The 56,295-nt window shown below is 50.7% G+C and carries 50 protein-coding genes, 4 tRNA genes and 2 rRNA genes; 38 read left to right on the top strand and 18 right to left on the bottom strand.

Translation table 11 applies throughout. The annotated features are described in order from the left end of the window. The 4 genes from BZG79_RS00285 to BZG79_RS00270 all read left to right on the top strand — a co-directional run. A 23S ribosomal RNA gene (locus tag BZG79_RS00285) occupies positions 1 to 396 on the top strand; the annotation flags it as partial. Between the two features lie 313 nt (positions 397 to 709). After that, positions 710 to 825 (top strand): 5S ribosomal RNA (rrf, locus tag BZG79_RS00280). A 301-nt stretch (positions 826 to 1,126) separates the two neighbouring features. Continuing rightward, complete coding sequence (locus tag BZG79_RS00275) at positions 1,127 to 1,507, top strand: DUF393 domain-containing protein (protein WP_077645955.1); 381 nt, start codon at positions 1,127 to 1,129, stop codon at positions 1,505 to 1,507. An 8-nt stretch (positions 1,508 to 1,515) separates the two neighbouring features. Continuing rightward, a complete protein-coding gene (locus tag BZG79_RS00270) occupies positions 1,516 to 2,157 on the top strand; it encodes a flavin reductase (RefSeq protein ID WP_077773498.1) in 642 nt (213 codons plus the stop codon). A 75-nt stretch (positions 2,158 to 2,232) separates the two neighbouring features. Here BZG79_RS00270 and epmB read toward each other — a convergent pair whose 3' ends face one another. Next, positions 2,233 to 3,255 (bottom strand): EF-P beta-lysylation protein EpmB, encoded by a 1,023-nt coding sequence (gene epmB / locus BZG79_RS00265; RefSeq protein ID WP_077773497.1) that lies wholly within the window; start codon positions 3,253 to 3,255, stop codon positions 2,233 to 2,235. A gap of 33 nt (positions 3,256 to 3,288) precedes the next feature. On the opposite strand from epmB, the gene efp reads away from it, so the two are divergent. Next, positions 3,289 to 3,855, top strand: a complete 567-nt coding sequence (gene efp, locus BZG79_RS00260) for an elongation factor P (protein ID WP_021023462.1) — start codon at positions 3,289 to 3,291, stop codon at positions 3,853 to 3,855. 67 nt (positions 3,856 to 3,922) lie between these two features. On the opposite strand, the gene frdD is transcribed toward efp, so the two are convergent. The 4 genes from frdD to frdA are packed head-to-tail and all read right to left on the bottom strand — an operon-like array spanning position 3,923 to position 7,231. Beyond that, a complete protein-coding gene (frdD, locus tag BZG79_RS00255) occupies positions 3,923 to 4,285 on the bottom strand; it encodes a fumarate reductase subunit FrdD (protein ID WP_077460027.1) in 363 nt (120 codons plus the stop codon). Between the two features lie 8 nt (positions 4,286 to 4,293). After that, entirely contained in the window at positions 4,294 to 4,677 is a 384-nt protein-coding gene (gene frdC, locus BZG79_RS00250; RefSeq protein ID WP_077460026.1) for a fumarate reductase subunit FrdC, read from the bottom strand. Further along, on the bottom strand, positions 4,674 to 5,429 hold the full coding sequence (locus BZG79_RS00245) for a succinate dehydrogenase/fumarate reductase iron-sulfur subunit (RefSeq protein ID WP_077773496.1): 756 nt from the start codon (positions 5,427 to 5,429) through the stop codon (positions 4,674 to 4,676). The genes frdC and BZG79_RS00245 overlap by 4 nt, the downstream gene beginning before the upstream one ends. Further along, on the bottom strand, positions 5,426 to 7,231 hold the full coding sequence (frdA, locus tag BZG79_RS00240; protein WP_077773500.1) for a fumarate reductase (quinol) flavoprotein subunit: 1,806 nt from the start codon (positions 7,229 to 7,231) through the stop codon (positions 5,426 to 5,428). The genes BZG79_RS00245 and frdA overlap by 4 nt, the downstream gene beginning before the upstream one ends. Before the next feature lie 314 nt (positions 7,232 to 7,545). Here frdA and epmA point away from each other — a divergent pair, with 314 nt between their 5' ends. Beyond that, entirely contained in the window at positions 7,546 to 8,523 is a 978-nt protein-coding gene (gene epmA / locus BZG79_RS00235; RefSeq protein WP_077773499.1) for an elongation factor P--(R)-beta-lysine ligase, read from the top strand. A gap of 56 nt (positions 8,524 to 8,579) precedes the next feature. Here the strand turns inward: epmA and BZG79_RS00230 are convergent, their stop codons facing one another. From BZG79_RS00230 to rsgA, 5 genes are all read right to left on the bottom strand, one after another. Continuing rightward, positions 8,580 to 10,457, bottom strand: a complete 1,878-nt coding sequence (locus tag BZG79_RS00230; RefSeq protein ID WP_077576897.1) for a methyl-accepting chemotaxis protein — start codon at positions 10,455 to 10,457, stop codon at positions 8,580 to 8,582. A 202-nt stretch (positions 10,458 to 10,659) separates the two neighbouring features. Beyond that, positions 10,660 to 12,546, bottom strand: coding sequence for a methyl-accepting chemotaxis protein (locus BZG79_RS00225; RefSeq protein ID WP_021023469.1), 1,887 nt, complete (start codon positions 12,544 to 12,546; stop codon positions 10,660 to 10,662). A gap of 226 nt (positions 12,547 to 12,772) precedes the next feature. After that, positions 12,773 to 14,179: a DASS family sodium-coupled anion symporter gene (locus BZG79_RS00220; protein WP_077660561.1), complete on the bottom strand. Its 1,407-nt coding sequence runs from the start codon at positions 14,177 to 14,179 to the stop codon at positions 12,773 to 12,775. Between the two features lie 182 nt (positions 14,180 to 14,361). Further along, positions 14,362 to 15,225: an archaetidylserine decarboxylase gene (gene asd / locus BZG79_RS00215; protein WP_077773495.1), complete on the bottom strand. Its 864-nt coding sequence runs from the start codon at positions 15,223 to 15,225 to the stop codon at positions 14,362 to 14,364. Positions 15,226 to 15,322: 97 nt separating this feature from the next. Next, positions 15,323 to 16,375 (bottom strand): small ribosomal subunit biogenesis GTPase RsgA, encoded by a 1,053-nt coding sequence (rsgA, locus tag BZG79_RS00210; RefSeq protein ID WP_077460021.1) that lies wholly within the window; start codon positions 16,373 to 16,375, stop codon positions 15,323 to 15,325. 79 nt (positions 16,376 to 16,454) lie between these two features. On the opposite strand from rsgA, the gene orn reads away from it, so the two are divergent. The 5 genes from orn to BZG79_RS00185 all read left to right on the top strand — a co-directional run bounded on the left by orn (position 16,455) and on the right by BZG79_RS00185 (position 17,522). Next, on the top strand, positions 16,455 to 17,000 hold the full coding sequence (gene orn / locus BZG79_RS00205; protein ID WP_077773494.1) for an oligoribonuclease: 546 nt from the start codon (positions 16,455 to 16,457) through the stop codon (positions 16,998 to 17,000). Between the two features lie 132 nt (positions 17,001 to 17,132). Then, a tRNA-Gly gene (locus BZG79_RS00200) sits at positions 17,133 to 17,208 on the top strand. Positions 17,209 to 17,246: 38 nt separating this feature from the next. After that, a tRNA-Gly gene (locus tag BZG79_RS00195) sits at positions 17,247 to 17,322 on the top strand. A gap of 30 nt (positions 17,323 to 17,352) precedes the next feature. After that, a tRNA-Gly gene (locus tag BZG79_RS00190) sits at positions 17,353 to 17,428 on the top strand. Positions 17,429 to 17,446: 18 nt separating this feature from the next. Beyond that, a tRNA-Gly gene (locus BZG79_RS00185) sits at positions 17,447 to 17,522 on the top strand. Positions 17,523 to 17,992: 470 nt separating this feature from the next. Here BZG79_RS00185 and queG read toward each other — a convergent pair. Next, entirely contained in the window at positions 17,993 to 19,120 is a 1,128-nt protein-coding gene (queG, locus tag BZG79_RS00180; RefSeq protein WP_175993112.1) for a tRNA epoxyqueuosine(34) reductase QueG, read from the bottom strand. Positions 19,121 to 19,200: 80 nt separating this feature from the next. On the opposite strand from queG, the gene BZG79_RS00175 reads away from it, so the two are divergent. The 14 genes from BZG79_RS00175 to rlmB all read left to right on the top strand — a co-directional run bounded on the left by BZG79_RS00175 (position 19,201) and on the right by rlmB (position 35,229). Next, on the top strand, positions 19,201 to 20,673 hold the full coding sequence (locus BZG79_RS00175; RefSeq protein ID WP_028569672.1) for a bifunctional ADP-dependent NAD(P)H-hydrate dehydratase/NAD(P)H-hydrate epimerase: 1,473 nt from the start codon (positions 19,201 to 19,203) through the stop codon (positions 20,671 to 20,673). Positions 20,674 to 20,741: 68 nt separating this feature from the next. Continuing rightward, on the top strand, positions 20,742 to 21,212 hold the full coding sequence (gene tsaE / locus BZG79_RS00170; protein ID WP_021023475.1) for a tRNA (adenosine(37)-N6)-threonylcarbamoyltransferase complex ATPase subunit type 1 TsaE: 471 nt from the start codon (positions 20,742 to 20,744) through the stop codon (positions 21,210 to 21,212). Position 21,213: 1 nt separating this feature from the next. After that, positions 21,214 to 22,899 (top strand): N-acetylmuramoyl-L-alanine amidase, encoded by a 1,686-nt coding sequence (locus tag BZG79_RS00165; protein ID WP_021023476.1) that lies wholly within the window; start codon positions 21,214 to 21,216, stop codon positions 22,897 to 22,899. 1 nt (position 22,900) lies between these two features. Continuing rightward, on the top strand, positions 22,901 to 24,832 hold the full coding sequence (mutL, locus tag BZG79_RS00160) for a DNA mismatch repair endonuclease MutL (protein ID WP_077773492.1): 1,932 nt from the start codon (positions 22,901 to 22,903) through the stop codon (positions 24,830 to 24,832). Next, a complete protein-coding gene (gene miaA, locus BZG79_RS00155) occupies positions 24,825 to 25,766 on the top strand; it encodes a tRNA (adenosine(37)-N6)-dimethylallyltransferase MiaA (protein WP_077669287.1) in 942 nt (313 codons plus the stop codon). Before mutL ends, miaA begins: the two co-directional genes overlap by 8 nt. A gap of 76 nt (positions 25,767 to 25,842) precedes the next feature. Next, complete coding sequence (gene hfq / locus BZG79_RS00150; protein ID WP_021023479.1) at positions 25,843 to 26,121, top strand: RNA chaperone Hfq; 279 nt, start codon at positions 25,843 to 25,845, stop codon at positions 26,119 to 26,121. A 27-nt stretch (positions 26,122 to 26,148) separates the two neighbouring features. Next, positions 26,149 to 27,441 (top strand): ribosome rescue GTPase HflX, encoded by a 1,293-nt coding sequence (gene hflX, locus BZG79_RS00145; RefSeq protein WP_077460015.1) that lies wholly within the window; start codon positions 26,149 to 26,151, stop codon positions 27,439 to 27,441. A 49-nt stretch (positions 27,442 to 27,490) separates the two neighbouring features. Beyond that, positions 27,491 to 28,651: an FtsH protease activity modulator HflK gene (gene hflK, locus BZG79_RS00140; protein ID WP_021023481.1), complete on the top strand. Its 1,161-nt coding sequence runs from the start codon at positions 27,491 to 27,493 to the stop codon at positions 28,649 to 28,651. A 2-nt stretch (positions 28,652 to 28,653) separates the two neighbouring features. Next, the gene (gene hflC, locus BZG79_RS00135) at positions 28,654 to 29,544 is read left to right on the top strand and encodes a protease modulator HflC (RefSeq protein ID WP_021023482.1); all 891 of its coding nucleotides are present in this window, start codon (positions 28,654 to 28,656) and stop codon (positions 29,542 to 29,544) included. A 96-nt stretch (positions 29,545 to 29,640) separates the two neighbouring features. After that, entirely contained in the window at positions 29,641 to 29,829 is a 189-nt protein-coding gene (locus BZG79_RS00130) for a DUF2065 domain-containing protein (protein ID WP_028569675.1), read from the top strand. 125 nt (positions 29,830 to 29,954) lie between these two features. After that, positions 29,955 to 31,253, top strand: coding sequence for an adenylosuccinate synthase (locus BZG79_RS00125; RefSeq protein WP_025744518.1), 1,299 nt, complete (start codon positions 29,955 to 29,957; stop codon positions 31,251 to 31,253). A 204-nt stretch (positions 31,254 to 31,457) separates the two neighbouring features. Then, positions 31,458 to 32,024: a tetratricopeptide repeat protein gene (locus BZG79_RS00115; protein ID WP_077773491.1), complete on the top strand. Its 567-nt coding sequence runs from the start codon at positions 31,458 to 31,460 to the stop codon at positions 32,022 to 32,024. Beyond that, positions 31,996 to 34,491 (top strand): ribonuclease R, encoded by a 2,496-nt coding sequence (gene rnr, locus BZG79_RS00110; RefSeq protein ID WP_077773490.1) that lies wholly within the window; start codon positions 31,996 to 31,998, stop codon positions 34,489 to 34,491. The genes BZG79_RS00115 and rnr overlap by 29 nt, the downstream gene beginning before the upstream one ends. A gap of 3 nt (positions 34,492 to 34,494) precedes the next feature. Then, positions 34,495 to 35,229 (top strand): 23S rRNA (guanosine(2251)-2'-O)-methyltransferase RlmB, encoded by a 735-nt coding sequence (gene rlmB / locus BZG79_RS00105; protein WP_077460011.1) that lies wholly within the window; start codon positions 34,495 to 34,497, stop codon positions 35,227 to 35,229. A 77-nt stretch (positions 35,230 to 35,306) separates the two neighbouring features. Here rlmB and BZG79_RS00100 read toward each other — a convergent pair whose 3' ends face one another. Genes BZG79_RS00100 through BZG79_RS00090 form a run of 3 tightly spaced genes read right to left on the bottom strand, consistent with a single transcriptional unit; the run spans position 35,307 to position 41,997 of the window. Next, the gene (locus BZG79_RS00100; protein WP_077773489.1) at positions 35,307 to 37,937 is read right to left on the bottom strand and encodes a glycosyl hydrolase family 18 protein; all 2,631 of its coding nucleotides are present in this window, start codon (positions 37,935 to 37,937) and stop codon (positions 35,307 to 35,309) included. A 9-nt stretch (positions 37,938 to 37,946) separates the two neighbouring features. Beyond that, complete coding sequence (locus tag BZG79_RS00095; RefSeq protein ID WP_077773488.1) at positions 37,947 to 39,119, bottom strand: lytic polysaccharide monooxygenase; 1,173 nt, start codon at positions 39,117 to 39,119, stop codon at positions 37,947 to 37,949. 52 nt (positions 39,120 to 39,171) lie between these two features. Continuing rightward, positions 39,172 to 41,997 carry a glycosyl hydrolase family 18 protein gene (locus tag BZG79_RS00090; RefSeq protein WP_077773487.1) on the bottom strand — a complete coding sequence of 942 codons (2,826 nt, stop codon included), beginning with the start codon at positions 41,995 to 41,997 and terminating at the stop codon, positions 39,172 to 39,174. A gap of 472 nt (positions 41,998 to 42,469) precedes the next feature. Between BZG79_RS00090 and rpsF the strand changes: the two genes are divergently transcribed. From rpsF to rplI, 4 genes are read left to right on the top strand one after another with little or no spacing between them, the layout of a single operon-like run. Next, complete coding sequence (rpsF, locus tag BZG79_RS00085) at positions 42,470 to 42,898, top strand: 30S ribosomal protein S6 (RefSeq protein ID WP_077460007.1); 429 nt, start codon at positions 42,470 to 42,472, stop codon at positions 42,896 to 42,898. A gap of 8 nt (positions 42,899 to 42,906) precedes the next feature. Further along, on the top strand, positions 42,907 to 43,209 hold the full coding sequence (priB, locus tag BZG79_RS00080; RefSeq protein ID WP_077676637.1) for a primosomal replication protein N: 303 nt from the start codon (positions 42,907 to 42,909) through the stop codon (positions 43,207 to 43,209). A 16-nt stretch (positions 43,210 to 43,225) separates the two neighbouring features. Next, positions 43,226 to 43,453 (top strand): 30S ribosomal protein S18, encoded by a 228-nt coding sequence (gene rpsR, locus BZG79_RS00075; protein WP_021023493.1) that lies wholly within the window; start codon positions 43,226 to 43,228, stop codon positions 43,451 to 43,453. Positions 43,454 to 43,485: 32 nt separating this feature from the next. Next, on the top strand, positions 43,486 to 43,935 hold the full coding sequence (gene rplI / locus BZG79_RS00070) for a 50S ribosomal protein L9 (RefSeq protein ID WP_021023494.1): 450 nt from the start codon (positions 43,486 to 43,488) through the stop codon (positions 43,933 to 43,935). A 61-nt stretch (positions 43,936 to 43,996) separates the two neighbouring features. Here the strand turns inward: rplI and BZG79_RS00065 are convergent, their stop codons facing one another. Beyond that, positions 43,997 to 44,767, bottom strand: a complete 771-nt coding sequence (locus BZG79_RS00065; protein ID WP_077773486.1) for a DUF481 domain-containing protein — start codon at positions 44,765 to 44,767, stop codon at positions 43,997 to 43,999. A gap of 169 nt (positions 44,768 to 44,936) precedes the next feature. Between BZG79_RS00065 and BZG79_RS00060 the strand changes: the two genes are divergently transcribed. Together BZG79_RS00060 and alr are read left to right on the top strand one after the other, a co-directional pair. Next, on the top strand, positions 44,937 to 46,328 hold the full coding sequence (locus BZG79_RS00060; RefSeq protein ID WP_021023496.1) for a replicative DNA helicase: 1,392 nt from the start codon (positions 44,937 to 44,939) through the stop codon (positions 46,326 to 46,328). Beyond that, a complete protein-coding gene (gene alr, locus BZG79_RS00055; protein ID WP_077773485.1) occupies positions 46,300 to 47,439 on the top strand; it encodes an alanine racemase in 1,140 nt (379 codons plus the stop codon). Before BZG79_RS00060 ends, alr begins: the two co-directional genes overlap by 29 nt. 51 nt (positions 47,440 to 47,490) lie before the next feature. On the opposite strand, the gene BZG79_RS00050 is transcribed toward alr, so the two are convergent. Beyond that, positions 47,491 to 47,922: a secondary thiamine-phosphate synthase enzyme YjbQ gene (locus BZG79_RS00050; RefSeq protein ID WP_077773484.1), complete on the bottom strand. Its 432-nt coding sequence runs from the start codon at positions 47,920 to 47,922 to the stop codon at positions 47,491 to 47,493. 229 nt (positions 47,923 to 48,151) lie between these two features. On the opposite strand from BZG79_RS00050, the gene pgi reads away from it, so the two are divergent. Further along, positions 48,152 to 49,807: a glucose-6-phosphate isomerase gene (gene pgi / locus BZG79_RS00045; protein WP_021023499.1), complete on the top strand. Its 1,656-nt coding sequence runs from the start codon at positions 48,152 to 48,154 to the stop codon at positions 49,805 to 49,807. 100 nt (positions 49,808 to 49,907) lie between these two features. On the opposite strand, the gene BZG79_RS00040 is transcribed toward pgi, so the two are convergent. Next, positions 49,908 to 50,372, bottom strand: coding sequence for a chemotaxis protein CheX (locus BZG79_RS00040; RefSeq protein ID WP_077773483.1), 465 nt, complete (start codon positions 50,370 to 50,372; stop codon positions 49,908 to 49,910). Positions 50,373 to 50,401: 29 nt separating this feature from the next. Continuing rightward, entirely contained in the window at positions 50,402 to 50,845 is a 444-nt protein-coding gene (gene zur / locus BZG79_RS00035) for a zinc uptake transcriptional repressor Zur (protein WP_021023501.1), read from the bottom strand. 282 nt (positions 50,846 to 51,127) lie between these two features. Between zur and azu the strand changes: the two genes are divergently transcribed. The 6 genes from azu (at position 51,128) to BZG79_RS00005 (ending at position 56,170) form a co-directional block, all read left to right on the top strand. Then, positions 51,128 to 51,574 (top strand): azurin, encoded by a 447-nt coding sequence (azu, locus tag BZG79_RS00030; protein WP_021023502.1) that lies wholly within the window; start codon positions 51,128 to 51,130, stop codon positions 51,572 to 51,574. A gap of 242 nt (positions 51,575 to 51,816) precedes the next feature. Next, on the top strand, positions 51,817 to 52,845 hold the full coding sequence (gene dusA, locus BZG79_RS00025; protein WP_077773482.1) for a tRNA dihydrouridine(20/20a) synthase DusA: 1,029 nt from the start codon (positions 51,817 to 51,819) through the stop codon (positions 52,843 to 52,845). 158 nt (positions 52,846 to 53,003) lie between these two features. Continuing rightward, positions 53,004 to 53,267 carry an envelope stress response protein PspG gene (gene pspG, locus BZG79_RS00020; protein WP_077669275.1) on the top strand — a complete coding sequence of 88 codons (264 nt, stop codon included), beginning with the start codon at positions 53,004 to 53,006 and terminating at the stop codon, positions 53,265 to 53,267. 161 nt (positions 53,268 to 53,428) lie between these two features. Continuing rightward, complete coding sequence (locus tag BZG79_RS00015) at positions 53,429 to 54,079, top strand: TIGR04219 family outer membrane beta-barrel protein (protein WP_077773481.1); 651 nt, start codon at positions 53,429 to 53,431, stop codon at positions 54,077 to 54,079. A gap of 213 nt (positions 54,080 to 54,292) precedes the next feature. Next, positions 54,293 to 55,801 carry an aldehyde dehydrogenase family protein gene (locus tag BZG79_RS00010; protein WP_077773480.1) on the top strand — a complete coding sequence of 503 codons (1,509 nt, stop codon included), beginning with the start codon at positions 54,293 to 54,295 and terminating at the stop codon, positions 55,799 to 55,801. A gap of 141 nt (positions 55,802 to 55,942) precedes the next feature. Beyond that, entirely contained in the window at positions 55,943 to 56,170 is a 228-nt protein-coding gene (locus BZG79_RS00005) for a hypothetical protein (RefSeq protein ID WP_021023512.1), read from the top strand. The last annotated feature ends 125 nt before the right edge of the window (positions 56,171 to 56,295 follow it).

Here is a 56,295-nt window from a genome sequence, read left to right as displayed (position 1 = left end):
GCTCATCACATCCTGGGGCTGAAGTCGGTCCCAAGGGTATGGCTGTTCGCCATTTAAAGTGGTACGCGAGCTGGGTTTAGAACGTCGTGAGACAGTTCGGTCCCTATCTGCCGTGGGCGTTGGATGATTGAGGGGAGCTGCTCCTAGTACGAGAGGACCGGAGTGGACGAACCGCTGGTGTTCGGGTTGTGTCGCCAGACGCATTGCCCGGTAGCTAAGTTCGGCACAGATAAGCGCTGAAAGCATCTAAGCGCGAAGCTGGCCCCGAGATGAGTCATCCCTAGAGCTTCGAGCTCTCTAAAGGGTTGTCGTAGACKACGACGTTGATAGGCAGGGTGTGTAAGCGCTGTGAGGCGTTGAGCTAACCTGTACTAATTGCCCGTGCGGCTTAACCATACAACACCCAAGAGGTTTTGGGTTGGACTCGAAATAAGCCAGTTGATTGTGGCGAGAACNGCTGGCCCCGAGATGAGTCATCCCTAGAGCTTCGAGCTCTCTAAAGGGTTGTCGTAGACTACGACGTTGATAGGCAGGGTGTGTAAGCGCTGTGAGGCGTTGAGCTAACCTGTACTAATTGCCCGTGCGGCTTAACCATACAACACCCAAGAGGTTTTGGGTTGGACTCGAAATAAGCCAGTTGATTGTGGCGAGAACRAACAGCTTTCTAGATACGTGTTTTGRCTGAAAAGTGAAGACACAYCAAATTTTGCTTGGCGACCATAGCGCTTTGGACCCACCTGACTCCATGCCGAACTCAGTAGTGAAACGAAGCAGCGCCGATGGTAGTGTGGGGTCTCCCCATGTGAGAGTAGGACATCGCCAGGCTTTGATTATAAATTGCGCCTATTGCTTGTGATTTTTGATAGCTGCGATGCTCATGTGTTGGTATACATTGTGCGTCTCGCTTCAAAACTCCCTGCGCATAGCTCGCAATTTAATCATCAAAGCGAATATGCGTAAGACTTTGGTGAGAAAGATATACGAAGCCCTGACCTAACGGTCGGGGCTTTTTTGTATCTTTAATCTTTGATGAAAAACCAATAAAGCCCTGGCCTGACGGTCAGGGCTTTCTTTTTTTGATCGAGTGTCCCCGCCGGCGCGTATTAATGCCTCGGGAGGTACCATTATGGTAACTGTGTTCTATGACAGCATGTGTCCTTTGTGTGTGAAAGAAATGCGTAAGCTCTCGCGATGGGATGGCGACGATGCGCTGCGATTGGTTGATATTCACCAAGCGGATTTTTCCATTGATTTTCCCAACGTTGATCCCAGCTCGGCGAATCGTATTTTGCATGCACAAGATAATGACGGGCAAATGGTGTATGGTTTAGATGCAACCTATGTAGCGTGGGATGCGGTTGGAAAAGGCGCTTGGGTGAGTTGGTTACGCTGGCCGGTTATTGCGTGGTTTGCAGACAAAGCCTATCTTTTCTTTGCCCAGCACCGTTATCGGATCTCGGCGATTTTGACGGGCCAAGCACGCTGCCAACAATGTCAGATTAAATAAGGAAACCCATGTCACTGAGCGTGTATGAGAAAGAAGCCATCGTTGCGATGGAAAAACGCTACCGTGCGACTTTTGTGAATAGCTTATCAGGATTTAAATCAGCCAACTTGCTGGGCACCAGCGATACAAACCAACAAACCAATTTATGTATTGTGAGCTCTGCGTTTCATCTCGGAGCAAACCCTGCGTTAATGGGGGTGATAATCCGCCCTGATACTGTGCCGCGTGATACGTTGGAAAACATTAGAGCGACGGGGTTTTATACACTTAATCACGTACAAAAAGAGATGATTGTGGCGGCTCATCAAACGTCAGCGCGTTACCCTCACGATATCTCTGAATTTGATCAGGTTGGTTTGACGCCTTTATGGCGTGAAAAGTTTGGTGCGCCTTTTGTACAAGAAGCCGCGATCCGCCTTGGTCTTGTTCTCCGTGAAGAGCATACGATGGCGATCAATGGTACTCACTTGTTAGTGGGGGAAATAATCGAAGCGCACGTGCCAGACAGTTGTGTCAGTGAGGATGGTTTTGTCGACATCGAGCAAGCAGGCACCGTTGCCTTGAGCGGATTAGATTGCTACCACACCTCCAGCCGTGTTGGTCGTCTGAGTTATGCTAAACCTGACTGCCAGCCAGAGTGGCTTGATTAGCGGGTACGAGCCATATATTGGTTGGGTTGTGCGTAAGTTTCACGTTTCGTCCGGGCATCAGCGGCTTGGTTCTGGCTATTCTAAATGTAGATCCAGCGGCGTTTTACTTGCTCGGCTACCGGTTTCCCGAGTCAGTCGAGGGACTAAATAGCCGGAGAGCTGCTCGATAATCTCCTGCATTAAGGCGCGCGCTTCATCGTCTGAGACTAAAAAGTGAGCGGCGCCTTGGACTTTATCCAATACATGCAGGTAGTAAGGTAAAACGCCGGCATCAAATAGTCGTTGACTCAGTGCCACCAACGCATCCGCACTGTCATTCACCCCTTTTAGCAGCACGCTTTGATTGAGCAGCGTAATTCCCGCTTGTCGCAATGTGTGGAGCTTATCGCTTAACTCGGTATCTATCTCATTGGCATGATTGATGTGAGTAACCATCACCACTTGCAGGCGTGAGCGAGACAAACGTTCAGTAAGCGCAGAGGTGATACGCGCTGGGATCACCACCGGCAGACGAGAGTGAATGCGTAGCCGTTTCACATGATTCATCGGCTCAATGGTGCTGATAAGCCAATCGAGCTCCTCATCTTTGGCCATCAGGGGATCGCCGCCGGATAAGATCACTTCGTCAATTTCATGATGTGCAGCGATATAATCCAATGCACCTTGCCATACGCGTTTGCTGCCCTTGTTATCCTGATAAGGAAAATGGCGACGGAAGCAATAGCGGCAATTTATCGCGCAGCCTCCTTTAACGATCAGTAATACGCGGTTGTGGTATTTATGCAATAACCCAGGAATCGCATTATCTTGCTCTTCAAGCGGATCAGCGCTGAAGCCCTCTACCTCATTAAACTCCTGCGCGATAGGTAACACTTGCTTAAGCAGCGGGTCGTTCGGATTGCCTTTTTCCATTCGGGCAACAAAACTGCGAGGAACGCGTTGTGAAAACAAGCGGCGCGCGGCAAAACCGGACGTCCATTCCTCAGGTGAAATTTCAAGCAGTTGCAGCAATTCACTGGGATCTGTGATCGCCTCTGCGAGTTCTTTGATCCAGTTTCGCTCAACAGCAGGCTGGATTCGGGTTATGATGTGCGACATTTGTGAAAACTCGAAGATGTTAAGAGGATCAAGATGGCGTCTTTCAGCACCAATGAATTCCGCGGCGGCATGAAAATTATGCTCGATAACGAGCCGTGTGTCATTACCGAAAATGAATTTGTGAAACCAGGTAAAGGCCAAGCCTTTAACCGGGTCAAACTGCGTAAGCTGATCTCTGGCAAAGTCTTGGAAAAGACTTTTAAATCCGGTGATACAGTTGAAGCGGCCGATGTGATTGAAGTGGATATGGATTACCTTTATACCGACGGTGAATTCTTCCACTTTATGAACAACGAAACCTTTGAACAAATTGCGGCCAATGAAAGTGCCGTCGGTGAGAATGTTAAATGGTTGGTTGAAAACAACAGCTGTACGCTTACCCTTTGGAATGGCGATCCGATTGTGGTCACACCGCCTAATTTCGTTGAACTAGAAGTGACGGAAACGGATCCTGGCCTAAAAGGGGATACCCAAGGCACAGGCGGTAAGCCGGCAACATTGACCACAGGTGCGGTTGTACGAGTGCCTTTGTTTATTCAAATCGGTGAAGTGCTCAAAGTCGATACGCGCTCTGGCGAGTATGTTGGACGCGTAAAATAATGACCGATAATAAAAAGCCCTGAGTGTGATTCACCAGGGCTTTTTGTTTTATTGCGTTTAGCACACGCTAGATCATCAATACTAAAAGCGCGGCGACGACACTGACCGTAAATGCAATCGCATAACAGACAACTTTGCCTGCCAAGCCGATATGCAGCTTAAGGTCGTGCAGGCCATGGTGAATGCGGTGCATCGCATGCCACATGGGTAGTGCTAAGGTGGCTAGGATAAGTAACTTGCCCAGCCAATGTTCGGCAAACATCATGACACGGTCATAGCTGAGTGCGCTGGGATCAATAATACCAAGCGGCACTAAGATCCCTAAAATCAGCACGGTAATAGGGGTGAACATGGCGAACCAAGTCCCCCCAGCACCAAATAAACTCCACCAAATTGGCTCATCGGAACGTTTTGGTTTGGGATCGATCATAACACCTCCTAAATGAGCACCAAGGCGATCAGTGATACTACAGCCACAGCGCCCCATTGTGCGCCAATCACCCATTTACTATCCAGTAGCTTCCCTTTGATTCGAATTGGCATGACTTGTGGCATCATGCTGAAAAACGTCGTGGCGTGGAACAAGCTGGCGATTAACGCGACCAGATTGAGTAACACCACAACTGGATGGGCCATATAGTCAAGCCATCCCTGCCAAGCCTGTGGGCCTTGTACCAAGCAAATTAATCCCGCGGTTAGGCTGAGAGTAAAGAAGACTAAAGGCAGCACAGTTGCTTCTCGTAGCATGTAGAAGCGATAAAACGGGTGGTGCAGCCACCAAGTACGAGGCATAGGCCGTACATAAGGTTTACGGTTACTCATCCTGTTATCTCCTTCCCTTCTTTATTGGGATTAAACATGGCGATCACCATATCTTGCGTGGAGGCCACTTTTCCTTGGTTAACCGCACCAGCAGGATCGACCCCTTTAGGGCACACTTGTGAGCAATAGCCAACAAACGTACACCCCCAGGCGCCGTTATCACTATTAATCAGTGGCATACGCTCGTGTTGACCACCGTCGCGACTGTCCAGGTTATAACGATGCGCAAGTGTAATGGCGGCGGGACCTAAAAAGTCAGGGTTGAGGCCAAATTGCGGACACGCCGCGTAACAAAGACCGCAATTAATACAGGCTGCGAACTGCTTGTAGCGCGCCATTTGTTCAGGCGTTTGCGTATTAGGCCCGTCTTCGGGGCGGCGGTCATTACCTAAAATATACGGTTTGATCGCTTCAAGGCGTTCAATAAATGGTGTCATATCCACCACCAGATCTTTTTCGATCGCAAAGTTAGCCAAAGGCTCAATCAGTACCCCTTTGGGGTAATCACGTAAAAACGCTTTACAGGCTAGCTTTGGCACGCCATCAACCATCATGCCACACGAGCCACAAATGGCCATGCGACAAGACCAGCGATAAGACAGTGACTTATCCAGGTTATCCTTGATATAACCCAGCGCATCCAGAACCGACATGGTTTCGTCACCGGTGACCACGAAGTCTTGCGTGTAGGGGGCCTCATCCGTTGCGGGATCATACCTGAGCACTGAGACCTGATAGGTAGCTTGCGTCATTTTGCGTGCTCCTCTTGTTGGTCGGCGCTGTCACGATTCGCTTGCTCTGCCGCATCACCATACAGTCGTGCTTGAGGTTGTGACTTGGTTATTTTGACATCGCCATAGTCGATGCGAGGGCCATGCTCTGCTTGATAGAACGCCAAAGTATGCTTGAGATAGTTTTCATCATCACGGCTGGTGCAGCCTTCATCAAGACGTTGGTGTGCGCCGCGTGACTCTTTACGCTGTATCGCGGAATGTGCCATGGCTTCGGCGACTTCTAGGCCATAGCCTACTTCAATGGCGTACAGCAGGTCGGTATTAAACACACTGCCTTTATCTTGAATGCTGATATTTTGGTAGCGAGCTTTCAGTTCGGCAATTTTATCAATGGTGGCCTGCATTAAGTCTTCTCGACGATAAATACCACAACCCGCTTCCATGGTTTCACCGAGCTCGCGACGAATATCCGCCCAGTTTTCTTCTCCTTGATTAGAGAGCAACTGATCAATGTGCGCTTTCACGTCTTGAATTTGAGCGTCGATGGCCGCTTGGTTCCAATCTGTGAAACTGCGAGCACGCTTGGCAGCGCCCTCACCGGCTAAACGACCGAAGACAGCAAGCTCGGCGAGCGAGTTTGAACCAAGACGATTGGCGCCGTGTAAGCCAACAGAAGAGCACTCACCGACTGCAAATAGGCCTTTAACACGTGTTTCCGTTTGCGCGTCGGTTTCGATCCCTCCCATGGTGTAATGCACCGTTGGGCGGATAGGGATCGGCTCTTTGGCTGGGTCAACATTGACATAGGCTTTCGCCAGCTCACAGATAAAGGGTAGGCGCTCTTGAATATAGTCTTCACCCAGGTGGCGCAAGTCGAGATGCACCACATCACCGAGTGTGTGCTTGATGGTGTTGCCTTTTTGTTGCTCGTGCCAAAAAGCCTGAGAGACTTTATCGCGCGGGCCAAGCTCCATGTATTTATTCTTCGGTTGACCGACCGGCGTTTCTGGGCCCATACCGTAATCTTGCAAGTAACGATAACCGTCTTTGTTGACAATAATGCCGCCTTCACCTCGGCAGCCTTCGGTCATTAAGATACCTGTCCCCGGCAATCCAGTTGGATGATATTGTACGAATTCCATATCGCGTAGTGGAATCCCGTGACGATATGCCATGGCCATGCCATCACCGGTGACAATGCCACCATTGGTGTTACAGCTATATACTCGGCCGGCCCCCCCGGTTGCCAATACGATCGACTTGGCTTTGATACAGACCAGCTCGCCTTCTGCCATGTGTAAGGCAATCAACCCCTGTACCTGCCCCTCATCGATAATCAAATCGACAACAAAATATTCGTCTAGGCGCTGGATTTGTGGGTATTTGACCGAGGTTTGGAATAAAGTATGCAGCATGTGAAAGCCGGTTTTATCGGCAGCGAACCACGTCCGCTCCACTTTCATACCGCCGAATCGACGCACATTAATGCTGCCGTCGTCTTTACGGCTCCAAGGGCACCCCCATTGCTCCAATTGCACCATTTCATGGGCGCAATTTTTAACAAAGTAGTCGACAACGTCTTGCTCACATAACCAATCGCCGCCGCTGACGGTATCATTAAAATGATTGTCTAAGCTGTCCTCGTCCTTGATGACGGCCGCTGAGCCACCTTCGGCTGCCACAGTGTGTGAGCGCATCGGGTAGACCTTAGACACCAATGCAATATTAAGAGAGGGATCGGCCTCTGCAGCCGCAATAGCGGTGCGCAGTCCAGCGCCACCGGCGCCGATAACTGCAATATCGGTAGTGAGAGTCCGCACGTTCATCCTCCAGTGTTATAGGGAAAGCCAGTGCTTGGCTTGTTTATTGTTGTGCTGTCATAGTAGGCAATCTCGTCTGCGTAAAAATTGACTCAGTCGGGGAATTGCCGCGATTTTGCGGGCATGGGTGTTAAATTGCATAAAAGTGTGAGATGAATCGGTAAGTGTGCGATAGCGTTGAAAAAGCGCGCAAGACTTGCAATAGAAATGCGCCATGTGACACGCCAATATTGCGTAACAAGTAAGCAGGAAGGCGCTTGTTATTTTGCTTGCTGGCGATAGACTGGCGCCATGGTGCGAACAGAGAATTTTTTATGACCTTAACCACGCAATGGCCACCAACTGCGTCGCTAGAGCAACTGAAAAAGCGAGCCGATATCATGGCACGTCTTCGGCAATTTTTTGCTGACCGTGGCGTATGGGAAGTGGATACGCCAGCACTTAGCCAAGCGGCGGTCACCGATGTGCACCTACATAGCTTTAAAACGTCTTTGGTTGGGCCTGGTTTCGCTGACGGCGTGTCGTTGCACTTAATGACCAGCCCTGAGTTTCATATGAAGCGCTTACTGGCCGCGGGGAGCGGGCCGATTTACCAAATCAGTAAAGCGTTTCGTAACGAAGAAGCTGGCCGTTACCACAATCCGGAATTTACCATGCTCGAATGGTATCGCCCTGGTTTTGATCACCACCAGTTGATGGATGAAATGAACGCGTTGTTACAAGCTGTACTAAGGTGTCAGGCTGCGACACGGATGAGCTATCAAGAGGCGTTTGAGTCTACTACCGGGCTGTGTCCATTAACCGCGGATATTCCTCAGCTGCGCGCACTTGCGGCCACCCAGGGATTGGCCGATATCACCCAAGATGAGACAGATAAAGATACCTTGTTGCAACTGCTTTTCTCGGTGATGGTGGAGCCCAATATTGGCTTACAGGCGCCTGTTTTTGTTTATGACTTTCCTGCATCACAAGCCGCGCTGGCAAAAATCAGCGAAGCAGACGCGCGCGTCGCACATCGGTTTGAGGTGTATTACCAAGGGATTGAGCTGGCAAATGGTTTTTATGAGTTGCAAGACGCTTGCGAACAGCGTCGGCGGTTTGAGGCGGATAACCAAGCGCGGATTGCACGAGGATTAGTGCCACAACCTATCGATACGCACTTGCTCGCCGCATTAGAGGCAGGCTTACCCGATTGTGCGGGCGTGGCGCTGGGTGTTGACCGCTTAGTCATGCTGGCTTTGGGGTGTGACCATATTGATGCGGTGACCGCGTTTCCTGTTTCGCGCGCTTAACAAGGCCGCACCGATAAAAACGCCGCTCTAAGGCGGCGTTTAGGGCAGGGACCGGTTTAGACTTTAAATTTAGATAAGTCTTGATGCATGTCTTGAGCCGCCTGCGCCATGCTGTCACCTTGGTCGCCTGTGGCGCTCGCTTGTTGATGGATCTCGTAGGAGAGATCTTTTACCGCTTGGGTATTACGATTAATATCGTCGGTGACCGCGCGCTGCTCTTCTGCGGCGCTGGCAATTTGAATCGCCATTTCTGAAATCCGCCCAATCGCGGTGGTGATTTGGTTGAGACGCTCACTTGCAGCTTCAGCACGATCAACGCTTGATGTCGCCATCTCATTACTTTGGGTCATATCATCCACGGCCCGTTGCGTCGTGTGCTGTAGAGTCTCAATCATATTGCGAATTTCTTCGGTAGAGTCGTGTGTCCGTTGGCTTAATACCCGTACTTCATCGGCGACTACCGCAAAGCCGCGCCCTTGTTCACCCGCGCGTGCCGCTTCTATCGCCGCATTCAATGCCAACAGGTTGGTTTGTTCCGCCACCCCTTGTATGGTCGCAATAATTTGGTTAATACTCTGCGCGTTTTCATCCAGTTCACGGATCACATTGGTGGCGCGCTCGACTTGCTGAGCCAATTGGGTGATGGCGTCGCGGTTGTCACCCACCACACTTAACCCTTCTTGGCATGATTGCTCCGCTTGTTGCGCCGAAGTGGCGGTATCCTCGGCATGGCTGGCCACTTCGTTGGCGGTGGTTGACATCTCATGGATCGCGGTAGCAATTTGGTCGACATCGTTTTGCTGCTTGTCGACTAATTGACTCGATTGTAACGCATGGGTTCGGCATTCCTCGGCGCTTTGCGACAATGTCATACTTTGATTGACCGCTTTACCGACCATTTGCTGAAGTTGTGCAAGGAAGGCGTTAACGTACTCGGCCAATTCACCAATTTCATCGCGACGGGCTATGTTGATCCTTTGGGTCAGATCACCTTCACCGGCAGAGAGCGTCCGCACCGCCGCGGTTAATTCACCCAACGGCTTGAGTAATTGTTTAATCAGGGCCCCGGCGATAAAGGCAATCACGACAAAAAGAATGACAGAGGCGATCACCACAAAAGTAATTTGCTCTGATACGGAGGCGTAAGCTTGCGCTTTATCTTCGACAATACCCAGCGTCCAATCGGTGTTGGGGACGGTTATTGCAGCAAGCAGTTTTTCTTTGCCGTTGAGCTCAAAGGTGGTGAGTTGGCGTTGCGCACTGGCATTGGCCATAAAGTTGCGAGTCAGCTCGTCATCCAGATCGGTGAGCGGTTGGCGACTTAAGTCCGTATCACGATACGCGACGAGGCGATTTTCACCGTCGACCAAAAAGGCAAAGCCATTACTGAGCTTCAAATTGAGCACCTGCTCGACGATATCAGTCACGGTGACATCGGCGGCGATCACACCTTGGTATTGGCCATTAAAGGCCTTGGCTAAACTGACCACTAGGCTACCGTCAAAATCCTGATAGGGCTCAGTAATAATAAGTTCATTGACTCCACTCGCACTCTGGTACCAGGGCCGTGTGCGCGGATCGTAATCCGCTGGCCAGTCTTCACTTTTATCACCATAAGCAATGCGTCCATCGCTAAACCCAGCATAAACGGATAAAAAGTGTCCCGCACGCTTCGTCACTAGCAGTTCACGATCGACATTGGCGTTATTCGCAATCAGCGTCTCATTGGCCAGAAGCATATCGGCACGCGTACTTAACCAGCTATCAATGAACTGAGTGGTAGCATCACCGACATCATGCATTTGTTTGGTAATGCTGGTGGTGGTTTCAGTTTGGAGCTGACGCACAGAAATGCTGGCAAGCACCGCACTGACCAGCGCGACGATAAAGGCAATAGCCACAATAATTTTCAGCTTAATTGTCGGCTTGGGCATAGACACATTTCCATCTCATTAAAAAATATCTTTGAGTGTATACGCAAGGCTTACAGCAAAGTTAGATCAATGAGGCAAATCGCGTTGATAAGTGAGGATAAGGAATCGTTGAACGCAGAATTTGTGATCTTTCTGCCAATAGAGAGGCTGCCTACTGGTATAGGCAGCCTGGTTGCATCGCCGTGTTCATATCGTTGACGCGTTATACTTTAAATTTAGACAAGTCACTGTGCATCGCCTGCGCGTCTTGCGCCATTTGCTCGCCTTGCTCCCCCGTTTCGTTCGATTTTTGATGAAGCTCCAGTGATAAATCGCGCACCGCTTGGGTATTGCGATTGATATCTTCAGTGACGGCACGTTGCTCTTCAGCCGCGCTGGCAATTTGTGCCGCCATTTCGGAGATATCGCCAATCGCGCGTGTGATTTGATTGAGTTTATCACTGGCTGAGGCGGCGCGATCGACACTGGAGGTTGCCATTTCGTTACTTTGGGTCATGCCATCCACCGCACGTTGTGTCGTGTTCTGCAGCGTTTCTATCATATTGCGGATTTCTTCGGTGGAGTCGTGCGTGCGTTGACTCAGTACACGTACCTCGTCAGCGACCACCGCAAACCCTCGGCCTTGCTCACCAGCACGCGCAGCCTCAATCGCGGCGTTAAGCGCCAGTAAGTTCGTTTGCTCGGCAATCCCTTGGATGGTGGAAATGATTTGATTAATGCTTTGCGAGTTTGTGTCTAGCTCTCTAATCACATTGGTGGCTTGTTCGACCTGTTCTGCCAACTGTGTGATCGCGTCACGGTTACTTTCCACGACCTCTAGGCCATCCCGGCATGAACTTTCTGCTTCTTGGGCTGAACGAGCGGTTTGTTCGGCATTGCTGGCCACTTCATTGGCAGTGGTTGACATTTGGTGAATGGCGGTCGCGATTTGATCGACATCACCTTGCTGTTGTCCGACCAAACCGGTCGATTGATGCGCAAGATTTCGACATTGGTCCGCGCGTTCAGACAATCCCACACTTTGGGTGACGCTTCGACCAATCATGGCTTGCAATTGCGCTAAAAACGCATTGACGTGTCCGGCTAACTCACCGATTTCATCGTGGCGCACAATATCAAGACGCTGAGTAAGATCGCCACTGCCTTGCGATAAGGAACTTACTGCGTGCGTCAGCTGAGTCAGTGGGGCCAGCATACGGTGAATGAGGAAGCCGGCAATAAAAGCGATAACGACAAACAAAATCACCGACGTGACCAACGTGGAGACTATTTGCTCGGAAACGGAAGCAAACGCCAGTTGTTTGTCTTGAACTACCCCTAGACTCCAGTTAGCGCCTTCCACTTTTGTGACTGCAATGAGTTTTTCGCGGCCATCGCCATCGAACGTCACGGTCCCCAGTGCTTGGCTGTTTCGTGCATTTTGGATGAAGGCCGGTGTGAGCTCATCGTCGACCTGCGTTAAAGCTTTTCCACTCAGCGCGGTATCGCGATAGGCGACCACCTTATTATTGCTATCAACCAAAAACGCGAAGCCTTCGTTGGGTAGGCGTACGTTAAGCACCTCTTTGACAATGGCGTCGACAGATAAGTCAGCAGCAATAACCCCTTCGAACTGTTGATTAAATGCTTTAGCAAAGCTGATGACCATGCCAGCGCCATTGGCATCGACATAAGGAGGCGTAATAATTAAATCGTTTGCCGCATTGGCTTGCTTATACCAAGGACGTGAACGAGGGTCATAGTCGGTTGGCCAGCTTTCGGTTTTATCACCATAGGCGATGGTTCCATCAGCAAAGCCGGCATAGACGGTAAGAAAATCACCCTGGCGCTTGGTCAGTAATAATTCGCGATCAACATTCGGTTGGCTAGCAATCAAAGGCACATTCGCGACGAGCATTTTGCTGCGGATGTCGAGCCATTCTTCGATAAAGTTGCTCGTTGATAGCCCCACATCTCTCATTTGAGCGGTGACGCTTTGTTCGGTTTCTGCTTCAAGTTGATTGACTGAAAACCATGCCTGTACTGCACTGACTAAGGCGACGACCAAAGCAACCGCAAGTAATATTTTGGTCTTGATGGTAAATTTCATTAAAGATCCCTCGTACTACCACACTATGACGATACTTTCTTATTGAGTATCTGCTTAATTGTAGAAAGCTTGAGCCTGGGAGGGGATAGAATTTAAAAAAAGTTTTCCTCTCAAGCTCGCTAAAGCCTGCATCACTCGTGTTATCCCATTTTTAACCAATAAAAAATAGACACTTATGTAAAATGGAAACGACTTATCGGTTTTTTGTCTCATCGATGAACGCCTGTCAGGTTAATAAGACAACCCCGCCATAAACCAGCATCAAACCACTAACCCCGAGAATAAGGCCGACTTTGACCAGATCTTGACTACTGATAAACCCCGTGGAGTAAGCGAGCGAGTTGGGAGGGGTCGATACCGGTAAAATCATGCCGAGAGAGGCGGAAAAAGCGACAACAATGAGCAAGCCTTGCATGCCGCCAATGCTTGCTAACGCTGGCATGGAAGAGGCAATCGCCGCCGCAATCGGCATTAACAAGTTTGCGGTCGCTGTATTGGACATAAAATTAGCCATTAGCCAGCAAATCACCGATAAGGTAATTAAAACGGTCATGGCAGTGAGCAAGCTGTAATCCACTGCATGGGCGAGGGCTGCGGCGAGACCGGTTTGATCCAGTGCGATCCCCATTGCAATCCCGCCGGCGACCAGCCAAAGCACATCCCAGTTAATTTGCTTAAGCTCTGGCTTACCAATGATCCCTGTCAGGGTAAAAATAGCCAGAGGGATCACCGCGACGACATACGTATTCATGCCATGAGCGCCTGTGGTGAGCCACAGAACAATGGTCAGCGCAAAGGTAATATAGACGGTATAGGCTTGCCAGCTTTGTAAAAAACGGCCTTCTAACGCAAGCTCCACTCGAGTGTGTTGACTGCGAAAGAGGCGTTGTAACAGCCACCAAGCAAAACTGAGTTGGACGATCACGAAGGGGAGCCCCATCTTCATCCAGTCTAAAAAGGAGACTTGATATTCGCCGGTTAAATACTGTAGCGCGATCGCGTTTGGCGGTGTGCCGATAGGGGTAGCGATTCCTCCGGTATTCGCGGCGACCGGAATGCAAAGCACCATCGCTTTAATTAACGGATCGCCTTTGGGTAGCACACTGATAATGGGCGCTAATAGGGCCAACATCATGACAGTTGTCGCGGTATTGGACATAAACATTGAAAATACCGCCGTGATCAACATCAGCCCCAGCATAATGAACTTGGGGTGTTGGCCGAAAGGTTTGAGTAACACGCGGGCAAGGTTAATGTCGAGCTGATATTTAGACGCCGCGATAGCCAACGAAAACCCACCCATAAACAGGATGATAATAGGCGATGAAAACGCACTTAATATATCGGTGTAAGGAATTAACTCGCCACGCGGATGATGAGGCGTTATGCCACGAAACCAGTGCAAGCCTTTGTCTGAAATCATGATCAGTTGCAGGGTGATGATGAGCAAGGACGTAGAAAAAACGGGAACGGGCTCAAGCACCCACAATAACGCGGCCATTAAAAAGATGGCTAATAAGCGGTGCTGAATAATCGTAAGATCGGCAATAGGCAACCAATCGGTGGGGATGAGCAGTAATAATAAGGGGAAGCCGAGTGCGACAAGTAGCTTGATAAAACGAGCATTAACCACAAATACGCTCCTTCGTCATTGGTGGGCGACCGCGTCATGCCTTACAGTTGGATTGGCAAGCGCTTTATTGCTAACAGAATACCTCCAATAATACGGACCTTGCCTGTTGATTAACGGGAAAAATCTCCGAATTTCGACACAAAAAAGGGGCATAAATGCCCCTTATCTCACAATTTTTTCGATTACGCCTGCCGATGCGCGTAGGGCTGCCCCATTTGCGTAGGTGCGCCAGGGGTAACTTGGTCGTCGAAGTGCAGGGCACCGTGTGGAAAGAGGTTAATCACGGTTGAGCCCAGCTTGAATCGGCCCATCTCATCACCTTGGACAAAGTGAATCGCTTGCTCGCCCTCGGTCGGGTATTGCCAACGACGAATGCTGCCGCCAGTTGGCGGTGTCACCGTGCCCGCCCACGTGGTTTCAATGCTACCGACAATGGTCGCACCCACTAAAATTTGCGCCATGGGGCCGAAATCTGTTTCAAAGAGACAGACAACACGCTCATTGCGCGCGAACAGGTTGGGAACGTTTTCTGCTGTTACCGGGTTGACTGAAAAGAGATCGCCAGGAATATAGATCATCTCGCGCAGTACCCCGTCACATGGCATATGGACGCGGTGATAATCACGCGGTGAGAGATATAAGGTGGCGAACGCTCCCTCATCAAATTGGCTAGCGAGTGCTGCATCGCCGCCGATTAATTCGGTTAATGAAAAGTAGTGGCCTTTGGCTTGGATTAATTGCCCCTGCTCGATGCGTCCCGCTTGACTGACGCAGGCATCGGCAGGAAAAACCAAGGTATCATTATCGCCTTCGATGGGACGTAACGCAGGTTTTAGCTCACGGACAAAAAAATCATTAAAGGTGCGATAGTAGCCAGGATCACTGACCTTTGCTTCGCCCATGTCGACGTGATACTGCTTAATAAACCACTTAATCACCGAGGTTGTGAACCAGCCGCCTTTTAAGCTAGCCAATTTGCCCATGACTCGGGTAAGAGCGTGTTTCGGCGCAAGGTATTGCAGCCCGACTTTTAAATCGTCTCGCACAGTTTCGTCCTGACAAGTTATTGAATGTTAATTACGCTCAATGCGTGCTATGGATTGGCACGCAGTGTAGCGAATCAATACGTGTAGTGACAGCGGCTCACAGTTGCTTATTTCGTGAGAACTGTCGGTTATCTTTTGCTTCTTTCATGCTTTCAATAATGCGGTGGTAGCTGTCAAAGCGTTCGACACTAATATGGCCATCTTCGACCGCCTGACGAAGCAGGCAACCTGGGTCGTCGCCATGTTTGCAGTCGCGGAATTTGCACCCACCTAAATACTCACGAAATTCGACAAACCCATGGGCGATTTGTTCCGGCTCAAGGTGCCATAAACCGAACTCGCGCACGCCAGGCGAGTCAATGAGATCGCCCCCTTGGGCGAAATGATACAAGCGTGCCGCGGTCGTGGTGTGTTGCCCCAGTCCTGAGTTTTCTGATACCTGATGCGTTTGCGCATGCACATCGGGTAACAAGGTATTGACCAAGCTTGATTTACCCACGCCTGATTGTCCCACGAACACACTGACATGTTGATCCAATTGTTCAACCAGTGTCGACATGCCCTCACCAGAATCGGCGCTCACCATCACCAAGGGATAGCCAATATCTCGATAGATATCGAGCAGCGTCTCGACCATTTCTCGGCCGTCATCATCCAGCAGGTCGACTTTATTGACCACAATGAGCGGGGCGATATTGAGTACTTCACACGCAATTAAGTAACGGTCGATAATATTGAGCGACAGCTCGGGTAAGATCGCGGCCACGATCACCACTTGATCGATATTGGCGGCAACGGGTTTAACGCCGTCATAGTAATCAGGCCGTGTCAGAACCGACATGCGATCATGTACCGCTTCAACCACGCCGGCAAATCCCTCGAGCGCTTCTTTGCCTGGGCGCCAAATGACGCGATCACCTGTTACCAGACTACTGACGGAACGACGAAGATTGCACCGGTGTATTTTCCCTGTTTGCGGATCTTCAATATCGGCATGTTGCCCAAATCGCGTGATCACTCGGCCTTCACGAGAGGACTCAAGGGCAGCATCTTCCCATTGGATGTCGTTATCATGCTGTTTGATCCGACGTTGCTGGTTCGATCGAACCCGCCGCAATTGGCCTTTAGTAAGCTTTTTCTTTTTTGCCACGTTGACTCTTATCAGTTAAGTTGGCTTTCATATCAAGCACAGTATGATACATGGTTTACCCATAAAAAAGGCAAGTTCAATGGCGTTCAGTGAAAACAATTTAATCTGGATCGATCTGGAAATGACCGGGCTCGATCCGAACACCCACAAGATCATTGAGATCGCAACGATTGTGACCGATGCACAGCTTAATATCCTGGCAGAAGGGCCGGTATTAGCGATCCATCAGCCGCAAAGCGAACTCGATAAAATGGATGATTGGTGTACGCAAACGCATACCCAGTCTGGTTTGGTTGCGCGTGTGCAACAAAGTCAAGTCAGTGAGCAAGCGGCTATTGAGCAAACGATCGCATTTTTATCTCAATGGGTACCCGCGGGGGCCTCCCCGATTTGTGGTAACAGTGTGGGCCAAGATCGTCGTTTTCTCTATCGTCATATGCCGGTGCTGGAGCGTTATTTTCACTATCGCACGGTGGACGTCAGTACGCTGAAAGAGCTTACGCGCCGTTGGCAGCCCGAAATACTGAATGCGTTTTCTAAAAAAGGCACCCATTTAGCCCTTGACGACATTCGGGAATCAATTGCAGAATTGCAGTTCTATCGCGAAAGGATCCTGACGATCTGATTTTCTTTTCGTCGATCTGTTGCTCTTTTGAGCGATCAAAAGAAAAAATCATAATTTTGCTTATCAGCACTTGCAACCCGGTTTTTTCTTCGTATAATTCGCAGCCCTAACGACGTGAATCGTCTGTTGAAAGCGACATTAGCTCAGCTGGTAGAGCGCAACCTTGCCAAGGTTGAGGTCACGAGTTCGAACCTCGTATGTCGCTCCAAATTAAATATCGATCTGATAGTGATCAGGTCGATCTAAGCGACACTAGCTCAGCTGGTAGAGCGCAACCTTGCCAAGGTTGAGGTCACGAGTTCGAACCTCGTGTGTCGCTCCAATTTAAAATTCGATGTTACGCATCGGCAATGCGACATTAGCTCAGCTGGTAGAGCGCAACCTTGCCAAGGTTGAGGTCACGAGTTCGAACCTCGTATGTCGCTCCAAATAACAATTCGGTATAAGCGACACTAGCTCAGCTGGTAGAGCGCAACCTTGCCAAGGTTGAGGTCACGGGTTCGAACCCCGTGTGTCGCTCCAATCACTTGGTTAACCGCAAGTGTGGCGTTACATATAGCGCCGTCTTTAATGCTGTGAAGCATCATCTCTAGCATCAAATTCACACCTAACGTACTTCCTCTGGAAGTGGCGTATTGGCGTGCTTTTAATTACTAATGCACAGCTTTATCCACAAGACTCGTTTTGTGGATAACTTGGTTGATGAATTCTGTAAAGCCCGCCATGCCGGTGATCTTGTCAGCAAGCACGAGGACGATGTTGTACACCGGAAATAAACACCATTTCTCTCTATTTAGCTGAAAATAAAGGGGAATAGTGTATTTTTTTCCAGGTTAACTAATGCTTTTCCACAGTGTTATTCACTATCGTGATCTTGCTCGCTTAATACCCTGCCTATGTGTTTAACTATCAAAAAGTGCACCATAAACACACATTGCTTAATAGTTTTCCACATAATGTGAATGGCGTCATCTTTCTGCTATTTAACAGTGCTAAGCATCTCGCGGTAACCCTTTTTCAATGATGCGCACCAGGCGGCGAGTGCCGGTGGGGAGTACGGCCACATCAATGCGCTGTCGTTTGCTTTCTTGCTCACCGAGCGCCCACTCTATATGTTCATCAACCAATGCATCCTCTCCATGCCGGGCTCGTAAGCTCGCAACGATCTCTGGATCATAAGGCGCGTTGCCCATCGCGATAGCAAGATTGCGTCGCCACTTTTTAATCCCAATACGACGAATGGCCGACCCTTGCGTTAAGGATAAAAAAGTGTCCTCATCCCAATTAAAAAGTGTGGTGAGCGGCTGTTGATCAAGGCTAGGGCGACAGTGAAAGTCGGCTTCTAAGGTGAGTTCAGCCTCGCGGTTGAATGGACAAACGAGCTGGCAGTCATCGCAACCGTAAATGCGGTTACCTATCGCGTGGCGAAACTCCATAGGGATCACACCATCATATTCAATGGTGAGGTAGGAAATACAGCGCCGGGCATCGACCACGCCTTCCGCAACAATCGCTTGGGTTGGGCAGCTCGTCATACAAGCAACGCACTTGCCACACTGATTATCAACGGGAGTATCCGTCGGTAAAGGGAGATCAACCAATAGCTCGCCGAGGAAAAACCAGGATCCCGTTTCTTCGTTAAGGATCAATGAGTGTTTACCTGTCCATCCCAACCCTGCTTTTTCTGCCAACGGACGTTCTAAAATAGGTGCCGAGTCGACAAAAGGACGATAGCCATAGGGACCAACCTCGGCTTCGATTTGCTGCCCCAGCTTTTTCAATCGGTTGCGGATGAGTTTGTGATAGTCGCGCCCTAAAGAATAGCGACTCACATAACCTAAACGTGGATTGGCCAATGTGGTGGCAAATCCCGCTTCTGGTGGTAAATAATTCATGCGTACACTAATCACGCGTACCGTACCAGGCACCAACTCCTCTGGGCGCGCACGCATCATGCCATGTCGCGCCATCCACGCCATCTCACCGTGATAGCCATTGTCGAGCCAACGTTGCAGTTGCGCCTCATGTTGCTTGAGATCAACATCCGTGATCCCAACATGCTGGAAGCCTAGCGCTTGTCCCCATTGCTTGATACGTTGGGCTAATTGGTCGAAATTAATCGATGCATCGGGCGTGGGTTGCGACATAGCGGTAGATCCTGAGGCCTTAAGTGGTGCAGTACAATCAATGGAGGCAGTTGATGGCGACAAGTTTACCACAGAGTTTCTATCGTGCAGAGCAAGTTCGTGAAGGCGAACAGGCTGTCGCGCGTGCGTTGGATATTCCTATGTATCAGCTGATGTTAAGAGCTGGCCAAGCCGTCTTTGATAGTATCAATCAGTATTACCCTAACGCGGCACGGTTATTGATCGTCTGTGGTGCGGGCAACAACGCCGGCGATGGTTATGTGATTGCTCGGTTGGCGAAATCAGCGGGATTAAATGTCACCATATGGTCATTGGTCGCGCCAGAAAAACTTAGTGGCGACGCGGCAACCGCTTGGCAAGAGTGGCAAGATTGTGGTGGAAGCGTTATTAAGACCCAGCCTACCGTCACGCAGTTTGATGTCATTGTCGATGCCATGTTGGGCACCGGTTTATCGCGCGCGGTTGAAGGCGATTTTGCCCAAGCGGTCAGGGTGATTAATCATTGCCACGTGCCAGTGGTAGCGGTTGATATTCCGTCTGGCTTATGTGCTAACAGTGGCTGTGTAAAAGGTGTGGCAATCGCAGCGGATATAACGGTTACCTTGATTGCATTAAAACAAGGCTTATTAACCGGRCAAGCGGTCACGCATCGCGGTGAACTTATTTTTGCTGGTCTCAATGTAGCAACAGCCTTTGCACGTCAAGCGGAACCGGCTGGGCAGCTGATCAGTGACGATATCAAAACGCAATGCCTCCCGCCCCGAGCGCGCAGTGCACATAAAGGGCAATTTGGTCGCGTTCTTTGTTTAGGCGGTGACCATGGTATGGCCGGTGCCGTGACGCTTTGTGCCCAAGCTGCGTTACGCACTGGCGCCGGCCTCGTCAAAGTTGTGACGCAAAAAGACCATACCTTGATGCTCGTCACGCGTCAGCCTGAGCTAATGACGCAAAGCTGGGCGCCGGGCCAATCATTAGGTGATGCCTTGTCTTGGGCCACCCATATTGTTATCGGCCCTGGACTTGGCCAGAGTGCGTGGTCGGATGCACTCTGGACCATTGCCCTCTCGGCACGATTGCCTAAGGTTGTTGATGCGGATGGATTAAATAAATTAGCGCGGCAACCCCAACACCGCGACGATTGGATTCTCACGCCTCATCCAGGCGAGGCCGCTCGCTTATTGGGCTGTGAAGTAAAAGAGGTGGAACTCGATCGTTTTGCCGCCGTCAAAGCGATACAAACACGGTATGGTGGTGTCGTTTTGCTTAAAGGGGCAGGAACGATCGTATATGATGGCACAGATTATGCTGTTGCAAATGTGGGCAATCCTGGCATGGCGTCTGGGGGAATGGGCGATGTTCTCTCGGGGGTAATCGGTAGTTTGTTGGCGCAAGGCGTTGATTTATTCTCGGCGGCAACATTGGGTTGCTACCTTCATGGTAAAGCGGGTGATTACGCCGCTCAGGCCGGTGAACGAGGATTGCTCGCCAGCGATTTGTTTCCCTATTTGCAGCAGTTAGTGGATTAGAGAAACGCGCCTGGTTCAGTAATCAGAGCCGTTTATGACATAAATAACAGACGAGATCCCAAAGTAGTATGACCCAGACTTTTATCACTCAGTTGACCGATGCGGATCGCACGGTGGCTTTCGGCGCGGCACTGGCGCGTGCTTGTACGCAAAGTACAACCTGCTATCTACATGGCGATCTTGGTGCGGGAAAGACCACGTTTTGCCGCGGTTTTATCCAGGCGATGGGGCATACCGGTAATGTCAAAAGTCCAACCTATACCTTGGTTGAACCTTATGAGCTAACACCTTGGCAAGTGTATCATTTCGATCTCTACCGTTTGGCGGATCCAGAAGAGTTGGAGTTTATGGGGATCCGAGATTATTTTAATCAACAAGCGCTGTGCTTAATTGAATGGCCAGAAAAGGGAGAAGGCTGGTTACCGCATGCCGATCTGGATATCACTCTGCGTTACGACGGTGAGCAGCGCAACCTTATTATTGATGCCAATAGCGCGGCAGGCCTGGCTATTATCGACCGCCTAGAATGGGAAGACTAGCATGATGTGGCAGCGGCTTTGCATCTTGATGATCGCCAGTTTGTTGAGTGCAACAAGTTGGGCCAACAAAATCGAAAATATTCGGGTGTGGCCGGCACCGAATGAAACCCGGGTGGTGGTTGATCTCGCTGAAAAGGCGGATTTTAGTTATTTTTCTTTAACACGTCCGGACCGACTTGTGGTCGACTTGAAACAAAGTCAGCTCGCCACCGGCTTGCCAAAGCAGGTTAAAGGCAGCGATATTCTGACTAAAATCCGCAAGAGCAGCCCCCCTGATGCCAGCACGTATCGACTGGTTTTTGAGTTAAAAAATGACGCTAAGCCGACGATATTTTCTCTCGCACCGGGAGGCGAGTATGGCCACCGTTTAGTGGTTGATTTACCGCACGCGCAAAAAGTGGATAAGAACAAACCGACACTCTCGGTAGCGGAAAAGAAGCGGCGTGAGACGGTCGCGGCTTTACCCTTTGGCACTGAAGACATTGTCGTCGCGATTGACCCTGGGCACGGCGGTAACGATCCCGGCGCCATTGGGCCGCGTCGCAAGCAGGAAAAAGATGTCAATCTTGCCATTGCTAAACAAGCGGCTGCACGCATCAATGCGGTGCCGGGAATGCGGGCCGTCTTGACCCGTACCGGTGACTATTTTGTTGATTTGAATCAGCGTTCTGAAATCGCACGCAAACACAAAGCCCATTTACTCGTCTCAGTGCATGCCGACGGTTTTCATCAGCCACAACCTCGTGGTGCCTCGGTGTGGGTGCTCTCACGCCGCCGAGCGAACAGTGAAATTGGTCGCTGGATTGAAAAACATGAAGAGCAATCCAACTTGTTAGGTGGTGGCTCTTTGCTCGCACAAAATAACGAGGACGAATATTTAAGCCGTGCGGTGTTGGACTTGCAGTTTAGTAACTCGCAAAAAGAAGGCTTTGACGTTGCAACACGGGTATTGAAAGAACTGGGTAAAGTGACCAAGCTGCACAAATCGAGCCCTGAGCACGCGAGTTTGGCCGTGCTCAAATCGCCGGATATCCCGTCCTTGTTGGTGGAGACCGGGTTTATTTCCAATCCACAAGAAGAGCGTTTGTTATTCCAACGAGGGCATCAACGTGGTTTGGCGAATGCCATTTATCATGGTATTCGTAATTACTTTGAACGCTTTCCTCCTGACGGCACCTTGTTTGCAGCGCGTAAAAACGGGGTAAAACATAAAGTCAGCCCGGGACAGTCCCTCTCAGTTATCGCCAAACAGTATCAAAGCTCAATAGCCGCGATAAAATCGGCGAACGGCTTAACCTCAAGCACGCTGCATGTGGGACAAGTGCTATCAATTCCGAATGTCGATGTGGCTAAGTTAGCCGGTAAAGCCGAGCGGGCATCCACACAAACCCTGACTCATACCGTGAGCCGTGGCGAATTTCTCGGTAAAATCGCCGAGCAGTATCAAGTCTCACTGAGCACGCTTCGCCAAGCGAACAATCTCAAGTCCGATACCCTTTGGGTCGGGCAAAAACTGAAGGTCCCTGGTGCGACATCACCGGCCATCAAGCACAAAGTGAAACGCGGTGAATACCTCGGTAAAATTGCCAGTAATTATGGGGTGACAATCGAAAGCTTACGTCGTGCCAATGAACTCGGCTCAGATACCCTGGCGGTCGGACAAACCTTAATTATTCCAGGAAGCTGATATGGCGATTGAGATATTACCCGCTCGACTCGCCAACCAAATCGCCGCGGGCGAAGTGGTCGAGCGGCCAGCATCGGTGGTTAAAGAGCTGGTGGAAAACAGTATTGATGCCGGCGCAACCCGTATTGACGTCGATATTGAAAAAGGCGGCAGTAAGCTCATTCGTGTCCGTGATAATGGTGTWGGGATCAGCAAAACAGATTTACAGCTGGCATTAAGTCGCCATGCGACCTCCAAAATCCACAGCCTGGATGATTTAGAAGCGATCATGAGCTTGGGCTTTCGGGGAGAGGCGTTAGCGAGTGTGAGCGCCGTTTCGCGCCTTACCATTACCTCTCGCCCCGCGGAACAGCAAGAAGCGTGGTCAGCCTTTGCTGAAGGACGCGATATGGCCGTTAGCGTGAAACCGGCAGCGCATCCGGTGGGTTGTACCGTGGAAGTGGTGGATTTATTTTTTAACACGCCAGCCCGACGTAAGTTCTTGCGTACCGATAAAACCGAGTTCAGCCATATTGATGAGTTGCTGCGACGTATCGCTTTGAGCCGATTTGATATTACCATTAACCTGCGCCACAACGGCACGCAGGTTCGCCAATATCGGCGTATCCCTGAAAAGGGAGATCCTCTACGTCGCCTAAAAGCCGTCTGCGGGCAAAAATTTGTTGATCATGCGCTGCGGATTGACTTGACCCATCACGATATGGCGCTGCGCGGTTGGATATGTACCCCTGATGGCGCGCGGCAGCAAAACGATATGCAGCATTGTTTTGTGAATCAGCGCATGATGAAAGATAAATTGATCAACCATGCTATCCGCCAAGGGTATGAGCAAAGCTTGGCGCCCGATCAGTATGCCGCTTATGTGCTTTATATCGATGTGGATCCGCATCAGGTAGACGTGAACGTTCATCCGGCGAAGCATGAAGTCCGCTTTCATCAAGCACGGCTGGTGCATGACTTTATTTATCAAGCGATTTATGACGGGCTGCAACAATCATCGTTACCCATCGACGAGACGGTCAATCCAGAGACCGGCGAGGTCAGAGAGACAGTGTCTTATCAACCTCGAGCATCGRCCGTGGCAACCGACCATTCCTACCAGCAAGCGGTGAATGCCTTTCCCGCTTATCCGGGGAAACAGTCAACCGAGTCGTCACGGCCAGCAAAAGGGCAAGCTTCGCGCGCTGACCGTTCGAGTACGCCTTCCAAGCAAGCGACCCAAGCCTATCAAAGGTTAATGACGCCGCGAGCCGCCGTTCACACTGACGATGCGAAGGATGAGGCGACATCGAGTGAGCAGTCGCCTTCGCCGGTTAGCGTAAGCACGTGTATGGCACCAGCTAAGATAGTGAGTGGCCAACCTGGTTTGGGAAAAGTACTCGCGGTGATTGACCAGCATTATGTGCTGATGTCGTGGGGTGAGGATTTATGGTTAGCTGATCATCATCGGTTAGAAAGCTGGCGTCATCAAGGGGCGTTACAACCAGCCTTGGCGGAGGGATTAGTGACTCAGCCTTTATTAATTCCACAACGTTTATCCGCGTCTGCATCCGAATGTGATGCGATTAGCCACTATCAAACGTTACTGGGGCAATTTGGTATTCATATTCGGGTAAAAGGCCAGCAGTTAATGGTGATGTCTGTATGCCAACCACTGCGGCAACAGAATCTGCAAGCCTTTGTTCCAGCCCTGCTGAACTTTTTAGGCGGCTTAGACCCCAGCCAATCTAATCCGGATCACCGCGCGAACCTGTTGGGTTGGCTGGCAAAGCAGTTGACAGTTGCATCGGATCCAGTCAGCCTTGCGCAAGCGGTACAGACCGTATCGGAAATTGAACAGTATTGGCAGGGTGAGGCGTTGGAAAAAGGGCGACAACGCTTGTTTACGCGCCTCGACCTAACCTCAGCAATAGAAGCATTACAACATGACTAATCCGCTGCCTAAGGCCATTTTTTTGATGGGGCCAACCGCCTCGGGAAAAACGGATCTGGCCATTGCATTACGCAATACCATGCCGGTTGAAATTATTAGTGTTGATTCGGCCTTAATTTATCGAGGAATGGATATTGGTACCGCCAAGCCAACCGCTGACGAATTAGCACAGGCGCCGCATCGCCTCATCGACATTCGAGATCCCGCTCAGGCTTATTCCGCAGCCGACTTTCGTGAAGACGCCCTCACAGAAATGAAGAAGATCGTGTCGAATGGCAAGATCCCTCTGTTGGTTGGGGGCACCATGTTGTATTTTAAAGCGTTATTAGAAGGGTTATCGCCATTACCCAGTGCGGATCCTAGTGTGCGTGACGCATTAGAAAAAGAAGCGCAGCAGCATGGCTGGGAAGCGCTTCATGCACAGTTATGTGATGTTGATCCTGTTTCTGGTGCGCGGATCCATCGCAACGATCCGCAGCGGATTATGCGGGCACTTGAGGTGTACCGTATCAGTGGACAAACCCTGACCGCATTGACGGAAAAAAAAGGTGAACCTTTGCCGTATCAGGTACACCAATTTGCAATAGCGCCTCAGGAACGAGGTGAGTTGCATCGCCGCATTGAGCTCAGATTTGACAAAATGGTTGAAGCGGGCTTTGAAAAGGAGGTACGTACACTGTTTGAGCGAGAGGATCTGCATCCCGATCTGCCCTCGATCCGCTGTGTTGGGTATCGCCAAATGTGGGATTATTTGGCCGGACGTAGCACCCATGATGAAGCCGTTTACCGTGGGATTTGCGCGACGCGCCAGTTAGCCAAACGTCAGATAACTTGGCTGCGAGGCTGGGAAAATGTGACGTGGCTTGACAGTGACGCGCCGTCACTGTCTTTACAAACGGTGACAAAAGCGTTGACGGCAGGGACGGAAACTTGATGTATACTGTCACTGACAAGGACGCTGCTTAACCGCGACATTGACTACAATTACAAACAAATAAGGAAAAGAACTAATGGCTAAGGGGCAATCATTACAAGACCCATTCCTAAATGCGTTACGTCGTGAGCGTATTCCTGTTTCCATTTACCTTGTGAATGGCATTAAGTTACAAGGGCAAATCGAATCGTTTGATCAGTTTGTGATCTTGCTGAAAAACACCGTGAATCAAATGGTGTACAAGCATGCCATTTCTACTGTGGTGCCGGCACGTGCCGTGAGCCATCACAACAATAACCAAGGGGCTGGAGAGCGTCCACAGGGCGATCGTCAGCAAGAAAAACCTGAGGAGTGAGTATTCAATTGCTAAGGAGTCTTTCGCTTGTTTGACCGTTACGAGGCCGGTGAACAGGCTGTACTCGTTCATATTAATTTTACCCATGATGGCGAGTGGGATGATCTCAGTGAGTTTCAAATGCTGGTTTCGTCCTCGGGTGTCGACGCCTTGCAAGTTGTTGTCGGCAGCCGTCAGTCTCCTCACCCGAAATATTTTGTCGGCGAGGGAAAAGCCCAAGAAATTGCAGAGACCGTGCAGCACGTCGGGGCCGATGTGGTGATCTTCAATCATACCTTGTCTGCCGCCCAAGAGCGTAATCTGGAGCAGCGATTTAAATGTCGAGTATTGGACCGAACAGGCCTCATTCTCGATATTTTCGCGCAGCGTGCACGTACGCATGAGGGTAAATTGCAGGTTGAATTAGCGCAGTTACGGCATCTTTCTACCCGACTCGTGCGTGGCTGGACCCACCTTGAACGTCAGAAAGGGGGGATTGGTTTACGTGGCCCAGGGGAAACCCAGTTAGAAACGGATCGTCGTTTATTGCGTGATCGGGTAAAAGCGATTTTGCGTCGGTTAGACAAAGTGGCCAAGCAGCGCGAGCAAGGACGACGTGCGCGAGCGCGTGCCGAGGTACCAACGGTATCGCTGGTGGGGTATACCAATGCGGGTAAGTCGACGCTGTTTAATCGGATTACCGAAGCTGGCGTTTATGCAGCCGATCAACTGTTTGCTACTTTGGATCCGACCTTACGTCGGATTGAAGTCGAAGATGTCGGCACCGCGATTTTAGCCGATACCGTCGGTTTCATTCGCCATTTGCCACATGATTTGGTGGCGGCGTTTAAAGCGACATTGCAAGAAACGCAAGAAGCGAGCTTATTGTTGCATGTGGTTGACGCCAGTGATGAGCGATTGAGTGGCAACATTGAGGCTGTTGACAGCGTGCTCGAAGAGATTGAAGCCGATGATGTGCCACGTCTACTTATCATGAATAAAATAGATAGTCTGGATCAGGCTGAGCCTCGTATTGAACGAGACGACGAGGGCGTGCCGAAAGCCGTATGGGTTTCAGCCTTGTCGGGGCAAGGTATTGCGCTCATCTTTGACGCGCTGACCGAGCGTTTGGCCGGTACCATGGTGCGGCATCGATTACGACTACCGCCAAATCTAGCGGGTCGGATGCAAAGTAAATTTCACCAGATGCGATGCATTGTCAGTGAAGAATACCAAGACGATGGGCATCTATTAGTCGATGTTAGGCTGCCGCAAACAGACTGGCATCGGTTAGAAAAAAGAGAAGGCAACCAGCTTGGCGACTTTATCGTCAGTGAATAGGCTGCTAGAGTAAAAAATTATCGTCAGATCAATTTGATGGAGTGCGCGAATGGCGTGGAATGAGCCAGGAAACAATGGCGGTCCCGACAAAGACCCCTGGGGGAATCGTGGTGGCCGTAATCAAGGACCACCCGATCTTGATGAATTGTTTAATAAACTAAGCCGCAAACTGGGTGGCTTTGGTGGCCGGAAAGGCAAAGGACCTTCTTTCGGTGGCGGAATGGCGGGGCTAGGTGTCCTCGCACTCATCGGTATTATCGTATGGGGTATTTCCGGTTTCTATACCATTGGCGAAGCGCAGCGTGGTGTGGTGCTTCGGTTCGGTCAGTATGATCGTGTCGTGCAACCTGGCCTTAACTGGAAACCGACGTTTGTTGATACCGTGAGAACGGTTGATATGGAATCAATCCGCTCGCTAAACAGTTCAGGTTTGATGCTGACCAAAGATGAAAACGTGGTCAACGTCGAAATGGATGTCCAATATCGCGTGATGGATGCTCAGCAGTATCTCTACAGTGTCACCAATGCTGATGACAGCTTGCGTCAAGCAACGGATTCAGCGCTTCGTGCGGTCGTGGGTGATTCTGTGATGGATGATATTATCACTCGAGGTCGTCAAGCAGTGCGTGAGCGCACCCAAGTTGAGTTGAATCAGATCATTGATAAATACAACATGGGCTTAATTGTTGTCGACGTGAACTTCCAGTACGCACGACCACCAGAGCAGGTAAAAGATGCCTTTGATGACGCCATTGCAGCACGTGAGGATGAAGCGCGCTTTATCCGTGAAGCAGAAGCGTATCGTAATGACGTCTTGCCAAAGGCAACGGGTCGAGCCGAAACGCTGAAAAAAGCCGCATTGGGTTACAAAGCTCGTACGGTCAATGAAGCAGAAGGTGAAGTCTCTCAATTCGAAAAGCTGTTGCCAGAGTACATTGATGCGCCACGCGTGACACGTAATCGTCTGTATATTCAAACTATGGAACAGGTGTACAGCAGTACAAGTAAGGTGATGGTGGATTCGCAAAGCGGAAACAGCAACCTCTTGTATCTCCCGCTGGATAAGTTGATGGGAGGGGCAGCCGTTGGGCCTAACCAGCGTAAAGAAACGTCGAGCAGCCAGTATGGCATTGAGCTGGAGCAAAGCTCTCAGCCAAAACAGCCTGAATCGGCGCCGCGTTCTGGTTCATCACGTGAAGGGAGATACTAAGCATGCGTAAGATGATGATCCCGGTTATAGTCTTAGCGGTCGTGATATTTTTGATGTCGATCTTCGTGGTGAGTGAAGGTGAACGCAGTATTGTGATTCGCTTTGGACGTGTCCTGAAAGTGGATAACGAGATCGCGAAAATCTATCAGCCAGGTTTGCACTTTAAGTTGCCGTTGTTTGACCGAGTGAAGACCCTCGACGCGCGCATTCAAACCATGGATGACCGTGCCGATCGCTTTGTTACTGCAGAGAAAAAAGATGTCATTATCGACTCTTATCTGAAGTGGCGAATTAAAGACTTCGGTCAATACTACCTTGCCACAGGGGGCGGTAATAAGATCACCGCTGAGTCGCTGCTGCAACGTCGTATTTCTGACGGTCTGCGTGCCGAAATTGGTAACAAGACCATCAAAGAGATAGTGTCTGAAAAGCGCGACCAAGTCATGGAAGGTGTGTTGGAGCGTGCCGCGGGTGAGGGGATACGTGATTTAGGGATTGAGCTGATTGATTTGCGTATCAAGCGTATCAATCTTCCAAGCGAGATCAGTGAATCCATCTATGCCCGTATGCGTGCAGAGCGTGAAGCAGTGGCGCGTCGTCATCGTGCTCAAGGTCGTGAGCAGGCTGAAATTATTCGCGCACAAGCAGAACTTGAGGTAGCCACGATTCTTTCTCAAGCAGAGCGTCAGGCGCGAATCACACGCGGTGAAGCAGACGCTGAAGTGGCGCAGCTTTTTGCCCGTGCGTTCAAGAAAGAGCCTGAGTTCTATAGTTTTGTACGTTCGCTACAGGCCTATCGCGAGAGCTTTGACAGCAAGGGCGATATGCTGATTGTTGATCCGAAAAGTGACTTCTTCAAATACATGAAGCAGCCAGATGTGATCGATCAATAAATCGTTATCACCGACAGAAAAGACAAGGCATCGTGCCTTGTCTTTTTTTTTATCGGGTAATGATTGCGCACAGTAGAGTTCAACAAAGGAGAAGGAATCATGATGACATTCTGGGGGGCGCTCGCGCTGGTATTAATTGTCGAGGGGCTGGGGCCTATGTTATTCCCCAAGCAATGGCGACAAATGGTGACCGAGCTGAGTCAGCAGCCGGATAATCAGTTGCGACGTATCGGAGGATGTTTAGTGGTGATTGGCGCTGTATTCGCCTATTCCATCTTAGGTTAACAACGCGGCTGTCAGCTTGACGTGACAAACCCATGGAAAGAAAACGACAATACGGTTAAAAAATAACTGCAACCGAGTTTTTAAGGTGCTAGAATCCTTTTTTAACTAGCTGCATATCGAAGAAGATGGGTAATAACGTAGTCGTTCTCGGCACCCAATGGGGTGACGAAGGTAAGGGAAAGATCGTTGATCTTTTGACTGAAGATGCAAAATACGTGGTTCGCTATCAAGGCGGTCACAACGCAGGTCATACTCTTGTCATTGACGGTGAAAAGACCGTCCTACACTTGATTCCTTCTGGTATCCTCCGCAACAACGTTAAATGCATTATCGGTAATGGTGTGGTGCTGTCGCCAGACGCTTTACTGAAAGAAATGGGTGAGCTGGAAGCACGCGGCGTGCCCGTGCGTGAGCGCCTATTCCTATCAGAAGCGTGTCCTTTGATCCTGCCTTATCACATTGCGTTGGATGCAGCGCGTGAAAAAGCGCGTGGCAAGAAAGCCATTGGCACCACAGGCCGTGGTATTGGCCCAGCGTACGAAGACAAAGCGGCGCGCCGTGGTTTGCGTGTGGGTGACCTATTCGATAAAGAAGCCTTCGCTGAAAAGCTGAAAGAAGTGATGGAACTCCATAACTTCCAGCTAGAGCACTTCTATAAAGTCGAACCTGTAAGCTATGAAGACACCTTAGCCAAGGTCATGGAGCAAGCAGACATCCTCACCGGTATGGTGATTGATGTCACCCAAGAGCTCGATGATGCGCGTAAACGTGATGACAAAATCATGTTCGAAGGCGCACAAGGCACCTTGCTAGATATTGATCACGGTACTTATCCGTATGTCACCTCCTCAAACACTACCGCTGGCGGTGTGGCTGCAGGCTCTGGTTTTGGTCCTCGTCATCTTGGTTATGTGCTAGGTATCGCCAAAGCCTATTGCACGCGAGTAGGAGCAGGTCCGTTCCCAACAGAACTTGATGACGACATTGGTATGCATCTAGGTACCAAGGGTGCGGAATTTGGTGCAACCACGGGTCGTAAGCGTCGTTGTGGTTGGTTTGACGCGGTGGCTATGCGCCGTGCCGTGCAGATTAACTCGGTCTCGGGTTTTTGTTTGACCAAACTGGACGTGATGGACGGCTTGGAAGAAATCAAAATTTGTACCGGTTACAAGATGGCTGACGGCACCATGGTAGAGGTATCACCATTGGCTGCGGATGCGTACGCAAACATCGAGCCTGTTTATGAGACTATGCCGGGTTGGAGCGAAAACACCTTTGGGGTGAAGTCACTCGACGAGTTACCACAAGCTGCACTTGATTACATCAAGCGCATTGAAACCTTGACTGGCGTGCCGATTGATCTGATTTCAACTGGCCCAGACCGTAATGAAACCATCATTAAGGTTCATCCTTTCGAGAGCTAATGCTTGCGCGAAGACAAACCATGAAGCCAGCGTTTAACGCTGGCTTTTTTTATCGCTATTGGATGAGGTTGGAACCCAGATCGCGTGGAAAGCGGAAAAAACTTGCCGCCTTTGCTAAAGTCATTAAGCAGGGTGCCGATACAAAAAAGCACACGGTTAGCGCGCGCGTTGCTGTTGGGTTTCTTGGTTGAATAGCGAGTAGGCATGAAGTTTCGAACGCTGAGTTTTTCACTTTTACTAACGGTAACGACGTTGGCAACAGCAACCGCGAGAGCGGATGTGGGGCCAGCGGTGCCCTTGTATGAAGAAAGTGAACTGATCGCCTTATTCGAGACCAACTCACACCTTGAGCGTGTGGAACAAGATGAATGCCAACTCGTACAAGACATCGAAGTACGGGCAACACGTGTGGGATCTCCCGCCTATGAGTTCTTGTACGGCGATATGTTGGCGTGGGGCGTATGCGTTGATCAAGATGCCGAGCTCGGTGTGTATTACATGAAACAGGCTGCGCAGCAAGGGTTACCTGCGGCATTGGAGCAGTTAGGGCGATACTATGCGAATGGGACCTTGGTGCAGCAAGATCAACGACGCGCGATTCCTTACCTGCGCGAAGCCGCTTCATTGGGGGATACCCGCGCGCGAATTCAACTGGCCGAGTTGCTGGTGGATGACGTCGGTTCACCGCTTGATTATGAGGATGCTTATCGTTGGTTATATCAGACCATTACGGAAAAGGTCTATGTCGCAAGACACAGGTTCGACAAATAATACGCCAAACAACATCGCTGCGGATCCACACCAGGCCCGTGAAGCTGAAAAATATGAAAATCCGGTTCCCAGCCGAGAGCACTTGCTGGAAGTGATCCGCAGCTTTAAGGCGCCAGTGAGCCGCGACAATCTGTTTACCCATCTCGGTTTAGACGGCGATGATCAGTATGAAGGTTTACGTCGACGCCTGCGTGCGATGGAGCGAGATGGTCAACTCGTGTTTACTCGGCGTAAGTGCTATGCCTTGCCCGAGCGTCTGGATCTGATTAAAGGGACCGTTATTGGTCACCGTGATGGTTTTGGCTTCTTGCGCCCTGAAGGGAAAGGCAATCATGACGATTGGACGTTACCGTATCATCAAATGCGTAGCGTGATGCATGGCGATGTCATTTTGGCGCAAGGTGTTGGCACCGATAAGCGCGGTCGCCAAGAAGCCCGTGTCGTGCGAGTGTTGGAAGCACGTCAAGGCCAAATCGTTGGGCGTTATTTTGTCGAAGACGGTATGGGCTTTGTCGTGCCAGACGACAGCCGCCTGGGCCAAGATATCGTGATTGATAAAGAGCACACTCAGGGCGCGCGTATGGGCAATGTAGTGGTGGTTGAGATCATGCAGCGCCCGACGCGGCAAACCAATCCTGTTGGCAAAATTGTTGACGTGCTAGGCGAGAACATGGCGCCGGGTATGGAAATCGAGATTGCAATGCGCACCCACGATATTCCTCATCAATGGCCGGATGCCGTGCTCAAGCAAGTGAAAAGTTTGAACGAGGAAGTGCCGGAAAAAGCGAAAGAAGGCCGCGTTGATCTACGCGATCTGCCGCTGGTGACCATCGATGGTGAAGATGCCCGCGACTTTGATGATGCGGTCTACTGTGAACGTAAACGTTCTGGTGGCTGGCGTTTGTGGGTGGCAATTGCCGATGTTAGTTACTATGTGCGGCCTGATTCTGCGCTGGATAAAGAAGCGCAAAACCGCGGTAACTCGGTGTACTTCCCCAACCAAGTGGTGCCCATGTTACCGGAAGTGCTTTCCAACGGCCTATGCTCGCTCAATCCACAGGTTGATCGTCTATGTATGGTCTGTGAAATGACAATTTCTGAGTCAGGCGCACTATCCGGCTACAAGCACTATGAAGCGGTGATGAACTCCCACGCGCGTCTGACTTATACCAAGGTGTCTCATATTCTGGAAGGCGATGAGGAACTGCGTGAGCGCTACCGCTCTTTGGTGCCGCACTTAGAGACCTTGCATGATATGTACAAGGTGCTCAGTGGTGCGCGTCAGCAGCGTGGGGCCATTGAGTTCGAGACGGTGGAAACCCAATTTATTTTCAACGCACAGCGCAAAATCGACCGAATTGTGCCGGTGGAGCGCAACGATGCGCACAAGATCATCGAAGAATGTATGATCTTGGCCAACGTCGCTTCGGCGCGCTTTGTGGAAAAACACAAAGAGCCGGCATTATATCGTGTTCACGAAGCACCGGGTGAAGAACGTCTTAGTGGCTTTAAAGATTTCTTAGGCGAGTTAGGCTTAAGCCTGAGTGGCGGCCTAGAGCCGACGCCGAAAGATTACGCGGCACTGATGCACGTGGTCCATGGTCGCGCGGACAGTGAGCTTATTCAGACCATGTTGCTCCGCTCGATGAAGCAAGCGGTGTATCAAGCGGATAACCAAGGTCACTTTGGTTTGGCACTAAAACAATACGCCCACTTTACCTCGCCTATTCGTCGCTATCCGGATTTGCTGTTGCACCGTGCACTCAAATACTTGATTGCCAAGCAGGCGGGTAAAAACCAAGATCGTTGGACCCCGACCGGTGGCTACCACTACTCGTTTGACGATATGGATGTGCTCGGTGAGCAGTGCTCGAAAACCGAACGCCGTGCTGATGACGCTACCCGTGATGTGGCTGATTGGCTCAAGTGTGAGTACATGCAAGATCACGTTGGTGATGAGCTGGAAGGCGTGATTGCTAATGTCACTGGTTTTGGCTTCTTTGTTCGCCTTAATGAGCTACATATCGATGGCTTAGTCCATATTTCCAACCTCGATAATGATTACTATCGCTTTGATATGGTCGGTCAACGCTTGATTGGTGAAGGCTCGGGTCGTGTGTTCCGACTTGGCGATCAGGTGGCAGTGAAAGTGCTGGCGGTGAACTTGGATGAGCGACAAATCGACTTTGAGCTGGTAGGCTCTGAGCGCAAAGCTCGTCGCCCGGGAAAAACCGCCCGAGATAAACGCAAGAAAGGTCGTGCGGAGTCGAATAAAGACCCACAAGCGCGCCGTGAGCGAACCTCGGTACGGCAACAGCTCAAACGCGGCGCGGTGCCAAGCGTTGAAGAAGACAAGGCCCCTGAAGAGAAAAAAGGCAAGAAGGGCAAAGGTAAGTCGCCTGCGGAAAAAGTACGCAAGAAAAAGGCGAAAAAGCAAAAACCTAAAGCGGTCAAGAAAAAGAAGTAAATCATGAGTAGTGAAGTTATTTACGGCATTCATGCCGTCCAAGCGATTTTAGCAACCGATCCTTCCCGCTTTATTGAAGTGATGGTATTAAAAGGGCGTCAAGACGAGCGTTTGGTCCCCGTGCTCAATGACATTGCGATGCTGGGCGTGAGTATTCAGCAAGTGGGCCGCAAAGCGTTAGACGACAAAACTCAAGGTGCGTCGCATCAGGGGATTGTGGCCCGTGTCAAACCGGGTCGTCAGTACAACGAGAATGACTTGGAGGCGATCCTCGCTAATACCGAGAACCCTTTGTTGCTGGTACTTGACGGTGTCACCGACCCGCATAATTTGGGGGCTTGCCTGCGCACTGCCGATGCAGCCGGAGTGAGTGCGGTCATCGTTCCGAAAGATAAATCTGCTCAGCTTAACGCGACGGCCCGCAAAGTGGCCTGTGGCGCAGCTGAAGTGGTGCCTTTGGTGCGTGTTACTAACTTGGCGCGTTCAATGCGGACGCTCAAAGAGCAGGGCGTGTGGTTTGTGGGCACCGCCGGTGAAGCCGATCATGATGTTTACGACACCAAATTGGTGGGGCCGCTAGCCTTAGTGATGGGCGCGGAAGGAGACGGCATGCGCCGTTTGACTCGTGAAACCTGTGATGAGCTAATTCGTATTCCCATGTCAGGAAGCGTATCGAGCTTGAACGTATCCGTGGCAACTGGTGTCTGTTTGTATGAAGCGGTGCGTCAGCGTCGTTAAGTGCCTTGTCTCTTGTCCACCGTTGAAGAAAAACGCCCCTGTTGGGGCGTTTTGTCATTGAGGGAAGTGAGAAACCGTTACAGCAATTGCCAGACCGCGGCGCTGCCCGGCTTTTCGCCTTGCGTCCACCACTTGGCTTGGTAGCGTTGGTTGTTATATTCAACTTCAGCGCCGCCGGAATAAGCGACGGTCGCTTGCCATTCACTGCTTTGGTTGGCTTGGCTATCCCCGACGCGCTCCCATGGATCGCCTTGGTCTGGGCGCTGGCCTTTGGTCCACCACTTGGCGCGATACTCAACCCCTTGATACAGGACGCGATCGCCGCCGACATACACGGTGTTTTCATCCCACATTGGCAAGCCACTGGTCGGCGTCACGGTCACTGTGAATTGCGCTTGCGTGGTTTTGTCGCCATCGCTGACCTCTACTGTAACCACATAGTCGCGATTCTCAGTTACGGTAGGCGCGGTCAGCGTCACCTGATCACCGGTGCCAGAAACGGCCAGATCGCCGGATGCTCGGTAGGTGTAGCTGAGTGTATCGCCATCTGGGTCGTTTGCCTCAATGGTTACACGGGTTTGCTCACCGCTTTTCAGGCTAACTGGGGTGATAGGTGCCACGGTAGGGGCTTGGTTTTCACCCGGCACCACTACCTTTATAGTGGCGCTGGCCTCGGCATTAGCTTGGCCATCCGAGACTGTCACCGACAGGGAATAGTCGGTGCTGGTGCTCACGTCAGGGGCGGTCACGGTGACCGAATCCGTGTCGCCATTGGTCAGGGTCAACGCCGTATCGCCTTGCCAGCGATAGATCAGGGCATCGCCATCCCGATCGCGCCCATTGGCAGCAATGGTTAATGATTCTCCCGGCGCCAGCGTATAGCTTTGTTGCGCGAGACTCACTGTTGGGGCGTTGTTGACTGGCGGCTGACCATCCTGTGCTAAGCCCTCGTGCATCGCATTGAGGATATCGCCATTGTCGGCATCAATCTCCCATGCAAACAAACCGGCGAAGTTGTGATTACGCACATACTGGCCTTTGGCTTTGACCGAGCGGGGGGTGTCGTAAGTGACCAGCTTGCCGTTGTCAGGGTTCCAAATGTAGGCCGCTTCAGCTTGCTCATCATAACCGGTTTGAAAGCCATTGATGCCGTTACCCGCGCTGCCGAGCATTGATGTGACGACGCCTTTGTAGTCAATCACGCCCGCTTCCCAAATACCATCAGCGGTGCTGCCCTTGATCGGGCCGTTACCGGGCGCGGTCATCGGGTTGCTAGGATCGGTTGCATTGGCAGGGAAAACGCCTTCCCAGCCACGACCGTACATCGCGGTACCGATCACCATTTTTTCCGGTGGCACGCCGCTTTCTAGCAGTAATTGCACGCCATTATCGAGCGTGTAAGCAGGGCCTTTGCGGGGCTCGCCGTTATCATCGACGCCAGTGCCATCACATTCATCCGCACTCATGTGGCTGCCACAGTAAATGGCGGTTTGGTGACCGGTGACATTATTCCATGCGCCGAAAAAGTCGTAGGTCATGGCAAAGATGTAATCCATGTACGGCGCGCTGGCGCTGTAATCGACGTTGGCGATTTTGTCATAACCGGCACCGACGGCCGAGGTGAGTTGGTACTCACGGCCCGTGTCGGCTTCGAGCTCATCCAACATCGCGCGCAGCTCACGCATTAAGGCCGCGTAGGCTTGGCTATCCTTATCTTGGTCACCTAAATCAGGGTTGGCACCGCCACCGCCTGGGTATTCCCAGTCAATGTCGACCCCATCGTAGAATTTCCAGGTTTGCAGGAACTCTTTCATTGAGGCGACAAAGACGTCACGGTTGGCCTTGTCGGTGAAATCATAGAAGGGGTCGGATAGGGTCCAGCCGCCCACGGAGGGGAGAATTTTCAGATCAGGGTAGCGCTGCTTGAGCGCCATCATTTGCGCGTAGGTGCCACCTATCGGATCTTTGGCCGGTGTGCCGGGCAGCTTTTTCTGAATCGCCGCCCATGGGTCATGGATTGCCACTTCATAGTCTTCTGAGCCTTGGCAAGCGAGCTCAAGTGCGCGCAAGCTGTTGCCATTTTCGATGTCGCCCAATGACTCATTGGGGCCACAAATGGGGATAAAGCCATACAAGATGTGGGTGAGATTCCCCGCGGGCACCTGACTGACATCGAAGTTACGACCATAAATGCCCCATTCGACAAAGTATGCCCCCACCACGGTATCAGGCTGTTTGGGATAGTCATTGTTGTTCGGGTCGACATTCATCGGCAGTGGGTCAAGATGGACGCCGTCGGTGTCTGCGATGACGATGGGTTTGGCGGCACTGGTCGCACACTGACCATCGACGCCCCCTTCACACAAGGCGAGTTTAAGCTGGTGACGACCGCCTTTGTCATAGGGGAAAGTGACTGTGCCGGATTGGGTGCCTGCCGGTAAAGTGCCTTGATTGACCACCTGATCGTCAAAGTACACCTTGTAGCTATCACCGCCATCACCGGACCAGGCATTCCATTTAATTTCAATTTGGACTTCATCCACGCGCTGCACCAGATCTTTGTACGATCCGCGGCCATATTCATCGACTTCAACAAAAGAATAGTTTTGTGGCTTCCAGTCCAAACTTGGGGTTGAAGGGGCCGCCACGGCGTGGCTGGCGCCCAGTGCCCCAGCAATCGCCAGAGAGAGTAGGGTCATTGGCTTCATGTTTGCTCCTTATTGTGTCACGCGTTGCCAAACAAGGGCAGCGCCGGGTTGCTCGTTTCTAGTCCACCATTTTGCTTGGTAGATGTTATCGCCGTAGCGCACGCGATCCTTGGCCAGATAGACCTCAGATGCGCGCCATGCGGGCAGGTTGCTGGTGGGTTCGTCGGTAGCCGGGATCACCGACAGGTTGAAGCTATAGCTATCGTGATGGCTAAAGACTTGGTTTTGCACCACGTCATCGGCATTAAACTGGATCTCGCCGTGGCGCATCACCCCGATACGTAAGGGCTCGTTAGCCTGTTGCTCGATAAGACTGGCCAGCGCGTGTGGCCAATTCGTCACATTTTGGTCCGTCAGGGTGAGTGTGACATCCACCACTTCCTGGCCTTGGCGATTGTGCAAGCGGGCCCGCACGCGATCGCCCAATGCTGCCATTTGTGGATGTTGGACAAAGTATCCTAGCTCGTGCCATTGGGCGGGTGCGGTCTGACTAGGGGTGATGGTAATGTCGGCACAGTTGTAGAAGCCTTCTCCGGCCGGATCAATACGTTGCCAACGGCTATAGATAATGGCATCACCTTGACGATCGGCGGGCAGGGTCACGGTCATCTCATAATACCGGTTACCGTTATCGCCGATCACAATGGGCAGATCGCCAAAGGTGTCGATCTTTTCGAGATCATCCCACGTCAGCGCATCGGTCGCGCCGTTGTAATCTGGCTTGGTGAGATAAATTTCCCAAAAGCTCGGGTTATGAGGCGTGGTGGCGCGAAAGCGCACGTCAATTTGGCCATTGCCATCTGGGGTGATCTCGGTCCGTTGCCAATCCGGTGAGGGCAAACTGATCCCGGCTTTATTAGGATCGCCGGCACCACATAAGTTGCCATCGGTAACGGCCGCTTTCACCGCATCCATATTGCGATAATCCGCCACCAATTGCGCCGATTCATGGTGTTGCACAAACGGGTAGTGCCCCGATTCTAAGAACGCAGCGCGACAGGCGGCGTTAGGGATACCTGACCCATCTGAAGGCCACCAATAGCCCCCTTGCTCATGGCAAATCGCCTGGCGCGCTTTGGGGCTTTCTAAATAGCCATGTGCCATCACCTGTGTGCTGCTTGCGACCAGCGCAAGGGCCACGGCGGTGCGGCAGGAAAGTTGAGTAAACGAAGACTTGAACATAACGACTCCTTAACGGGGGCACGCAGCCCCCGCATTCAAGACTAGAAATGGATTAGAGGCTGCAGACTTGGCGCCAAGCTTGACCACCGGGTGCCGCTTGGGTCCACCACTTGGCTTCCCATACCGCCTCTTGGTAGATAAGTTGGTCGCCACCGCTGGCATGATTGACCCCGTTAGGCCAGTTGGGGTAGGTACTCAGGCTGGCGATATCGACGCCAGGACACTGAGACTCTCCGCCACTTTGGCTGGTGCTACCGGGAAGCGCAGGCGGAAGGCTTGGATACTCCTGCTTCACCGCATAGCGCTGGCCATCTTTTTCGATGGTGATATTGGTTGGGTTGGTGATAGGCATGTAGTACATCACCTGAGCGTCCAAGGTTTCACCCGGCTTAAAGCTTTGCTCTATACCACCCCATTCGTTAATCAAGGTGATGGCAAAGCGATGATGGGTGGCATCAAACCCGCCGATGTTGTTACCACTGGCATTGCTGCTATCACGCACCACTTCCATGCGCAGCTTTTTCTGGGCGTTCCAGTCAGATTTAAAAATGGCCGAGGTAGACACTGGCACATCAAAGCTGATGGTGGCGCCCGATAAGTCCAGATCGGAGTGGTTGGTAAAGCGGAACGTGGGGCGAATAGGGTAGTTGTCATCGCCCACTGGGAAGTTCAGCGCGTCAAGCGTGACATCCACTTGCTCGCTTGGCACTTGGAAATTGGCGTCGCCACGTTGTAGTGAGTAGTCGCTGCCCGCTTGCTTAAAGGTTTGGTACGCCAGCGAGGTCAGGGTGTCACCCATAAAGTAGGCTTGACGCTGATCATCATAGCGATAATCCCCCGCCAGCTCCCAGAACATCACCCCGCCTAGGCCCTTATTGACCACGTAGTCGACCTTTTCGGCCATCGAGGTTTCGTCTTCCATTGACAGGAATACGCGTTTTTCTTCGTTCCAAACCCATGGCGCTTTGGCGATGTCATCGTAATAAGCTTGATAGTTACCGGTGAGACGGTCGCTAGGATCTTGCTCAGGGTCGAGCCCGTACTCTGCCGCATAGGCCGGTAGTTTGCCATCGAGCAAATTTTTCACATGCCATAAAGGGTTGGAGCCGGCAGGCACTTCGTTGCCGAGCTCGTCCACATCATGCCAAAGGTTATCTATCCCGACTGCACCGTTGCCGCATTTGTTTTTCTCACCGACACCGGTGCCGGCTGGGCACTCGCTTTGGTTTGGCAATGGCGCGCGTCCCCAAAGGCCTTTGTCGCCACCTTGCACGTCTTTAAAGCCGCGGGTGTAATACGGGATACCGATATTGATGCGGCCGGGAGACATACCGCCCATAAAGTAGGTGGCTGCCCAATCGGTATTTAAATAGCCAATCCCTTCAAATTCAGGGGTTTGGTAGACATTCCACTGTTTAAGTTCGGAATCCTCTCCGGTGTCATACAGCGGCGCTTGATGGCCAACATGATCGTTCCATGCCCCGTGCAGATCATAGCTCATGATGTTGACGTAATCTAAGTATTGGGTGGTTTGGAAGGTTTTCATCCCGCGCAATAAGTAACCCGATGACGGTGCGGCAATGGTCAGCATATAGTGCTTGCCATCTTGCGCGCTGGCTTTATCGAGCGCTTCACGCAGCGACTTCATCAGTACTTGATAGGATTTATTCAAGTGCGCGCGACGTGGGTTGGAGTACTCGAAATCGTCAGGGTGGCCTGAGTCTTTCATCGACGATGGGTATTCATAATCAATGTCCAGACCATCAAAGCCATACTGGCGCAAGAAGGCGACGGCACTGTCGGTGAAAGCCTTGATGCCGGCTTGGTTGACGCTGCCATCGGCATTGGTGGTCATGGTGTAGAAACCGCCACTGTCGATGCGCTCGCCGTTTTCACCGAAGTAGCCCCCGGTTTCGGCCCAGCCGCCCACGGAGATCAGCGTTTTCACGTCGGGGTGCTGCTTTTTATACTTGTTGAGCAAGTTAAAGTGGCCTTTGTACGGCAGGGTCGGATCCATCTCTGCGCCGGCCACGCCCGGCCAGGTCATTTGGGTCGCGGGGTTATCGGGGGCATTGGGATCGCCGATAGACAGTTGGTTGTCCGCGTTGATGTGGGCAAAGGCGTAGTTAATGTGGGTGATCTTGTCCCAAGGAATATCGCTGACTAAATAAGCGGGCTGGCCGTTGGCGCCGTTTCGCCAGCTGGTGAAATAGCCAATGACACGGCGAGGGTGATCGGCGCCCATGTCTTCAAGGCCGTTTTCGTCATACACAGAGCAATACGGCACGTCGACATCTGGGGTGGTGTATAAACCAGCCGGACGACAGGTATACTCATCGCCGCCGGTTTGGTCATCACCCACCACCTGTTGCAATGTCTGGATGTCGGTAGCGCCTTTGTCGTCGGTCACGGTGAGAGTAAATGTAAAACGACCCGTTTGTTCGGCTTGCCAGCGAATGGCGGTTGCTTCTGCACCTTCATACAATAGGGTGTCGCCTTGTGAGAGCGCGAATGAGGTCACCGTGCCATCCGTGTCTGTCCCGGCGAGGGTGAAGGTGAGTGTGTCACCAACCTCAATCGGTCCAGACGGAGAGACGGTTAAGGTTGCGGTAGGGGCTTGGTTGACGCTGCCAGCGCACTGGCCGAGGATTTTCCACGCTTTCCATTCGCCAGATTGGGTGGCCGGGTCGGCTTGCGTCCACCACCTCGCTTCATAGGCGGTGTTATCTGTTTTTACTTGATCCCCTTTAGTGTAGGTATTGCCATTCTGCCAATCGGATAATGGCTGGCAATCAACTGCAGCGTGTACGCTGGGGCTACTTAATGCGAGCCCTGCCAAACCAAGTGCGACCATACGCGATGGTGTTACTATCTTCATATTTTGCTCCAAAAATTTTTGAAACGAATTTCATCAATACAGTCAGTGATTGATGAGGTCTTCCCCTACGCTTTTTGCACTAAAAACGGCTTTTCCGCTCAAGCATAGGCAATAAAAAGATTATTTTGGGCATTAACTGCCAAGAAAAGGAGGCGGGAATGTCATAATTTGAGCGTGGGTTCATAAATTAATTATTGGTAAAAAAGAAGTACATCCATAGCGTGATGTTGGTAGTAATTCGCACATAATTGACAGTTTGCAGGCTTGATTTCTTATTTTTTTTGAAATTGGTCATGCTTTTTTCGGGGATGCCATGGAACAACCAACCGATAAAGACAAAATCCGTTTGCTTATGACGCGGCAATTCTGTACTATCTCGCGCCTGATTCTCGGTCTTTTCTTTTCCGTTCCTTGCTTCCGCTGGACGACCGAGCCAATTGTGGAAGCTGATTAATCCGTAAGGAGCAACTCAATGCGTCATTACGAAATCGTATTCATGGTGCACCCTGATCAGAGCGAGCAAGTTGCTGGCATGATCGAGCGTTACACTGCGTCTATTAAAGATGCAGGCGGTCAGATCCACCGTCTAGAAGACTGGGGCCGTCGCCAACTGGCTTACCCAATCAACAAACTGCACAAAGCACACTACGTTATGATGAACGTAGAAGCCGAGCAGGCTGTGATTGACGAGCTAGAAAGCATGTTCCGCTTCAACGACGCAGTGATCCGTAACATGATCATGCGTACTAAAGACGCTATCACTGAGCCATCTGTCATGATGAAGGCTAAAGAAGAGCGTACTGCTAAGCGTGAAGATCGCCCTGAGCGTGAAGAGCGTGCGGAAGCGAAGCCAGAAGCAAAAGCGGAAGCTGAAGCTGAAGGCGAAAACGCAGCTGAGTAATTGCTGTGATGACCAATCGGTTGGAGCTTGCTGGTGTTATCAGTAAAGGTCCGGTCCGTCGCCAAAGCCCTGCAGGCGTTCAGCACTGTCACTTTGTGTTAGAGCATCGTTCCACGCAGGTTGAAGCTGACTTCCCTCGACAAGTTTTTTGTCGTTTATCTGTGGTTGTGAGTGGGCAAGGGTCAACACAACAAACGCAAAATTTAGCTTTAGGTAGCCATATCAAGGTAAGCGGTTTTATCGCTTACCAGACCAGCCGACAAGGCGAGGGAAAATTGGTATTGCATGCCGACACTATTATAGACATTTAGATCAGGAGATAAGCCCATGGCACGTTTCTTCCGTCGTCGTAAATTCTGCCGTTTCACTGCAGAAGGCGTCACAGAGATCGATTACAAAGATGTAGCGACTCTAAAAAATTACATTACCGAATCAGGTAAAATCGTACCTAGCCGTATCACTGGTACTCGTGCTAAGTATCAGCGTCAACTGGCTCGTGCTATCAAGCGCGCTCGTTACCTGGCCCTGCTGCCGTACACTGACAAGCATCAGTAATCGGAACTGTCCAAGTTAGAGAGGATTGAAGAATGCAAGTTATTCTACTTGATAAAATCGGTAACCTGGGTGGCCTAGGTGATCAGGTAACTGTTAAATCTGGTTATGCACGTAACTTCCTTATCCCTCAGGGTAAAGCTGTTATGGCAACCAAAGCCAACATTGAACATTTTGAAGCACGTCGTGCTGAGCTAGAAGCAAAAGTTGCTGAGCAACTGGCTGCTGCTCAAGCGCGTGCTGAGAAAGTTGAAGCACTAGAAGCGGTTGAAATCGCTTCGAAAGCGGGTGATGAAGGTAAACTGTTTGGTTCTATCGGTACCCGTGATATCGCTGACGCTGTGACTGCAGCGGGCGTTGAAATCGCTAAAAACGAAGTTCGTCTACCAGAAGGCGCACTGCGTCACACTGGCGAGTACGAAATCAGCGTGCAACTGCACTATGATGTTTTCGCGACCGTCAACGTGAACGTTGTTGCTATGTAATTAGCAACAAGGTTTCGATAAAAAGCCAGCCTTCGGGTTGGCTTTTTGTTTTTTCAGCGGTTTATAACCATTGATAACGAATACCGACCGTGAACATACTGTCGCGATTTTTTAGTCCCGGAGGGACATCTGTCATGTAAGTCTGTTTGCTGGTTATTTTTATCGATAACTTTTCAGTAATGGTTGATGCCAAAGTGAGTGATCCTTCGACACTGGTATTACTGCTCCCTGAAATGATAATACTTCTTCCTTCTAAACTGACATTATCGAGCATATGCCACTCTCCTCTTGCCTGTCCACGTATCACTGATTCACTGACTGAGTAAGGCATGATCAAATCGTCATCATCAATTTCATCGACGTTCGGTTGTTGGTAACGAAAACCTGGGCCTATCTCGGTGCTTAATGTGACCTTAGCGTTTTGAAGCCAGTGATAACCTAAACCCGTTGCCAGCATAAAATCGTCATAATAAGGGCCGTAACGGTCGGCGACATAAGTGGCATTGAGTAGCGCATAGCTTCTGTCACCAAGTAGCATATTAGCTTGCGACTCTWGCTCTGTTTTACGTTTGTCCTCTTCACCATCTTTTTCAACTTGCAACAGGCTAATGCTGGCTTGATAACTGTATTGCTCAACTTGATATTGACCTGTGAGCGCATTATTGATGGTTTGAGAATCTGAGTTACCACCGAGGCGCTGATAACCGAGCGAAATATCGGCTGACCAAGGTGATTCTGATGTTTTATTATCGTCACTTGCATAGGCAGGGACCCCGCATACCATCCAAATTGATAACCACACGGGCTGACAAAAAGACTTCACTACTTTCATCTCACGCAATCTAAGGCGCCGCTATGCTAAGCGCTGTTTGCATTGTGATAGTCAAATTTGGGTTAGAATTCGAGGAGGTCATTCAGCGTTTGGAAAAAAATGTCTCATGGGGCAGCGTCCCACGAGGACAGCGGGTATAATGACCTCCATTAGCAATAGGTGAGTTTTTATGGCAGACAATCGTAAACCCGCAAAAGATCAGCAAGTCGCTAACCTCAAAGTGCCACCACACTCGATAGAGGCCGAGCAGTCGGTTTTAGGTGGTTTAATGTTGGATAATGAACGCTGGGATGCGGTTGCGGAAAAAGTCGTCGGCCATGATTTTTATAGCCGACCCCATCGGTTGATTTATGAATCGACCAAATCGCTACTGGATGAGGGGAAGCCGCTTGATCTCATCACCTTGTCTGAGCATCTCGAAAAGGCGGGAACGCTCGACGATGTGGGCGGCTTTGCCTACTTGGCGGAGCTGGCGAAAAACACCCCGAGCGCCGCTAATATTGTGGCGTATGCAGATATCGTCCGTGAACGTGCCATGGTGCGTAACCTGATTGGGGTAGCCAATGAAATTGCCGATGCGGGCTATGATACCCAAGGGCGAAGCTCAGAAGATTTGCTCGATATGGCGGAGAGTAAAGTCTTCGCGATTGCTGAGTCTCGGACTAGTGAAACCGAAGGTCCACAGCACATTGACTCGGTACTGAGTCGCACCCTAGAGCGCATTGAAGAGCTGTTCAAGTCACCGCAAGACGGGGTTACCGGCGTATCGACGGGTTTTACCGATCTTAATAAGAAAACGGCAGGCTTACAGCCTTCTGATCTCGTTATCGTCGCGGCACGACCATCGATGGGTAAAACGACCTTTGCGATGAACTTGTGTGAAAACGCAGCCATGGATCAAGAAAAGCCTGTATTGATTTTCTCGCTCGAGATGCCGGCTGAGCAGCTGATGATGCGTATGTTGGCCTCGTTATCACGGGTTGACCAAACCAAGATCCGAACCGGCCAATTAGATGATGAAGATTGGGCGCGTATCTCGTCCTCGATGGGGATCTTGATGCAGAAAAAGAACATGTACATCGATGATAGTTCCGGCCTAACACCGACTGATGTGCGCTCGCGAGCCCGCCGTGTGGCGCGCGAACATGGTGGCGTGAGCATGATCATGGTCGACTATTTGCAACTGATGCGCGTGCCAGGGTTACAAGAAAACCGGACCTTGGAAATTGCTGAAATTTCGCGTTCACTGAAAGCGCTCGCGAAAGAGCTGAATGTGCCTGTAGTGGCGCTATCGCAGCTTAACCGTTCGTTGGAGCAACGTGCTGATAAGCGCCCCGTTAACTCGGACCTGCGTGAGTCGGGTGCGATTGAGCAAGATGCTGACTTGATCATGTTTATTTATCGTGACGAAGTCTACAACCCAGAAAGTGCCATGAAAGGGATTGCAGAAATCCTGATTGGTAAACAGCGTAACGGTCCAATTGGTAGTGTGCGCTTGACCTTCCAAGGCCAGTACTCACGCTTTGATAATTATGCAGGACCCGCGTTTGATGATGAGTGATCTGTCTACCATGACCAATGCGGCTCGCGCCTTCATTGATCCCGAGGCCATGGTGCACAACATCCAAGTGATGCGTCGCAAAGCCCCCGGTAGCAAAGTGATGACAGTGGTCAAATCGGACGGTTACGGTCATGGGCTAACCTCCGTTGCGACGACGTTGGCGCCTTATAGCGATGCCTTTGGGGTGGCGCGGATAGAAGAAGCACTGACGCTGCGTCAAGCGAGCATTACCTTACCCATTGTGCTACTCGAAGGTTTCTACGAAGCGGATGAGCTGCCGTTATTGGTTGAGCACCAACTGACCGCCACGGTGCACTGTGATGAGCAAGTGGCAATGCTGACACAAGCGACCCTATCTTCGCCTTTGTCGGTATGGCTAAAAGTGGACTCAGGCATGCATCGGCTCGGCTTTGAACCGGATCAGGTGCCTGGTGCGCTTTTTGCCCTGCATGCTTGCGACAATGTAGCGCCTGAGATTGGTTACTTGAGTCATTTTGGCTGCGCGGACGAAATGGATAATCCGATCACCCAAGCGCAAATTGACACCTTCTCGCGCGTTACGGAAGGGCTGCCCGGTGAACGCTCATTGGCTGCATCTTCCGGCACGTTATTTTGGCCGCAAAGTCATTTTGATTGGGTGCGCCCAGGTATTTGCCTGTATGGCATTTCCTCTCGTATTGAATTAACAGGCGACGCACTTGGTTTGAAGCCGGCAATGCGCCTGACATCGCGGGTCATGGCTGTGCGTCGTCTCAAAGCTGGCGAGCCGGTAGGTTATGGCGCGCGTTGGCGCAGTTCGCTCGATACCTTGATTGGTGTGATTGCGATCGGCTATGGCGACGGCTATCCGCGTTCTGCACCTGACGGCACGCCCGTATGGCTCAATGGTCGAGAAGTACCGCTGGCTGGGCGCGTCTCAATGGATATGATCACCGTTGATCTGGGTCCAGATGCGACCGATAAGGTGGGTGATGAAGCGGTGTTGTGGGGACCCGAGCTCCCGGTTGAGCGCATCGCGCGCTTGGTTGATACGATTGGTTATGAACTTGTCTGCCAGGTGACAGGCCGCGTCCCACGTCAATATCTAACCAATCCCTCCCCGAGGGGGTGAGCGAAACGCAGTGATACGCTAAACGCCTCGGGGCTGCTTTGTCTCGGTTGATTAGCCCGTGGTAGGCGCGCCTTGAAGTGTGACGACCAGCGTACGTGAACCGCCCTGATCACGGTGTTCGCCTAGATAAATCCCTTGCCACGTACCGAGGTTGAGGTGTCCTTGAGTGATAGGGACAGTGACACTGGCCCCCAGTAAAGACGCCTTAATATGTGCCGGCATATCATCATCCCCCTCATAGGTATGACGGTAATAGGGCGCACGCTCGGGCACTGAGTGATTAAAAYGGGACTCCATATCTTGACGCACGGTGGGGTCCGCATTTTCATTGAGGGTTAAACTGGCTGAGGTATGTTTGATAAATACCTGCATCATCCCCATCTCAATATCATGCAACACAGGCAGTGCGTCGATGATCTCGTCGGTCACAAGGTGAAAGCCTCGAGAGCGCGGGCGTAAGCGAATTTCAGTTTGGTACCACATAAGCAATCCTTGTTGTGATCTCTATCGTAATCAGTTAGCCCAAAGGCGATCCAACTATTCTATGATTAATCGCAACCTACTCACAGCGATTGCATGTGAGAATCGAGCCATGATTATGTAATATTACACCAATAACCGCTGCGTACAGCATGGTGGTGCTGACGTTATACAGGACTCCAGCCTGCTGTGATACCCACAGCAGCACTCACAACGCGATTTGGATGACATGATGCTAAAGACAACGAACCCCACACAAACCGTGGCGTGGCAATCACTGACCGCCCACTTTGAAGAAGCACAGGACTATACACTGGCGGATCTGTTTGCGGATAATCCAGACCGATTTGCCCATTTCTCAACGCAATTTGAAGACAGCATTCTGTTGGATTATTCCAAAAACCTGATCAGCGAAGAAACCCTGACCAAGTTATTGGCATTGGCAGACGAAACGGGCGTCTCAGACGCGATTACGTCGATGTTTAATGGTGAGAAAATCAACCGTACAGAAGACCGAGCCGTGCTTCATACTGCGTTGCGTAACCGTAGCAACCAGCCTGTTATGGTGGATGGCGAAGATGTCATGCCGCACGTCAACGCAGTACTCGCGCAAATGCAATCATTCTCTGAGCGTGTGATCAGCGGTGAGTGGAAAGGCTATACCGGTAAAGCAATTACCGATGTGGTGAACATTGGTATCGGTGGCTCAGATCTTGGCCCTTACATGGTCACTGAAGCGCTGGCAGCCTACAAAAACCACCTCAATTTACACTTTGTTTCTAACGTTGATGGCACCCACATGGCCGAAACGTTAAAAGCCCTGAATCCTGAAACGACGTTGTTCTTGGTGGCTTCAAAAACCTTTACCACCCAAGAAACCATGACCAATGCGCACACGGCGCGTGACTGGTTTATGAAGGCCGCTGGAGATGAAAGCCAGGTGGCGAAGCATTTTGCGGCGCTTTCAACCAATGCCGATGCTGTTGCGAACTTTGGGATTGATACGGCCAACATGTTCGAGTTCTGGGACTGGGTTGGTGGCCGTTATTCACTGTGGTCAGCCATTGGTCTATCGATTTGCTTAGGCGTCGGCTTTGACAATTTTGTCGCCTTACTCGATGGCGCACATCAAATGGATAACCACTTTAAAACCGCACCCATGGCGCAAAACATGCCGGTGTTGTTGGCGTTAATCGGTATCTGGTACAACAACTTCCACGGTGCTGAATCAGAAGCGATTTTACCGTATGATCAATACATGCATCGCTTTGCCGCGTATTTTCAACAAGGCAACATGGAATCAAACGGTAAATACGTCGACCGTCACGGTAATCCGGTCGATTATCAAACGGGCCCAATCATCTGGGGTGAACCTGGTACAAACGGCCAACATGCTTTCTATCAGCTTATCCACCAAGGCACTAAGTTAATCCCGTGTGACTTTATTGCCCCCGTGCATAGTCACAACGCGATTGGCGATCACCACGCTAAACTGATGGCGAACTTTTTTGCTCAGACCGAAGCATTAGCCTTTGGTAAGAGCCGTGAGCAAGTCGAAGCCGAGCTAGTGAAAGCGGGCAAATCGGCCGAAGACGTGGCTGCGATCGCACCCTTTAAAGTGTTTGAAGGTAACCGTCCAACCAACTCTATTTTGGTTGAGAAAATCACGCCTTATACACTCGGGGCTTTGATTGCGATGTATGAGCATAAAATCTTCACTCAGGGTGTAATTTGGAACATTTTCAGCTTTGATCAGTGGGGTGTTGAGCTGGGTAAACAACTGGCAAGCAACATTTTGCCTGAGCTGAGTGATGATCAGCAGGTTGAGAGCCATGATAGCTCGACCAATGGACTGATCAATGCATTCAAGCAGTGGCGCCAAGCGTAAGCTGACCGACTACGATTAATTGAGAAAGCTAAACGCCGCGATGCTTATCGCGGCGTTTCTATCTTAATATAGGTGGGTTGACTAAGCTGCGCATCGTTGTTTAATGATCGAAGCAGATCTCGATAAACGCTGTGCCATGTGGGGACTTAAACGGCATGATAATCACTGGGCCATCACTTTTGTGGTTGATGGTATGGCCTTTGCCTGAGACAACCACTGGGGTCGCCATTTCAAACTCAAAGCCTTTTTCGGATAGGATCCGCTTAGCGCCGCCTGTCACCATATTAGTAATCTCACCGACCATGTCGGTCACTTYTTCATCAATGGATTCTGAACGCTCGCCCAGCATGCGTTGCATGATTTCCAGTGCCATATCTTCATCAAATGTGACTGAAAATGATCCTTTGGTTTGTGGACCAACCATGCCTATCAACCCAGAGACGTCACCTTTTGCGATCTCTGACTTTTTTAAATGAGGCTTCTCTGGCTGGATGTCCAGCTGTGCCATGGTTTGTAGCACATTAATCAGTGAAGTAAGAAATGGGTTGACGAATTGTGCTTCCATAAAGAGTGTCCGTCCTAATCAAATCAGTGTTAGTGAGCCAAGCATTGTGCACAAGTGCCATGGGTTTCAATCACATGATGTTGCACATCAAACCCCATTTTACGCGCTTTCTCACGCAATGCCTCTGATAGCTCTTCAGTGTGACACTCTTCTACGGTGCCGCATTGATCACAAATCAGCAGTTGAGAGCAGTGCCCCTGATGCCCTAAGTGGCAGCAGGCAATATAGCTATTGGTCGACTCTACCTTGTGCACAAACCCCTGTGCTAATAGAAAGTCTAGCGCACGATACACCGTTGGGGGTTTCGCTTGTGGCTCGGTTTCACGCAATATATCGAGCAGCTCGTACGCGGTAATCGCCCGTGAGTTATTGGCGATAATTTCATAAACGCGGGTTCGTTGCGGCGTTAATCTCACACCACGTTGCTCACACAGCTGCTGTGCGCGGTGCAGTAAACCAGTGATCTGGGTCATAGCGCCTCAAAGTACTAACAGTCAGACAGTTATCTTATCATAGCTGTATACCAACGCACCCTGCGTATCTTTATCCTATGCGCTTTGCCACAAGTGTAAATAGATAGTCTATGACCACTTGATCGCGATCAGCTACCTTTGGGTAATGATAGAAGTAAAAACAATAAACAATCAGTCGATTTTTGAATCGGCTAACTGTTTTGCGCTGTCATGTCAGTATGATGGCAGTGTGCCACRGGCATAAAAAACATACCTTTACATCCATAACAGGAGTATGTACCGATGAAAAAACTGTTAGCCCTCGCCGCTTTGGCGTTCGCGTCTGTCTCTACGCAAGCGGCTGCCAATGAGTGTGAGTTAACTGTCACCACCGGCGATAAAATGGCCTACGACCAGTCATCGTTGTCCGTACCAGCAAGCTGTAGTGAAGTGACGCTCACGCTGGAGCATCAAGGCTCAATGCCTGTGACCTCGATGGGCCACAACTGGGTGCTGTCGGAAACGTCTAACTTGCAAGATATCGCCATGAAAGGCGCGGGTGCGGGTGCCGATAACGATTACCTACCACAAGGTGATGATCGTATCTTGGCACATACCAAGTTGGTTGGCGGCGGCGAAAGCACCACCATCACCTTCTCAACCGATGGGTTGCAAGGCAAAGACTTAACTTATTTCTGCTCTTTCCCCGGCCATTGGACGGTAATGAAAGGCAAATTCACTATCGAATAAGTCTTGTTGCGAGAGAGCGCATCGTTCGGCTCTCTCGCTTGTTTCATTCTCGGCTTAATAACAGAGTAAGTCGAATCACCCCTGCGATCATAACGGTCTCCATACTGTTATCTTACCGATTTCTTTCTCTAAGCCTGCTGGTGAACCGGTTCTGCTTAAATCTTACCGATGCAATGTGTATAATCCGCGTCCGCCTGTCGAAAACGACTGTCGTTCAACGTAATTTGCAGAGATTCGAGACCATGACTACCCCCAGCAAAACCGCCGCCAGCCCTGATGTGACGCCAAAAACGGTGATGCAGCGTTTCTCTGTTGCGCCGATGCTTGATTGGACGGATCGACACTGCCGTTACTTTCATCGTTTATTATCTGGGCAAACCTTGCTGTTTACCGAGATGGTTACCACGGGGGCGATCATTCATGGTAAAGCGGATTACCTTGCTTACAACGAGCAGGAGCATCCGGTGGCGTTGCAACTGGGGGGCTCGGATCCGGCGGATTTGGCAATGTGCGCCAAGCTGGCGGCCGAGCGTGGCTATGATGAAATTAACCTCAACGTAGGTTGCCCGTCGGATCGGGTGCAAAACGGGCGCTTTGGGGCGTGTCTAATGGCGGAGCCTGAGCTGGTGGCGCAGTGTGTGGCTGCCATGCGAGAAGTCACCGATGTGCCTATTACGGTGAAAACGCGCATTGGTATTGATGAGCAAGACAGCTATGAATTTTTAACCGACTTTGTTGAGACAGTCAGCGAAAAAGGTGGCTGTGATATGTTCACGATTCATGCGCGCAAAGCGTGGTTAAACGGTTTGAGCCCAAAAGAGAACCGCGATATCCCGCCACTGGATTACCCACGCGTGTATCAGCTCAAAAAAGACTTTCCGCACCTGACGCTTGCGATCAATGGCGGGGTGAAAAGTCTTGAGGAGGCGGAGCAGCATCTTGAGCATCTTGATGGGGTGATGGTTGGTCGCCAAGCTTATCAGAGTCCGTTTATGTTGGCCGAGGCCGATCGGCGTTTATTTGGTATGACAACGCCTCGCATTACTCGTCGTCAAGCGGTTGAAGCCATGTTCCCATACATCGAAAAACAGCTCTCTCAAGGGGCGCAACTGAACCATATCAGTCGCCATATGTTAGGTCTGTTCCAAAATATGCCTGGCGCGCGGCAATGGCGTCGCTATATCAGCGAGAATGCGCACAAGCCGGGAGCAAGTATTGAAGTGCTGACCACGGCGATGAGCCACATTCCTGACGATTGGCTTGATGCGTAATTGAGTGAAAATGACTAAATTTAGGTTTACATTTAACCACCACGTTGACATCGACCGGAAAGCCAATCCTAACGTACTGAAATAATGAGAATATATAGAGTGACAAATTGGCTTAAAACCTGCAGAGTCTGTCTCGCTATCAAGACAAGGAGATCGTAATGATCGAACTACTTTTTCTGATTGGCTTTGCGGTGGTGTTATTTATGACCGGAGTCAGCATTATGGGCATGGTACTGGCGATGCTCGCGGGTTTTGCTGTGATGATGTTGGCCGGGATGATCGGTACGCTGCTCAAGCTATTACCATGGCTTTTAGTCATTGCTGTGGTGGTTTGGTTAGTCAAACGTCAACGTCGCAGCCGTAAAGGTCAGTCAGAAGTGATCATCAATGAAAAGCGCTGGGCACGATTCCGTCGCCGCTAGAGCGTGAAAACTTGCGCGTGTGCACAGCAAACGGACAGCATAAGTTGTTTTTAGCTTCTTCTCGGCACAAAGCTTGCTATCATTATCAGTTACCGGCGACAAGGCATGGCTTTGCCGCCTCCGCGTGACGACACTTTTTTATCGACAATGTGGAGACTTTCATGAAAACCACTTCAATGACGCTTGCCGCCGCAGCGTTTACCGCGCTACTGGCCATGCCCTCTCAAGCAGCAACCCTTGCCGGGGGAAAAGTCGGCGCCGATGCCTGGTTTATGGATGCTGATGTCAACAATGTAGAAGCCGATGATGCCAGCACAGCGGGTTCTTATTATGCGGCACTCGAGCACCCGCTTCCGTTAATCCCGAATGCCAAGATCCGTCAAACCTCGGTGAGTGTTGATGGGGCACGTACGGGGAAAGTTGATTTTGACCAAATCGACTTCGTGGCGTATTACGAGTTTCTCGATAACGATCTTGTATCTGTGGATGCCGGTGTTAATTTACAGCGTTTTCAATCTGGTAAGTTCCAAGGGCAGAGCTTCGACGAATGGCAGCCAAACCTGTATGTCGATGCGCGCGTTGGCTTGATAGGCACGCCGTTAAATGTGTTTGCCACCGTAAGCAAAGGCGAATTTGATGGCACCAGCACCTTAGATGCCGAGGCGGGCCTTATTTATCAACTAGGCTTGGTCGCCGCAGATCTGAATGTGCGTGGTGGCTATCGGATGATTGACCACGATTTCGATTATTTTAATAACAAAGCTGAGCTTGATCTGACCGGTTTCTTTGTCGGTGCTGAATTAGACTTTTAATCTTGCTTTTTATCAGCCTTATGCCCTAAACCGCGCGTCTGCGCGGTTTTTTAATGCCTTCCTGTTTTTTCCCAACTCTGTTGCATATGTCTCACTGCGACTTTCGCCTAATATCCAGCAATAAAAAACTCTGCYACGATTTTTGAGTCATAACGGCAAGGAGAGGGCAGTACGTGCTCCGCCATCGACTCAAACACGGAATAAGGAAAGAGTATGATTTACGCAAAGCCAGGAACAGAAGGGTCAGTGGTAAGTTTTAAATTACGCTATCAAAATTTTATTGGAGGTGAATGGGTTCCACCCGTGAAAGGGCAGTATTTTGCTAATACCTCGCCCTGTACCGGTGAAACCCTAGCAGAGATACCGCGCTCGAGCGCCGAAGACGTGGATCTGGCATTGGATGCTGCCCATGGCGCGAAAGACGCGTGGGGAAAAACCTCCGTCACTGACCGTGCGAATGTTTTGTTAAAAATTGCCGACCGGATTGAAGCTAATCTTGAGATGCTCGCGGTGGCAGAAACATGGGAAAACGGAAAAGCCGTACGTGAGACCTTGGCGGCTGATATTCCGCTTTGTGCTGATCACTTCCGTTACTTTGCCGGTTGTATTCGCGCCCAAGAAGGCACTGCGGCGGAGCTGGATGCAGGGACCGTTGCTTATCATATTCATGAACCACTGGGTGTGGTGGGGCAAATTATTCCGTGGAACTTCCCTTTGCTGATGGCGTCATGGAAACTCGCACCAGCACTGGCGGCGGGAAACTGTGTGGTGCTCAAGCCGGCGGAGCAAACGCCGACGACCATCTTGCTGCTGATGGAGTTGATTGGTGATCTGCTACCGGCCGGGGTCGTTAACGTAGTCAATGGTTATGGCGCTGAAGCCGGGCAAGCTCTCGCCACGTCACCAAGGATTGCCAAGTTAGCGTTTACTGGCTCCACTCCGGTGGGACACCATATTCTGCGCTGTGCGGCAGAAAACCTGATCCCTTCAACCGTTGAGCTTGGTGGTAAATCGCCCAATATCTATTTTGAAGATGTGATGCAGCAAGAGGAGGCCTATATCAATAAAGCGGTCGAAGGCTTGTTGTTAGGCTTTTTCAACCAAGGCGAGGTCTGCACCTGTCCATCACGCGCATTGATTCAAGAGAGCATTTACGATGCGTTTATTGAAAAAGTGATTGAGCGCGCCGGGRTGATCAAACAAGGAAATCCGCTCGATACCGAGACCCAGGTGGGCGCCCAAGCGTCTGACGAGCAGTTCGATAAGATCATGAATTATTTGAACGTTGGACAGGAAGAGGGAGCCAAAGTATTAATCGGGGGCAGCCATAAAGACCTGGGTGGTGGCTATTACGTGCAGCCGACATTACTGCAAGGGCACAATGACATGCGTGTGTTCCAAGAAGAGATTTTTGGTCCTGTGATAGGGGTGACCACCTTTAAAGATGAAGCCGAAGCCTTGGCGATTGCCAACCACACCGAGTATGGCTTAGGGGCGGGGTTGTGGACGCGAGATATGAACCGCGCCTATCGGGTCGGTCGCGCGATTGAGGCGGGACGTGTGTGGACCAACTGCTATCACCTCTATCCGGCGCATGCGGCGTTTGGTGGCTATAAAAAATCGGGAATTGGCCGTGAAAATCATAAAATGATGTTGGGTCATTACCAACAAACAAAAAATTTATTGGTGAGCTATGACATTAATCCTTTGGGCTTTTTCTAAGCTAGCATATCTTGATATCCGGTGCGGCGACTATGCCGCACCACGCTAACTCCGTTTTACGTTAAGGCCATGCATGGCACCCTCGTCTATCTGATACTAAGCTCAATTCAAGATGTGGATTTTATCGATAGGCAAATGACGATGACAGCCGAACAACTCCGTGCGTTATACCGCCAACAGCTTTTGATTGAAGCGCTTGTTGAGCCGTCGTTAGATAATGAAGGATGGGTGGTTGAATGCCGCCATGCTGCGGGAGGCTTGATGGCATTGACGAATGCCGACGGCGTTGAGCAGTGTTTTCTCGATATCGATCAAGCGACCTTGAATGCATTAGAGATTGGTTTTCAGCAAGTGCGCATTATCGACTAATCCCGCGACCCCGCTTAAGCACTCCTTTCTACACATGGTATCTTACAAAAAGTTATAAAACATTCACATCTATTCTTTATTGTTATTAACTGGTGAGGTTACGCTAGCATTTACGCAATGTTAGC

It is taken from the genome of Salinivibrio sp. MA427 (assembly GCF_001996115.1).
In the GTDB taxonomy this organism is placed as follows: Bacteria; Pseudomonadota; Gammaproteobacteria; order Enterobacterales; family Vibrionaceae; genus Salinivibrio; species Salinivibrio costicola.
This window is presented reverse-complemented; position numbering and strand designations above follow the sequence as displayed.

Coding starts and splice junctions, on each gene's coding strand:
- BZG79_RS00275 (WP_077645955.1), top strand. CDS start 1,127: ATGGTAACTGTGTTCTATGACAGCATGTGTCCTTTGTGTGTGAAAGAA.
- BZG79_RS00270 (WP_077773498.1), top strand. CDS start 1,516: ATGTCACTGAGCGTGTATGAGAAAGAAGCCATCGTTGCGATGGAAAAA.
- epmB (WP_077773497.1), bottom strand. CDS start 3,255: ATGTCGCACATCATAACCCGAATCCAGCCTGCTGTTGAGCGAAACTGG.
- efp (WP_021023462.1), top strand. CDS start 3,289: ATGGCGTCTTTCAGCACCAATGAATTCCGCGGCGGCATGAAAATTATG.
- frdD (WP_077460027.1), bottom strand. CDS start 4,285: ATGATCGATCCCAAACCAAAACGTTCCGATGAGCCAATTTGGTGGAGT.
- frdC (WP_077460026.1), bottom strand. CDS start 4,677: ATGAGTAACCGTAAACCTTATGTACGGCCTATGCCTCGTACTTGGTGG.
- BZG79_RS00245 (WP_077773496.1), bottom strand. CDS start 5,429: ATGACGCAAGCTACCTATCAGGTCTCAGTGCTCAGGTATGATCCCGCA.
- epmA (WP_077773499.1), top strand. CDS start 7,546: ATGACCTTAACCACGCAATGGCCACCAACTGCGTCGCTAGAGCAACTG.
- BZG79_RS00230 (WP_077576897.1), bottom strand. CDS start 10,457: ATGCCCAAGCCGACAATTAAGCTGAAAATTATTGTGGCTATTGCCTTT.
- BZG79_RS00225 (WP_021023469.1), bottom strand. CDS start 12,546: ATGAAATTTACCATCAAGACCAAAATATTACTTGCGGTTGCTTTGGTC.
- orn (WP_077773494.1), top strand. CDS start 16,455: ATGGCGTTCAGTGAAAACAATTTAATCTGGATCGATCTGGAAATGACC.
- tsaE (WP_021023475.1), top strand. CDS start 20,742: ATGACCCAGACTTTTATCACTCAGTTGACCGATGCGGATCGCACGGTG.
- BZG79_RS00165 (WP_021023476.1), top strand. CDS start 21,214: ATGATGTGGCAGCGGCTTTGCATCTTGATGATCGCCAGTTTGTTGAGT.
- miaA (WP_077669287.1), top strand. CDS start 24,825: ATGACTAATCCGCTGCCTAAGGCCATTTTTTTGATGGGGCCAACCGCC.
- hfq (WP_021023479.1), top strand. CDS start 25,843: ATGGCTAAGGGGCAATCATTACAAGACCCATTCCTAAATGCGTTACGT.
- hflK (WP_021023481.1), top strand. CDS start 27,491: ATGGCGTGGAATGAGCCAGGAAACAATGGCGGTCCCGACAAAGACCCC.
- hflC (WP_021023482.1), top strand. CDS start 28,654: ATGCGTAAGATGATGATCCCGGTTATAGTCTTAGCGGTCGTGATATTT.
- BZG79_RS00125 (WP_025744518.1), top strand. CDS start 29,955: ATGGGTAATAACGTAGTCGTTCTCGGCACCCAATGGGGTGACGAAGGT.
- BZG79_RS00115 (WP_077773491.1), top strand. CDS start 31,458: ATGAAGTTTCGAACGCTGAGTTTTTCACTTTTACTAACGGTAACGACG.
- rnr (WP_077773490.1), top strand. CDS start 31,996: ATGTCGCAAGACACAGGTTCGACAAATAATACGCCAAACAACATCGCT.
- rlmB (WP_077460011.1), top strand. CDS start 34,495: ATGAGTAGTGAAGTTATTTACGGCATTCATGCCGTCCAAGCGATTTTA.
- BZG79_RS00100 (WP_077773489.1), bottom strand. CDS start 37,937: ATGAAGCCAATGACCCTACTCTCTCTGGCGATTGCTGGGGCACTGGGC.
- BZG79_RS00095 (WP_077773488.1), bottom strand. CDS start 39,119: ATGTTCAAGTCTTCGTTTACTCAACTTTCCTGCCGCACCGCCGTGGCC.
- BZG79_RS00090 (WP_077773487.1), bottom strand. CDS start 41,997: ATGAAGATAGTAACACCATCGCGTATGGTCGCACTTGGTTTGGCAGGG.
- rpsF (WP_077460007.1), top strand. CDS start 42,470: ATGCGTCATTACGAAATCGTATTCATGGTGCACCCTGATCAGAGCGAG.
- priB (WP_077676637.1), top strand. CDS start 42,907: ATGACCAATCGGTTGGAGCTTGCTGGTGTTATCAGTAAAGGTCCGGTC.
- rpsR (WP_021023493.1), top strand. CDS start 43,226: ATGGCACGTTTCTTCCGTCGTCGTAAATTCTGCCGTTTCACTGCAGAA.
- rplI (WP_021023494.1), top strand. CDS start 43,486: ATGCAAGTTATTCTACTTGATAAAATCGGTAACCTGGGTGGCCTAGGT.
- BZG79_RS00060 (WP_021023496.1), top strand. CDS start 44,937: ATGGCAGACAATCGTAAACCCGCAAAAGATCAGCAAGTCGCTAACCTC.
- alr (WP_077773485.1), top strand. CDS start 46,300: ATGCAGGACCCGCGTTTGATGATGAGTGATCTGTCTACCATGACCAAT.
- pgi (WP_021023499.1), top strand. CDS start 48,152: ATGCTAAAGACAACGAACCCCACACAAACCGTGGCGTGGCAATCACTG.
- zur (WP_021023501.1), bottom strand. CDS start 50,845: ATGACCCAGATCACTGGTTTACTGCACCGCGCACAGCAGCTGTGTGAG.
- azu (WP_021023502.1), top strand. CDS start 51,128: ATGAAAAAACTGTTAGCCCTCGCCGCTTTGGCGTTCGCGTCTGTCTCT.
- dusA (WP_077773482.1), top strand. CDS start 51,817: ATGACTACCCCCAGCAAAACCGCCGCCAGCCCTGATGTGACGCCAAAA.
- pspG (WP_077669275.1), top strand. CDS start 53,004: ATGATCGAACTACTTTTTCTGATTGGCTTTGCGGTGGTGTTATTTATG.
- BZG79_RS00015 (WP_077773481.1), top strand. CDS start 53,429: ATGAAAACCACTTCAATGACGCTTGCCGCCGCAGCGTTTACCGCGCTA.
- BZG79_RS00005 (WP_021023512.1), top strand. CDS start 55,943: ATGACAGCCGAACAACTCCGTGCGTTATACCGCCAACAGCTTTTGATT.